The organism is Streptomyces sp. NPDC057002 (assembly GCF_042673825.1).
Taxonomy (GTDB): domain Bacteria; phylum Actinomycetota; class Actinomycetes; order Streptomycetales; family Streptomycetaceae; genus Streptomyces.
Genome location: NZ_JBHURZ010000002.1, coordinates 224,390 through 281,799 on the forward strand (window position 1 = coordinate 224,390; position 57,410 = coordinate 281,799).

Annotated in this window: 48 protein-coding genes and 2 pseudogenes (2 of these 50 running past the window's edge); 17 read left to right on the forward strand and 33 right to left on the reverse strand. The window is 72.1% G+C overall.

What is annotated here, in order from left to right; translation table 11 throughout:
* The 4 genes and pseudogenes from ACFT32_RS09170 to ACFT32_RS09185 all read right to left on the reverse strand — a co-directional run.
* A pseudogene (locus tag ACFT32_RS09170) lies at positions 1-255 on the reverse strand (NEW3 domain-containing protein); its annotated part reaches 72 nt to the left of the window's first position; the annotation flags it as partial.
* Between the two features lie 27 nt (positions 256-282).
* Positions 283-978: a phosphonatase-like hydrolase gene (locus ACFT32_RS09175; protein WP_382487498.1), complete on the reverse strand. Its 696-nt coding sequence runs from the start codon at positions 976-978 to the stop codon at positions 283-285.
* Positions 979-1,038: 60 nt separating this feature from the next.
* The gene (locus tag ACFT32_RS09180; RefSeq protein ID WP_382488831.1) at positions 1,039-1,566 is read right to left on the reverse strand and encodes a GntR family transcriptional regulator; all 528 of its coding nucleotides are present in this window, start codon (positions 1,564-1,566) and stop codon (positions 1,039-1,041) included.
* Positions 1,567-1,614: 48 nt separating this feature from the next.
* Positions 1,615-2,043: pseudogene (locus ACFT32_RS09185) on the reverse strand (winged helix-turn-helix domain-containing protein); the annotation flags it as partial.
* Between ACFT32_RS09185 and ACFT32_RS09190 the strand changes: the two are divergent.
* The 10 genes from ACFT32_RS09190 to ACFT32_RS09235 all read left to right on the forward strand — a co-directional run bounded on the left by ACFT32_RS09190 (position 1,934) and on the right by ACFT32_RS09235 (position 15,747).
* Positions 1,934-3,070, forward strand: coding sequence for a TIGR03364 family FAD-dependent oxidoreductase (locus ACFT32_RS09190; protein ID WP_382487499.1), 1,137 nt, complete (start codon positions 1,934-1,936; stop codon positions 3,068-3,070). The pseudogene ACFT32_RS09185 and the gene ACFT32_RS09190 sit on opposite strands and share 110 nt — an antisense overlap.
* Positions 3,071-3,215: 145 nt before the next feature.
* Complete coding sequence (locus ACFT32_RS09195; protein WP_382487501.1) at positions 3,216-4,133, forward strand: phosphate/phosphite/phosphonate ABC transporter substrate-binding protein; 918 nt, start codon at positions 3,216-3,218, stop codon at positions 4,131-4,133.
* A 5-nt stretch (positions 4,134-4,138) separates the two neighbouring features.
* A complete protein-coding gene (locus tag ACFT32_RS09200; RefSeq protein ID WP_382487502.1) occupies positions 4,139-5,023 on the forward strand; it encodes a phosphonate ABC transporter ATP-binding protein in 885 nt (294 codons plus the stop codon).
* Positions 5,020-5,841 (forward strand): phosphonate ABC transporter, permease protein PhnE, encoded by an 822-nt coding sequence (gene phnE, locus ACFT32_RS09205; RefSeq protein ID WP_382487504.1) that lies wholly within the window; start codon positions 5,020-5,022, stop codon positions 5,839-5,841. The genes ACFT32_RS09200 and phnE overlap by 4 nt, the downstream gene beginning before the upstream one ends.
* A gap of 238 nt (positions 5,842-6,079) precedes the next feature.
* Positions 6,080-9,013 carry a SpoIIE family protein phosphatase gene (locus tag ACFT32_RS09210; RefSeq protein ID WP_382487506.1) on the forward strand — a complete coding sequence of 978 codons (2,934 nt, stop codon included), beginning with the start codon at positions 6,080-6,082 and terminating at the stop codon, positions 9,011-9,013.
* A gap of 65 nt (positions 9,014-9,078) precedes the next feature.
* Positions 9,079-10,647 (forward strand): sugar ABC transporter ATP-binding protein, encoded by a 1,569-nt coding sequence (locus ACFT32_RS09215; protein WP_382487508.1) that lies wholly within the window; start codon positions 9,079-9,081, stop codon positions 10,645-10,647.
* Positions 10,644-11,717: an ABC transporter permease gene (locus tag ACFT32_RS09220; protein ID WP_382487510.1), complete on the forward strand. Its 1,074-nt coding sequence runs from the start codon at positions 10,644-10,646 to the stop codon at positions 11,715-11,717. The genes ACFT32_RS09215 and ACFT32_RS09220 overlap by 4 nt, the downstream gene beginning before the upstream one ends.
* A gap of 43 nt (positions 11,718-11,760) precedes the next feature.
* On the forward strand, positions 11,761-12,924 hold the full coding sequence (locus ACFT32_RS09225) for a substrate-binding domain-containing protein (RefSeq protein WP_382487511.1): 1,164 nt from the start codon (positions 11,761-11,763) through the stop codon (positions 12,922-12,924).
* A gap of 168 nt (positions 12,925-13,092) precedes the next feature.
* Entirely contained in the window at positions 13,093-14,199 is a 1,107-nt protein-coding gene (locus ACFT32_RS09230; protein WP_382487513.1) for an NAD(P)/FAD-dependent oxidoreductase, read from the forward strand.
* A gap of 147 nt (positions 14,200-14,346) precedes the next feature.
* Positions 14,347-15,747: a cytochrome P450 gene (locus tag ACFT32_RS09235; protein WP_382487515.1), complete on the forward strand. Its 1,401-nt coding sequence runs from the start codon at positions 14,347-14,349 to the stop codon at positions 15,745-15,747.
* A 51-nt stretch (positions 15,748-15,798) separates the two neighbouring features.
* Here the strand turns inward: ACFT32_RS09235 and ACFT32_RS09240 are convergent, their stop codons facing one another.
* The 6 genes from ACFT32_RS09240 to ACFT32_RS09265 are packed head-to-tail and all read right to left on the reverse strand — an operon-like array spanning position 15,799 to position 22,225.
* A complete protein-coding gene (locus tag ACFT32_RS09240; protein WP_382487517.1) occupies positions 15,799-16,617 on the reverse strand; it encodes an ABC transporter ATP-binding protein in 819 nt (272 codons plus the stop codon).
* A complete protein-coding gene (locus ACFT32_RS09245) occupies positions 16,614-17,579 on the reverse strand; it encodes an ABC transporter ATP-binding protein (protein WP_382487519.1) in 966 nt (321 codons plus the stop codon). The genes ACFT32_RS09240 and ACFT32_RS09245 overlap by 4 nt, the downstream gene beginning before the upstream one ends.
* Positions 17,579-18,421 carry an ABC transporter permease gene (locus ACFT32_RS09250; protein WP_382487521.1) on the reverse strand — a complete coding sequence of 281 codons (843 nt, stop codon included), beginning with the start codon at positions 18,419-18,421 and terminating at the stop codon, positions 17,579-17,581. The genes ACFT32_RS09245 and ACFT32_RS09250 overlap by 1 nt, the downstream gene beginning before the upstream one ends.
* A complete protein-coding gene (locus ACFT32_RS09255) occupies positions 18,418-19,371 on the reverse strand; it encodes an ABC transporter permease (protein ID WP_382487523.1) in 954 nt (317 codons plus the stop codon). Before ACFT32_RS09255 ends, ACFT32_RS09250 begins: the two co-directional genes overlap by 4 nt.
* A 6-nt stretch (positions 19,372-19,377) precedes the next feature.
* Positions 19,378-21,024: an ABC transporter substrate-binding protein gene (locus tag ACFT32_RS09260; protein WP_382487524.1), complete on the reverse strand. Its 1,647-nt coding sequence runs from the start codon at positions 21,022-21,024 to the stop codon at positions 19,378-19,380.
* 13 nt (positions 21,025-21,037) lie between these two features.
* Positions 21,038-22,225 (reverse strand): C45 family autoproteolytic acyltransferase/hydolase, encoded by a 1,188-nt coding sequence (locus tag ACFT32_RS09265; protein ID WP_382487526.1) that lies wholly within the window; start codon positions 22,223-22,225, stop codon positions 21,038-21,040.
* Between the two features lie 117 nt (positions 22,226-22,342).
* Between ACFT32_RS09265 and ACFT32_RS09270 the strand changes: the two genes are divergently transcribed.
* Both ACFT32_RS09270 and ACFT32_RS09275 read left to right on the forward strand, forming a co-directional pair.
* Positions 22,343-23,257 carry a MurR/RpiR family transcriptional regulator gene (locus ACFT32_RS09270; protein ID WP_382487528.1) on the forward strand — a complete coding sequence of 305 codons (915 nt, stop codon included), beginning with the start codon at positions 22,343-22,345 and terminating at the stop codon, positions 23,255-23,257.
* A 127-nt stretch (positions 23,258-23,384) separates the two neighbouring features.
* On the forward strand, positions 23,385-24,866 hold the full coding sequence (locus ACFT32_RS09275; protein WP_382488833.1) for an MFS transporter: 1,482 nt from the start codon (positions 23,385-23,387) through the stop codon (positions 24,864-24,866).
* Between the two features lie 18 nt (positions 24,867-24,884).
* Here ACFT32_RS09275 and ACFT32_RS09280 read toward each other — a convergent pair whose 3' ends face one another.
* From ACFT32_RS09280 to ACFT32_RS09310, 7 genes are all read right to left on the reverse strand, one after another.
* The gene (locus ACFT32_RS09280) at positions 24,885-27,794 is read right to left on the reverse strand and encodes an ATP-binding protein (RefSeq protein ID WP_382487530.1); all 2,910 of its coding nucleotides are present in this window, start codon (positions 27,792-27,794) and stop codon (positions 24,885-24,887) included.
* Between the two features lie 207 nt (positions 27,795-28,001).
* Entirely contained in the window at positions 28,002-28,919 is a 918-nt protein-coding gene (locus tag ACFT32_RS09285) for a (-)-alpha-amorphene synthase (protein ID WP_382488835.1), read from the reverse strand.
* 73 nt (positions 28,920-28,992) lie between these two features.
* Complete coding sequence (locus tag ACFT32_RS09290) at positions 28,993-30,444, reverse strand: cytochrome P450 (RefSeq protein WP_382487532.1); 1,452 nt, start codon at positions 30,442-30,444, stop codon at positions 28,993-28,995.
* Between the two features lie 299 nt (positions 30,445-30,743).
* Positions 30,744-31,103 carry a peptidase dimerization domain-containing protein gene (locus ACFT32_RS09295; protein WP_382487534.1) on the reverse strand — a complete coding sequence of 120 codons (360 nt, stop codon included), beginning with the start codon at positions 31,101-31,103 and terminating at the stop codon, positions 30,744-30,746.
* 11 nt (positions 31,104-31,114) lie between these two features.
* Positions 31,115-31,378: a M20/M25/M40 family metallo-hydrolase gene (locus ACFT32_RS09300; protein ID WP_382487535.1), complete on the reverse strand. Its 264-nt coding sequence runs from the start codon at positions 31,376-31,378 to the stop codon at positions 31,115-31,117.
* Between the two features lie 482 nt (positions 31,379-31,860).
* Positions 31,861-32,334 (reverse strand): SRPBCC domain-containing protein, encoded by a 474-nt coding sequence (locus ACFT32_RS09305; protein ID WP_382487537.1) that lies wholly within the window; start codon positions 32,332-32,334, stop codon positions 31,861-31,863.
* A 35-nt stretch (positions 32,335-32,369) separates the two neighbouring features.
* The gene (locus ACFT32_RS09310) at positions 32,370-32,789 is read right to left on the reverse strand and encodes a DUF779 domain-containing protein (protein ID WP_382487539.1); all 420 of its coding nucleotides are present in this window, start codon (positions 32,787-32,789) and stop codon (positions 32,370-32,372) included.
* Positions 32,790-32,872: 83 nt separating this feature from the next.
* Here ACFT32_RS09310 and ACFT32_RS09315 point away from each other — a divergent pair, with 83 nt between their 5' ends.
* On the forward strand, positions 32,873-33,628 hold the full coding sequence (locus ACFT32_RS09315; RefSeq protein WP_382487541.1) for a thioesterase II family protein: 756 nt from the start codon (positions 32,873-32,875) through the stop codon (positions 33,626-33,628).
* A gap of 1 nt (position 33,629) precedes the next feature.
* Here the strand turns inward: ACFT32_RS09315 and ACFT32_RS09320 are convergent, their stop codons facing one another.
* The 8 genes from ACFT32_RS09320 to ACFT32_RS09355 form a co-directional block, all read right to left on the reverse strand.
* Entirely contained in the window at positions 33,630-34,274 is a 645-nt protein-coding gene (locus ACFT32_RS09320) for a LuxR C-terminal-related transcriptional regulator (RefSeq protein WP_382487543.1), read from the reverse strand.
* Positions 34,262-35,449, reverse strand: a complete 1,188-nt coding sequence (locus tag ACFT32_RS09325) for a histidine kinase (protein ID WP_382487545.1) — start codon at positions 35,447-35,449, stop codon at positions 34,262-34,264. Before ACFT32_RS09325 ends, ACFT32_RS09320 begins: the two co-directional genes overlap by 13 nt.
* A gap of 2 nt (positions 35,450-35,451) precedes the next feature.
* A complete protein-coding gene (locus tag ACFT32_RS09330; protein WP_382487547.1) occupies positions 35,452-36,294 on the reverse strand; it encodes an SDR family oxidoreductase in 843 nt (280 codons plus the stop codon).
* Positions 36,295-36,364: 70 nt separating this feature from the next.
* A complete protein-coding gene (locus ACFT32_RS09335) occupies positions 36,365-37,552 on the reverse strand; it encodes an NAD(P)/FAD-dependent oxidoreductase (RefSeq protein WP_382487549.1) in 1,188 nt (395 codons plus the stop codon).
* Positions 37,549-37,746 (reverse strand): ferredoxin, encoded by a 198-nt coding sequence (locus tag ACFT32_RS09340; protein WP_184599145.1) that lies wholly within the window; start codon positions 37,744-37,746, stop codon positions 37,549-37,551. Before ACFT32_RS09340 ends, ACFT32_RS09335 begins: the two co-directional genes overlap by 4 nt.
* 52 nt (positions 37,747-37,798) lie before the next feature.
* Positions 37,799-39,040: a cytochrome P450 gene (locus ACFT32_RS09345; protein ID WP_382487551.1), complete on the reverse strand. Its 1,242-nt coding sequence runs from the start codon at positions 39,038-39,040 to the stop codon at positions 37,799-37,801.
* A gap of 146 nt (positions 39,041-39,186) precedes the next feature.
* Positions 39,187-39,564, reverse strand: coding sequence for a hypothetical protein (locus ACFT32_RS09350; RefSeq protein WP_382487552.1), 378 nt, complete (start codon positions 39,562-39,564; stop codon positions 39,187-39,189).
* A gap of 172 nt (positions 39,565-39,736) precedes the next feature.
* Entirely contained in the window at positions 39,737-41,221 is a 1,485-nt protein-coding gene (locus ACFT32_RS09355) for an MFS transporter (RefSeq protein WP_382487554.1), read from the reverse strand.
* 93 nt (positions 41,222-41,314) lie between these two features.
* On the opposite strand from ACFT32_RS09355, the gene ACFT32_RS09360 reads away from it, so the two are divergent.
* Positions 41,315-41,815, forward strand: a complete 501-nt coding sequence (locus tag ACFT32_RS09360; RefSeq protein ID WP_382487556.1) for a MarR family winged helix-turn-helix transcriptional regulator — start codon at positions 41,315-41,317, stop codon at positions 41,813-41,815.
* 10 nt (positions 41,816-41,825) lie between these two features.
* Here the strand turns inward: ACFT32_RS09360 and ACFT32_RS09365 are convergent, their stop codons facing one another.
* The 7 genes from ACFT32_RS09365 to ACFT32_RS09395 all read right to left on the reverse strand — a co-directional run bounded on the left by ACFT32_RS09365 (position 41,826) and on the right by ACFT32_RS09395 (position 53,117).
* Positions 41,826-43,859 (reverse strand): CocE/NonD family hydrolase, encoded by a 2,034-nt coding sequence (locus ACFT32_RS09365; protein WP_382487558.1) that lies wholly within the window; start codon positions 43,857-43,859, stop codon positions 41,826-41,828.
* 16 nt (positions 43,860-43,875) lie between these two features.
* On the reverse strand, positions 43,876-45,171 hold the full coding sequence (locus ACFT32_RS09370) for an acetyl-CoA carboxylase biotin carboxylase subunit family protein (RefSeq protein WP_382487560.1): 1,296 nt from the start codon (positions 45,169-45,171) through the stop codon (positions 43,876-43,878).
* A 124-nt stretch (positions 45,172-45,295) separates the two neighbouring features.
* The gene (locus tag ACFT32_RS09375; protein WP_382487562.1) at positions 45,296-47,704 is read right to left on the reverse strand and encodes a SpoIIE family protein phosphatase; all 2,409 of its coding nucleotides are present in this window, start codon (positions 47,702-47,704) and stop codon (positions 45,296-45,298) included.
* 115 nt (positions 47,705-47,819) lie between these two features.
* A complete protein-coding gene (locus tag ACFT32_RS09380; protein ID WP_382487564.1) occupies positions 47,820-49,331 on the reverse strand; it encodes an aminobutyraldehyde dehydrogenase in 1,512 nt (503 codons plus the stop codon).
* 2 nt (positions 49,332-49,333) lie between these two features.
* Positions 49,334-50,236 carry a dihydrodipicolinate synthase family protein gene (locus tag ACFT32_RS09385; RefSeq protein WP_382487565.1) on the reverse strand — a complete coding sequence of 301 codons (903 nt, stop codon included), beginning with the start codon at positions 50,234-50,236 and terminating at the stop codon, positions 49,334-49,336.
* Positions 50,237-50,280: 44 nt separating this feature from the next.
* The gene (locus ACFT32_RS09390; protein WP_382487567.1) at positions 50,281-51,663 is read right to left on the reverse strand and encodes an NAD(P)/FAD-dependent oxidoreductase; all 1,383 of its coding nucleotides are present in this window, start codon (positions 51,661-51,663) and stop codon (positions 50,281-50,283) included.
* An 83-nt stretch (positions 51,664-51,746) separates the two neighbouring features.
* Complete coding sequence (locus ACFT32_RS09395; RefSeq protein WP_382487569.1) at positions 51,747-53,117, reverse strand: MFS transporter; 1,371 nt, start codon at positions 53,115-53,117, stop codon at positions 51,747-51,749.
* A 274-nt stretch (positions 53,118-53,391) separates the two neighbouring features.
* Between ACFT32_RS09395 and ACFT32_RS09400 the strand changes: the two genes are divergently transcribed.
* Positions 53,392-55,188: a helix-turn-helix domain-containing protein gene (locus ACFT32_RS09400; RefSeq protein ID WP_382487571.1), complete on the forward strand. Its 1,797-nt coding sequence runs from the start codon at positions 53,392-53,394 to the stop codon at positions 55,186-55,188.
* 13 nt (positions 55,189-55,201) lie between these two features.
* Here ACFT32_RS09400 and ACFT32_RS09405 read toward each other — a convergent pair whose 3' ends face one another.
* Positions 55,202-55,882: a GntR family transcriptional regulator gene (locus ACFT32_RS09405; protein ID WP_382487573.1), complete on the reverse strand. Its 681-nt coding sequence runs from the start codon at positions 55,880-55,882 to the stop codon at positions 55,202-55,204.
* A gap of 95 nt (positions 55,883-55,977) precedes the next feature.
* Here ACFT32_RS09405 and glyA point away from each other — a divergent pair, with 95 nt between their 5' ends.
* Entirely contained in the window at positions 55,978-57,291 is a 1,314-nt protein-coding gene (glyA, locus tag ACFT32_RS09410; protein WP_382487574.1) for a serine hydroxymethyltransferase, read from the forward strand.
* Positions 57,288-57,410, forward strand: partial view of a sarcosine oxidase subunit beta family protein gene (locus ACFT32_RS09415; protein ID WP_382487576.1) — the 5' end (the start) only. 1,098 nt of this gene lie beyond the right edge of the window; 123 of the gene's 1,221 nt are visible here — the first part of the coding sequence; its start codon is at positions 57,288-57,290; its stop codon lies off the right edge, out of view. Before glyA ends, ACFT32_RS09415 begins: the two co-directional genes overlap by 4 nt.

Sequence of the window (57,410 nt, forward strand, 5' to 3'; positions counted from 1 at the left end):
GTCGACCAGCACCGAACGGGCCTGGCCGCGGCCGAGGTTGGTGAAGACACTGTTCAGCCTGGCCGGGGCGCCCGGCTCGGCAATCGTGGTGCCGTCGAGGACGAGGTCGGCCGCGGGCGGGTAGGACTTCCAGTTCCGGTCGGCGGAGAGGCGGTAGAGCACGGTGCCGTGCGCGGGGACGGTGGCCGAGACGGTTCCGCCGGACTGGTAGGTGCGGTGCTTCCACAGGTCGCTGCTGCTGAGGGCCGCGACCACGACGGCCCGGCCATCGGAGTTCCACCGTCAGCGGCCGGCCGGCTGGGGTGCGCCGATGGACAGCAGGGCGGGTATGTCCGCCACGCTGGAAAGCAGGTGGGTGTGGCGGACCTTGCCGAGCGCCGTGGCGTCCAGACCGCCCGTGAGTACCCCGACAACCATGCCGGCGCCGGCGTTCGTGCCCGCCTCGAGGTCGCGGACCGTGTCACCGGCGGTGAGTACCTTGCTGACGTCCCGGACACCGGTCCTCTCCATCGCGCGGAAGATCATGTACGGGTAGGGACGGCCGGCCGGGACGTCGTCCACGCAGACGACGGCGTCGAGCACCGTCTCGTCCCAGCCGATCGTGCCGAGCAGCGCGTCGGTCACACCGCGGTCGAATCCGGTGGTGAGTGCCACCTTGACTCCCGCCCCCCGCAGCGCGGCGATCGCCTCCGTGACGCCTGGCAGGGGAGTCGGCGGGTGTTCGGCGTACGCGGCCTCCAGCCGGCGACGGAAGTCGGCGAAGGCGGTGTCGACCACGGCGGTCTCCGGCGCCGTACCGAAGGCATCGGTCAGCATTTCGGTGATGGCCTCGCGTTTGTCCGCGCCCATCCAGAGCTGTATGTCAGCGAGACCGGGATTCGCTCCCGCGGCGCGCACGGCCTCCTCGAGGGCGATGTAGACGCGACCGTGCTCCTCGACGGTGGTGCCGGCTATATCCAGAACGACCAGTTCGAACACTAGAGTTGTCCTCAGGGGAGTGCGGCGGCCCCGGGTGCTCAGGGGCCCGGTGGTACAGGGTCAGTTGGGGCTGCGCAGCAGCGCCGGGGGAGACTGCTGGGAGTTCTCGATGGTGAAGGAGACGACGTCCGGGCGGTAACGGTCGTCGGAGTACTCGAGGGCCTCGCCCGTCAGGGAACGGGTGCGCCGGCGCTCCCGCAACAGGGGAGTTCCTTGAGGGGTCGTCAGTAGTGAGGCGTCGGTGCTGTCCGCAGCGACCGCGTCGATCACATGACGGGCCACACTGAGGTCCACGCCCTGGCCGCTCAGGTAGGCGTAGATCGACCCCGAGTCGCAGTCGTAGTCGAAAAGCAGGTGGCCGACCGGCCAGACGAACGTGGTTCTTTCGATCATCGCGGGCACGCCGTCAAGAAGCCGCAGCCGGAGGAGTTGGACGACGGGTTCGCCCTCCTCCAGTTCGAGGGCGTCGGCCGCCTCCGGCGACGCCGGGCGGCGGGCGACCTCGATGGTGCGCTGGCCCGGCGTGCGGCCCAGTTCCTCGGCCCATCGCGAGAACGACCAGAAGGTCTCGAAAGGCTGCGGCGTCACGTGGCTGCGCACCACCGGCGGCTTGCCCCGGCCGCCGCCGATGAGACCCTCCGCGCGCAGTGTGGCGAGCGCTTGCCGGACCGGACCGCGGGAGGCGTTCCATTGCTCGCACAACTGCGATTCGGAAGGTACCGGTGCGCCGAGTGGCAGTTCCTGAGAAGCGATCCGGCGTCGCAGGTCAGATGCGATACGCCCGTGCAGAGGTCCGTCCATGACACTTGACCATACAGGCTGTGTAGGGGTCCGGAAAGGCTTTCTGCCGTAAAGGAGAGTCTCTGAACTGCGAAAATGACCTCTCGATGAACTGTGGATGACTCCATGCCATTGAGCCTTGACGACTGATTCGATGTCCGCGACTTTACTTGTCATGACAAGTGCGCAGCAGTGGAACCAGCCTCTCGGCTCCGCCGACCTCGTGGTCGTCGGAGCGGGCATCGTGGGGCTCGCCCATGCCGTGGACGCGGTGCGCCGCGGCATGTCCGTGGCCGTCGTCGAGCGTGACGAGCGGGCCACTGGCGCATCGGTGCGCAACTTCGGGCACGGTTGTTTCACGGCGCAGGAAGGCGACGCACTGCGGTACGCGCTCGAGGCACGGAGCCGCTGGCTGCGACTGGCCGGCGAGGCCGGACTGAGGATGCGCGAGAGCGGCACCGTGGTGGTTGCCCGGGCCGAGGACGAGTACGCCGTGCTCGAGGAGTTCCAAGCCGCCCGGGGCGGCGACCAGGTGGTGCTGCTCGACGCGGCGGGGGTGGCCCGGCGGATGCCCGTCGGCCCCGGGGTTCTCGGGGGCGCCTGGCTGCCGCTGGACATCCGCGTCGACCCGCGCCAGGCGGCCCACGCGATCGCCGACCGGCTGGCCCTCCAGGGCGTCCGCTTCCACTGGGCGACCACGGCGCACACGATCGAACCGGACCTGGTGGGCACCAGCAGGGGCCGGATCCGGGCCGGACGCACCGTGATGGCCGTCGGCCACGACGTCGACCGTCACTTCCCGGAGCTCGCCGAGCAGGCCGGAGTACGGCGCTGCGCCCTGCACATGCTCCGCGTCGCCGACCCGCACGGCCAGGCCATCGACCCCGCGGTGCTCAGCGGTTTCTCGCTTCTGCGGTACGACGGCTTCGGGGTCTGCCCGACCCGGGCGAAGGTCCAGGACCGGCTGGGAGCGGACCACCCCGAGCTGATCGACATCGGGCTCAACCTGATGTTCACCCAGCGCCCCGGCGGCGATCTGACCATCGGCGACACACATACCTACGCGACTACGCTCGATCCCTTCAAAGCGGAGGCCCTCGACCAGCACGTCCTCAAGGAGACCGCGCGTCTCCTGGGGGCCGAGCGGCTCACCGTCCGGGAACGCTGGCGCGGCGTCTACGCGGCCGCCGACCGGCCGTTCCTGATCGCCTCGCCCATGCCCGGCGTCCGGGTGGTCTCCGTGACCGCCGGCATCGGCATGACCACCGCGCTCGGGCTGGCCCCGGAGGTCCTCGACGACCTGCTGCGCTGACCGGCGCCCGGCTGCCCGCCGCTCTTCCGGCAGCCTCCTCCGCCCCACTCCCACCGCAACCCGTGACACCCGTTCCGCCCCTGTTGAAGCCGGCGCCGGACTCCCACCCGGAAGCCGGCGCCTCCCCCCGGAAGAGAGAACGACCATGCGCACAACGCGCTTCATGACGGCCCTCGTGGCCGTCTCGGCCCTGGCCCTGCTCGGCGCCGGCTGCAGCTCCGACCCGTCCGGCAGCAAGGACTCCGGCAAGGTCGCCGCTTCCTGCCCGGGCGGCAAGATCCGCTTCGGCATCGAGCCCTACGAGGACCCGGCCAAGCTCACGCCCGCCTACCAGGTGCTGGCCAAGGCCCTGGAGAGCAAGCTGGACTGCCCGGTGGAACTAAAGGTCGTGGAGGACTACTCCGCCGAGGTGCTCGCCATGCGCAACGGACAGCTCGAGATCGCCCAGTTCGGCCCCCTCGGCTACGTCTTCGCCAGCCAGAAGGCCAATGCGCGGGCCCTCGTCTCCTTCGCGGACGCCAAGGGCGCGCTGAGCACTTACACCGGGGGGATCTGGGTCCCCGCCGACTCGCCCGTCAAGTCTCTCAAGGACCTCAAGGGCAAGTCGCTCGCACTCTCCAGCCCCGGCTCGACCTCGGGTGACGCCTTGCCCCGGTACGCGCTGAAGACCACGAACGTCGACAAGGTGAAGATCAACTACGCGGGCGGTCACCCCGAGGCGCTGCTCGCCCTCACCAAGGGCAAGGTCGACGCAGCGGAGATCAACAGCCAACAGCTGGAGACAGCGAAGGCCGAGGGCAGCTTCGACCCCTCCGAGTACCGCCGGATCTGGACCTCCTCCCCCATCCCGAACGACCCGATCACTGTCTCGGACAGACTCGACCCGAAGTTCCAGGACGCGGTGAAGAAGGCTCTGGTCGACCTCGAGCCCGACGATGTCGCCGAGGTCGGCGCCTTCCTCGACATCAACCCGCCCGGCCCGCTGGTAGCCGTCACCAAGGAGACCTACAAGCCGCTGTTCGAGCTCGCATCCGCCCTCGACCTGACCGAGAAGGACGTCTGATCGCCATGCCGACCGACGACGCGCCGTACTCGCCGGCAGCCGTCCGGGGAGTTCCGGGGGCGGGCGAGCCTGTCCCCGGCCCACCTGGGGGTTCCGCCACGGATCGGCCCACGGCATCGGGCACGCCGCTGGTGGTCCGCGGGCTGAGCAAGTCCTTCTCCGGAACGTCCGTTCTGGATTCGTTCGATCTGAACCTGCGGGCAGGGGAGTTCGTCAGCCTGCTCGGTGCCAACGGTTCGGGAAAGTCCACCGCGCTGCGCTGCATCATCGGGCTGGAGACCCCGGACGGCGGCTCCATCGCCATTCACGGCTGTGAGATCGGCGGACTGCATGGCGCCGAAGGGGCACGGCTGCGGTGGCGCACGGCCATGGTCTTCCAGGAGATCCATCTGGTCCGCCGCCGTTCCGCGCTGGACAACGTCTGTGCCGGGGCGCTGGGCCGTCTCCCGCTGCGATGCTCCCTGACCCCGCTGCTGTTTCCAGCCGCGCTCCGGGAGGAGGCCATGGAATGCCTGCACCGGGTCGGCCTGGCCGACCGCGCGGCCGAGCCGGTCCGGCGGCTGTCCGGCGGGCAGCAGCAGCGGGTCGCTATCGCGCGGGCGCTGTGCCAGCGCGCCGACATCGTCCTCGCGGACGAGCCCGTATCGGCCCTCGATCCGGCCGCGGCCGAACAGGTGGTCGCCCTGCTGGCGGACCTGGCCCGAGAGAAGGGCCTGGCCGTCGCCGCCGTACTCCATCAGCCCGGACTGGCCCGCCGCCACGCCGACCGCGTTGTCGGCCTGCTGGGCGGACGAGTGACGCTCGACGCGCCCGCCGGCCAGGTGAGCGAGACCGACCTGGACGCCCTCTACGCCCCTGATCGCCGTCTCCCCCGGAAGGAGTCCCGATGAGCACGGATGTCCTCACGCCGGCCGAGCGGCCGTCCCCGCCGCGACGGCGATGGCCGTCCCCGGTGACGCTCACGATCACTGCCGTCCTGGTCGTCGCCCATGTCCTGGCCTGGCGGGGCACTGACTTCTCGCCGACGGCACTGGCGCAGGGATGGCGCGGAATGGCCGACTTCATCGGCCAGGCCCTGCCACCGGATCTGTCGTGGTCCGAGGTGCTCAAGCCGAGCATCGACGCCGCCCTGGTCACGCTGTACATCGGGCTGCTCGGCACCACGCTGTCGGTGCCGTTCGCCCTGGCCCTGGCTCTCGCGGCGGCTCGGACGACTGCGCCGAACCGCTGGGTGTACCAGGCCGCGCTGTCGGTGCTGTCCTTCCTGCGCGCGGTGCCCGACGTCGTCTTCGCCCTGGTGTTCGTGACCGCGGTGGGCCTGGGGCCGTTCGCCGGTGTGCTGGCTCTCGTGTTCCACAACACCGGCGTGATGGGCAAACTGTGGGCCGAGGCGATGGAGGAGATCGACCAGGGCCCCCGTGACGCCCTGCGCGCCAATGGCGCCTCAAGTCTGCAGGTTGCCGCGCACGCCGTGCTGCCGGCGGTTGTGCCCCAGTTCGTGGGCCTGCTGCTCTACAGATTCGACGTCAACGTCCGCTCGTCCCTGGTCCTCGGCCTGGTCGGCGCCGGCGGCATCGGATTCCTCGTCAACAAGTCCATCAAGCTGTTCAGGTTCGACGAGATGGCCACCCATCTGCTGGTGGTGATGGTGCTTGTCGTGGCCGTCGATCAGCTCTCGGTCTTCGTACGCCGCCGCATCGGTGCGTAGCACCCGGACCCCGGGCCCGGGCAGCCTGGGTTCGGCGCGCGGTTCGGTCCGGTAGCCCTGGACTTTGAGACCCGCGCAGGGCCGCGGATTGACCGATGCCGGGAGCCGCGCGGGGCTGGGTGCCGCCTGCCCTGACGGGCCAAGCGAATCGTGACTCATACCCGCAATGCCCGTATCCTCATCAATGCACGATTCTTTCCGATGAGCGGATTCATCGCAGGCGCAAGTGAGGCGAAGCGTGGTTCGGTCCGGCGAGGAACCCAAGCCGGCGGGACGTGCGACTGACGGCACGGGGCCCGCCCGTCCTCGCGAGCGGTTTCTCCAGGGCGAGTCCGTGGAGACGGGCGTACGGACGTCCATCCTGAACTCATGGCAGCGCTGCCGGTCCCTGGGCCTGTCGGCGGACGAGTCCGACCTCCCCTATACGGAGGACTTCGACCCGGGGGGCCGTATCGTCCGCGCGGCCGCTCCCGTGCTCGACCGGCTGCAGTCCGCCTTCTCCGGCAGCAAGGTCAACATCTCGGTCGCGGACGCGAACGGGACGGTCCTGCTGCGCCGCTTCGGCGATCCGGCGATGGCCAGGGATCTGCCGGCGATCCAGCGGGTCCCCGGGTTCGTCTTCGCCGAGCAGGTCGCCGGCACGAACGGCATCGGTCTGGCCCTCGCCGAGCGGCAGCTCATCCGCGTCCACGGCGCCGAGCACTTTGCGGAACGCGCCCAGCAGAGCGCCTGCGTCGCGCTTCCCGTCCGTGATCCGCTCAGCGGGCGCATCGAGGGCGTCCTGTGCTTCGGCTATCCGCGCGGCTTCGACCGCCCGGCGCTGGCCGCGGCGATCCGCCGGGCGGCCGAGGTCATCGAGCAGCGGCTGCTGGGGCAGAGTTCCGCGCACGAGCGCGCGCTGCTGCGGGCGTATCTGGCCACCGGGGCCGAGGCGGCCGTGGGCCTGCGCGGCGGCCTCGCGACGGGGGTGCCGGCACTCGAATTCCACCCTCGGGATCAGGCGATCCTGAAGGAGAAGGCGGCCGAGCTGATCTCCCGTGCACAGCGGGCCGCCGTCGATGTGACGCTGCCCGACGGCCGGCGGGTGACGCTCGTGAGCCGCCCGATGACGAGTGCGTCCGGGGTGCGGGGCGTCGCCATCGAGGCGGTGCCGCACGATTCCCCGGCGAGCGGGTCCCTCCTCCTCCCGCATCAGGTCGACGAGCGGCCGGGCCTTGCCGCCGTCCCGGCCGCGCCCCTGGCCGCCCGGCCCTCGATCAGCCTGCCGTCCGGGCACCCCGTCGTCGCGCCCGGCCCGGTCCTCGCGGCCGACGGCGGCCGGGGGACCGGGGGTCCTGGCGAGGCCGTCACGGCCGACGGCGAAAGGGGTGTCACAGGGCTCGGCGAGACCGCCGCGGCCGGACCGGGCGGGCCCGTCGCGGCCGACGGCGGCCGCGGCGCCGTCGACGATCCCAGCGAGGCACCGTTCCCGGCCCGAGGGCTCGTGATGCTGGGGGAGCCGCACGTCGGGGCCTACGCCCTGGCCGCGCGCCGGCGCCTGGAGCTGCTGTCCGAGGCCAGCGCCCGCATCGGCACCACCCTGGACGTGCGCCGCACGGCCGAGGAACTGGCCGAGACGGCGGTCCCGCGACTGGCCGACTTCGTCACCATCGACCTGCCCGAGGCCGTCCTGCGCGGCGAGGAGTCCGCCGACCCCCTCGCCGACCTGCGCCGCACGGTGCTGCACGGAGTCCGGGAGGGCCTGCCCTTCACCCCGCCCGGCAAGCGCATCGACTTCGGTCCGACCTCGCCCCAGCTGCGCTGCCTGAACACCGGTGAGCCGGTGCTGGAACCGGATCTCAAGGCCGCCGCGGGCTGGCTCGCCCAGGACCCCGAGCACACCGCGCGCCTGCTGGCCCACGTCCACTCGCTCATCGCGGTGCCCCTGCTCGCCCGCGGTGTCCTCCTGGGCATCGCCAGCTTCTACCGTGCCGGGAGCTCCTTCGGCGACGACGACTGTTCGCTGGCCCAGGAACTCGCCACCCGCGCCGCCCTGTCCATCGACAACGCCCGGCGCTACACCCATGAACGCACCATGGTCCTGGCCCTCCAGCGCCGGCTCCTCCCGCACGGTCTGCCCGACCAGGACGCCGTCGAGGTCGCCCACCGCTACCTGCCCGCCGAGTCCGACGTGGGCGGCGACTGGTACGACGTCATCCCCCTCTCCGGTGCCCGCGTCGGGCTCCTCGTCGGGGACGTCGTCGGCCACGGCATGCTCTCCGCGGCCACCATGGGCCGGCTGCGCACCGCCGCGCGCAGCTTCGCCGAGCTCGACTTCCCCCCGGACGAGGTCCTCGTCCACCTCGACAACCTCGTGGGGCGCCTGGACCGGGAGGACCCCGACGGCAAGGGAGCCGGGGTCATCGGCGCGACCTGCCTCTACGCCGTCTACGACCCTGCCTCGCAGCGGTGCCTGATGGCCCGCGCCGGGCACCCGCCGCCCGCGCTCGTCCACCCCGACGGCACCGTGACCTATCCCGACCTCCCGGCCGGGCCCCCGCTCGGGCTCGGGGGCCTGCCCTTCGACGCCGTCGAGGTCGACCTCCCCGAGGGCAGTCAGCTGGTCCTCTACACCGACGGCCTCATCGAGGACCGGAACCGGGACGTCGACGTGGTCCTGGAGCAGTTGCGCACGGCCCTGGCCCACCCGGAGCGCGCACCCGAGGACACCTGCCAGGCGGTCCTGGACACCGTGGCGCCCGCGCACCCGCACGACGACATCGCCCTGCTCGTGGCCCGCGTCCACGCCATGGACCCCGACCGGATCGCGGCCTGGGAGCTGCCCGCCGACCCGGCACTCGTCGGCGAGGTCCGGGCGGACGCCGTGAGGCGGCTGACCGAGTGGGGGCTCGAGGAGACGGCCTTCGCCGCGGAGCTGATCCTGAGCGAGCTGCTCACCAATGCCATACGGCACGGGGCCGCGCCGATCCGGGTGCGCCTGCTGTACGGCCACGCCCTGATCTGCGAGGTCTCCGACGCCAGCAACACCGCTCCGCACCTGCGCCGGGCGGCGAGCACGGACGAGGGCGGACGCGGACTGTTCCTCGTCGCGCAGCTCTCGCGGAGCTGGGGCACGCGCTACCTCCCGGAGGGCAAGGTCATCTGGGCCGAATGCGGGCTCGAGGCCGCGTGACGCGTCCGCGGCCCGTTGGCGCCGCAGCGCCTAGTGAAATGCCCGAAATGCTGTAATTTGATCGAGTGCGCGACGCTCCCGACACTCCGGCGAAGGCGGCTTCGCCCTTCGGACCGGAGCCCTTGGTCCGTATCCGCGGGCTCAGCAAGCGGTTCGGCGGAACCGTCGCGCTGGCCGGGGTCGACCTCGATGTGCACGCGGGCAGCGTGCTCGCCCTCCTCGGCCCCAACGGGGCCGGAAAGTCCACGCTCATCAAGGTGCTCGCCGGAGTCCATCACGCCGACGCGGGGCAGATCACGGTGGCCGGGCAGCCGCTCGGCACTCCCGCCGCCTCCCGCGGGATGTCCTTCATCCACCAGGACCTCGGTCTCGTGGAATGGATGACGGTCGCCGAGAACATCGCCCTGACCACCGGGTACGGCCGCCGGACCGGGCTGATCTCCTGGCGCCGCACCCGCAAGCGCTGCGTCGACGCCCTGCGCGTCGTCGCCGTTCACCTCGACCCCGACGCGCCGGTCTCCGGGCTCGCGCCGGCCGACCGCTCGCTGGTCGCCATCGCCAGGGCCCTGGCGGCCCGCGCGAGGCTCATCGTCCTCGACGAGCCCACCGCCCGGCTGCCCGCCGCGGACAGCGCCCGGCTCTTCGACGTCCTGCACGACCTGCGCGACCGCGGCCACGCCGTCCTCTACGTCAGCCATCGCCTGGACGAGGTCTACCGGGTCGCCGACACCTTCGCCGTCCTGCGCGACGGCCACCTCGTCAGCCACGGCAGCCTGCGGGACCACAGCCCGGCGCGCCTGGTCCAGGACATCGTCGGCGAGGAGGAATCCCTTGCCCCCCGCCCGGCCCCTGCCTCCCCACCCACGCCCCCGGCAGCAGGGGCACCGCCCGTCCTGACTCTCGACTCCGTACGCACCCCCCTGGCCGGCCCCGTCAGTCTGGAGCTCGCGGGCGGGGAGGTCCTCGGGCTGGTCGGGCTCTCCGACGCCGGGCACACGGACCTGGGCCGGGCCCTCGCCGGCGACCGGCCGATCCTGGGCGGGCGGGCCGTACTGCACGGACGCTCGTATCACCCCCGTACCGTCGCCGAGGCCGTCGCCCTCGGTGTGGGGTTCGTGCCGGGGGACCGGCTCCGGGAGAGCTGCCTTGCCGAGTTGACCGTACGGGAGAACCTCCTGGCCAACCCGCGCGCGGGAGGCGTGGCGGCGCCCCGCTGGATCGGGCCCCGGCGCGAACGCGGCACGGCCCGCGCCCTGATCGAACGGTTCTCGGTCCGCCCCCGCGACAGCGAGACCCCCATCGCCACACTCTCCGGCGGCAACCAGCAGAAGGTCATGATCGGCCGCTGGCTGCGCACGGAGCTGCGGCTGCTGATCCTCGAGGAGCCGACCGCGAGCGTGGACATCGGCGCCAAGGCCGCGATCCACCGCCTGCTCGACGAGGCACTGGAGGCAGGCCTGGCGGTCCTGCTCCTGTCCACCGACTTCGAGGAGGTCGCGAGCGTGTGCCGGCGCACCCTGGTCTTCGTCCGCGGGTCGGTGACGGCCGAGCTCAGCGGCCGGTCGCTCACCGTCGCCGGGCTCACCCGGGCCGCCTCGGCCATCCCTCCGTCCAGCGCCGCGACGCACCCATGACGACCCCCCGGACCCGACCGCGCAGGCCGGGCGGACATCACATCGGCGCCTACGGCCTGCTCGGCCTCACCGCCGTTCTCTACCTGGTCTTCTCCCTCGCCCTGCCGAACACCTTCCCCACCCTGGACACCCTCGACTCGATCCTGTCCAACCAGTCGATCCCCGCCGTCCTCGCGCTCGCCGCCATGGTCCCCATCGTCACCGGCGCGTTCGACCTGTCGATCGGCTACGGCCTCGGCCTGGCCCATGTGATGGTGCTGCAGCTCATCGTCAACGAGTCCTGGCCCTGGCCGCTCGCCTGTCTCACGGTGATCGCCGGAGGCCTGGTCGTGGGCGTCCTCAACGGCGTCATCGTCGAGTTCGGCCGCATCGACTCCTTCATCGCCACCCTGGGAACCGGCAGCATGCTGTACGCCGTGACCGGCTGGATCACCGACGGCAGCCGGATCGTCCCCGGCCCGCAGGGCCTCCCGCCCGCGTTCACCGACCTCTACGACTCCACGTTCCTCGGCCTCCCGGTGCCGGCCTTCTACGTGCTCGCCCTCGCCGGGATCCTCTGGCTGGTGCTGGAACGGCTGCCGCTCGGCCGGTACCTGTACGTCGTCGGGTCGAACCCGCGCGCGGCCGACCTGGTCGGCATCCCGACCCGCAAGTACACCGTCTACGCCTTCGCCGCCTCGGGGCTGATCGTCGGCTTCGCCGGCGTCCTGCTCGCGTCCCAGCAGCAGATCGGCAACCCGAGCGTCGGCCTCGACTACCTGCTGCCCGCCTTCGTCGGCGCCCTCCTCGGCTCCACGGCGATCAAGCCCGGCCGGCCCAACGCCCTCGGCACCGTCGTCGCCGTGGCCGTCCTCGCCGTCGGACTCACCGGCATCGCCCAGCTGGGCGCCGACTTCTGGACGGTCCCGCTCTTCCACGGCGGCACCCTGCTCATCGCCGTGGGCCTGGCCGGATACGCCGCCCGGCGCAGGCTGCGCGGAGGGGCCGCGGCGCGTGACTCGCCCGCGGCACCGCCCCCGCCACCGTCCGCCCCGGCGCCCGGGGCCGGAACGGCGGGCACACCTCCCTGACCCCCGGCACGCCCCGCCGCGCCGATCCCTCACAGGAGCTTCCGTGCACCGCAACCACAAGCCCGCCCCCGCGGTCCGCACCGCGCGGCTCGCCTCCTGCGCCCTGCTGGCGACCGCGGCCGCCCTGGTCAGCTGCGAACGCGGTTCGTCGGACGGCGCGGACGAGACCGCCACGGGCCCGAGCGGCTGTCCAGCCGTCCACGCCAGGGCCCAGGCCGCCGTCACCCGGGCGGAACGGACCGACATCCCCTGGGGCGGGCCCACCGGCGGACCCGCTGCGGTCTCCGGCAGGGCGATCGTCTACGTCGCCCAGACCATGACCAATCCCGGAGTCGCCGGCGCCGCGAAGGGGGTGCGGGAAGCCGCGCGGGTCATCGGATGGGACGTCCGGGTGATCGACGGCGGAGGCACTCCGGCCGGTATCCAGGCGGCCATGAGCGAGGCCGTGGCCCTCCGGCCCGCGGGCATCGTCATCGGCGGGTTCGATCCCGACTCGACGGCGTCGCAGGCCGCGCGGGCCAACGCGCAGGGCATCCCGCTCATCGGCTGGCACGCGGTGCCCGAGCCCGGCCCCAGCCGGCGGCCCGACCTCTTCACCAACGTCACCACCCGGGTCCAGGACGTGGCCCGCATCAGCGCGCAGTGGATCATCTCCGACTCGGACGGCCGCGCCGGGGTCGTGGTCATCACCGACGCCTCGATCCCCTTCGCCAGGAACAAGTCCGACCTGATCAGGAAGGAACTCGCCGCCTGCTCGGGCGTGAAGCTGCTCTCGGTCGAGAACATCCCGATCCCCGACGCGAGCAGCCGCACCCCGCGGGAGATCTCCTCCCTGCTCTCCCGGTTCCAGGACCGCTGGACCCACTCCGTCGCCATCAACGACCTCTACTTCGCCGACGCCGCCCCCGCCTTCCGCGCGGCCGGGGAGAAGGGCTCAGGACCGCCCTTCAACATCGGCGCGGGCGACGGCGACCCGTCCGCCTTCCAGCGCATCAACAGCGAGCAGTACCAGGCCGCCACCGTGCCCGAGCCGCTCACCCTCCAGGGCTGGCAGATCGTCGACGAGTTCAACCGCGCCTTCGCGGGCCGCCCGGCCAGCGGGTACACGGCCCCCGTCCACATCGCCACGGAAGGCAACAGCGAGGGCGCCACGACCTGGGACCCCTCCGGCTACCAGGAGGCGTACCGGAAGATCTGGGGGAAGTGACGGCCGGTCAGGATGCCGATCCCTTCACGGAACATGCACGGAACCTCGAAATCCCTTTAAGTTTCAAGGGCTAATCTCACCCTCAGTCGAGTGGCCGCCGGGGGTCGATCCGAGCGGGGCCCGTCCGCGGCGGCACTCGCACCCCCCACCAGGCACAGGAGACTCGGTGTGTACGACGGCGACGTAGTGGTGATCGGCGGCGGATACGCCGGAGTCCGGCTGGCGAAGCGGCTGGACGGCCTCGCCCGGGTCACGCTGGTGGACCGCAAGGAGGTCTTCTTCCACCGCGTCGCCTCCCTGCGCGCCGGTGTCCGCCCCGAGTGGACCCACACCCCCTTCATCCCGTACGACCGGCTGCTCGGCAACGGCCGCGTGGTCGCGGGCAAGTGCGTCCGCGTCGACACCGCCGAGCGTCAGGTCGTCCTCGCCACCGGCGAGCGGCTGCCCTACGACGTGGTCGTGATCGCCACCGGCGCCGACTATCCCGAGCCGGCCCGCTTCACCGGTACCACCACCGAGGAGGCGGCCAAGTCGTTCGCCGAACACCAGCGCAGCGTCGCCACGGCCGAACACGTCCTCGTCGTCGGCGGCGGACCCGGGGGTGTCGAACTCAGCGCCGAGATCCGCCTCGCCCGCCCCGACGCCCGGGTCACGCTCGCCCACTCCGGTCCGGCGCTGCTCGACTCCACGGGCAGCACCCGGCCGGGACGCAAGGCCCGGGCCTGGCTCGAGTCCCACGACGTCGAGGTACGGCTCGACGCCTTCATGTCACCCGGCAACGACTTCGGCACCTACCGCGACGCCCGCGGCGCCGTCCTCGAGGCCGACCTGTCCTTCTGGGCGACCGGCACCACCCCCAACACGCTCTGGCTCCGCCTGGCCGGACACGGCGACTGGCTCAACAGGGACGGACACGTCAAGGTCGACCGGACACTGCGCGTCGAGGGGAAGCTCGACGTGTTCGCCGTCGGCGACGTGAACGACGTCAGCGAACTCAAGATCACCCCCGCCGCCCTCGCCCAGGCGGACATCGCGGCCCACAACATCCGCGCCTACCTGCAGAGTTCCGGCAAGCACCGCAAGGAGCCGCGCTTCTACCGGCCGATCCAGCGCACCCCGCTCATCGTGCCGTTCGGACCGGCCGACGGACTGACCGTGCTGCCCGTACCCGGCGGCGAGTCCGCCGTCCTCGGCAGCCGCACCACCACCCTGGCCAAGGCGAAAACGCTCATGACGCCCTACATGCGCCGCCAACTCGGCTACACGGCGGCCTGATCCGCGGCACGCCCCGTCGCCGGGCAGCCCTCGTCACCCCACCCCCGGTCGTTACCCACGAGTTCGTCCTGGGGTAGGGTCCCCACCGTTTCCGGCTACCGGCTGATGGGGTGCCGGTACGGGGCGTGTCGGAGGGGTGGCAAGACGATGGAATCCCAGTGGGGTGACGGCGGATCCGTGGACCTGGACGACACGCGGCTGGAGACCTTGAGTCCCGAACCGCTGCTGACCCGGGACTACGAGACACGTCCCTCGCTCGTGTACGAGCGGCTTCGGAACGAACACGGCCCGGTCGCTCCGGTCGATCTGCTGGGGGTGCCCGCCTGGCTGGTCCTGGGCTACCGCGAGTCGCTCCAGGTGCTCCAGGACAACGACGGTTTCCCCAAGGGGCTGGAGAACTGGCGGGCCCGCTCCGAGGGCAGGGTGCCGGCCGACTGGCCGCTCGGCCCGTCCCTGGAGGTCAACCACATCCTGATCCAGGGCGGCCCCGGCTACCGGCCGCTGCGTTCCGCGTGGGACGTGGCCCTCAAGCCGTTCCAGGACCCGCGCCACCCGCAGGCGAAGCGCCTGAAGTCCGCCGTCACCGCCTACGCCGACGAGCTGATCACCCTGGTGGGACAGGGCGGCAGGACCGGTGTGGCGGACCTGTCGGCGCAGTTCTCCCGGCCGCTGCCGCTGATGGTGGCGAGCCATCTGCTCGGCTTCCCCGGCTCGCAGGGCGACGACGCGCTGATGGACATGTGGCGCGTGCTCGACGCCGGCCCGGACGCCGAGGCAGCGCTGGAGCGCCTGCTCGCGACCCTGGCGGAACTGGCCGCGGGGAAGCTCGAGAAGCCGGGCGACGACTTCCCCTCGTACCTGCTGGCCGCGCACCCGGACCTCTCCCTCGACCATCTCGCCCGCGAACTCTTCATGCTGCTCGGCATGACCTCCGACCACGTCGGCATCCTCATCTCCAACACCGTCGTCGAGGTCATCTCGGGGGAGGGCAGTGTGCGCGCCAGCCTGTCCGCCGGGATGGTCAGGGAGACCATGAACCGGGTGGTGATGCGCAAACCGCCCCTGGTGAACTTCGTCCCGCGCTTCGCGGCCCGGGACACCCCGCTCGGCAACTACACGATCCGCGCAGGCGAGCCGGTCTGGGTCTCCCCGGGTGCCGCGCACGCCGACCCGCTCTTCGCCGACCACGTGGCCTCCGGCACCACCATCAGCACCCGGGCGCATCTGTCCTGGGGAGCCGGACCGCGGCAGTGCCCGGCCCGGGAGCTCGCCTCGACGGTCGCGGCGGCCGGGGTGGGGCGCCTGTTCGAGCGGTTCGACCACCTCGACCTCGCCCTGCCCGCCGACCAACTGCCCTGGCGTTCCTCCCCGTTCATGCGGGGCCTGCGCTCGCTGCCCGTGCGGTACGAACTCGCCTCGGCGCCCGTGCGGCCGGCGGCGGACGACCCCGCCCCGGGGGTGGCGGAGGAGGTCCTGCCGGACCCGTCCGCCCGGCAGCGCTCCTCGCTGTGGCGGTATCTGACGGGCCTGATCCGCGGCGGCCGCTGAGGCCGCACGCGGGACCGACGGTGGTGTCGCGCGCTGCCCCGTCCTGTCGCCTCAGGGACCCAGCGCGGCCGCCCGGGCCTCGACCGCAGTGGCCGGGTCCCAGCCCTCGCCGGGAACGGCCGCGAGCAGCAGCTTGGTGTACGGGTGGGCCGGATCGGAGAGCACCTGCCGGGTCGGGCCCTGCTCGACGATCCGGCCCCGGCGCATCACCAGCACGTCGTCGGTGATGTGCTGCACCACCGCCAGGTCGTGCCCGACGAAGACGAGCGCGACCCCGGTGTCCCGGCGGATCTCTTCGAGCAACCGCAGGATCTGGGCCTGGATCGACACGTCCAGGGCGGCCACGGCCTCGTCCAGGACCAGCACCCGCGGGCCCGGGGCGAGCGCCCGGGCGATCGCGAGACGCTGGCGCTGGCCCCCCGAGAGCTGCCGGGGCCGGGCCGCTGCCTCCCGTTCGCCGAGGCCGACCCGGTCCAGGAGGTCAGCGGCCAGGTCCTCGTCCCGGCCGTGCAGGCGCAGCGCGGTGCGCAGGCACCGGTCGGCCGTGAGCCGCGGGTCGAGTGAGACGTACGGGTCCTGGAAGACCATCTGGATCTCCCGGGCCCGGGCCAGCCGGGCCGCCTTTCGCCGGGGCGTGCGCGCCTCCCGCGGGCGTCCGTCGACGCTGACGGTGCCGGCGTCGGGCCGCACCAGACCGACCAGCATCCGGGCCACCGTCGTCTTGCCGGACCCGGACTCCCCGACGATCCCGAGCGAGCCGCCCCGGGGCACACCGAACGACACCTCCTCGGCGGCGGTGAGCCGGCCGCGGCCGGGCAGGGAGTAGGACTTGCGCAGGCCGTCGGCGACCAGCAGAGGGCCGTCGGTCATGGCGTGCTCCTTTCGGCCGGGGCCGCCGCGGTGGCCACCGCGGCCGGTATCCGGCGGCAGGCGGCCGTTCCGCCGTCCGGGAGTTCCGCCGACGTCGGCCGCCAGGTGTCGCACTCCGGCTCGGCGTCGGGACAGCGGGCGGCGAACGGGCAGCCGCTGAAGACGTCGGACAGGGACGGCGGGCGCCCCGGGATGGGCAGCAGGGTGTGGGAGGTGTCGCCCAGGGTGGGCGAGCAGGAGAGCAGTCCGCGGGTGTAGGGGTGCGCGGGGTCGGCGAACAGCGCCTCGGCGGTGCGCTCCTCGACGACCCGGCCGGCGTACATGACGTACACGCGGTCGCAGTACGCGGCGGCCAGGTGCAGGTCGTGCGTGATGAACAGCATCCCGGCCTGCTGCTCCGCGCGCAGGGTCCGCAGCAGGGCGAGGATCTCCGCCTGGGTGGTGACGTCGAGCGCGCTGGTGGCCTCGTCGGCGAGCAGCAGCCGGGGTCGCACGGCCAGGGCGCCCGCGATGACGACCCGCTGGAGCATGCCGCCGGACAGCTCGTGCGGGCGCTGCTTCAGCCGGCGTTCCGGGTCGGAGAGGCCGACGGCGGCGAGGAGTTCGACGGCCCGGGCCCGGTCGGCGCCGCGCTCACGGAGGAAGTCCCCGATGCGCCGCACGGGATTGAGGGCGGCGCGCGGGTCCTGGTGGACCATGGCGACCGTGCGGGCGCGGTGCCGGCGCAGGTCCTCGCCGCCGAGGGCGAGGACGTCCGCGTCGCCGGCCCGGACGGAGCCGGAGGCCGTGGCCCCGTCCGGCAGCAGGCCGAGGGCGGCCTTCGCCGTGGTCGACTTGCCCGAGCCGGACTCGCCGACCAGGCCGACGACCTCGCCCGGATCCACACGCAGGGACACCTCGTCCAGCAGCGGCCGGGCGGCACCCGGGAGCTGCACCGTGAGGTGGTCGAGGGTGAGCAGCATCAGTTCCGCCCTCCGAGCCGGTCGGCCGCCCAGACGCCGACGACGTTGAAGGAGACGACGACCGCGGCGATGGCGGTGCCGGGCACCAGCGCGGGCAGCAGCGCGCCCTGGACGACGGCGGCCTGCCCCTCCTGCACCATCAGACCCCAGTCGGAGCTGGGCGGCTGGGCGCCGAAGCCGAGGTAGGACAGGGTGGCGAGCGACATGAGCGCCTCGCCGAACAGCACCACCAGGTAACCGGCGACCGACCGGCCCAGGTTCGGCACCAGGTGGCGCGCGCAGATCCGGGCGCCGCCCATGCCCTGGACGCGGTAGGCGTCGACGTAGGGCTTGCGGCACTCGGAAAGGGCCAGTGAGCGCGTGTACTTGGCGACCGTCGGGGTGTAGGCGAGACCGAGGGCCAGGACGGACGTGGTCATGCCGGTGCCGAAGACCGCGATGATCAGGACGGTGAACAGCAGCCCGGGGAAGGCGTACATCACATCCGTCAGCCGGGAGACGAACGCGTCCGTCCAGCCGCCCCGCCAGGCGGCCAGCACACCGAGGGTGACGCCGAGCAGCGCGGCCACCGCGAGGAGCAGCAGCGGGGCGATGAGGCTGGTGCGGGCGCCGTACAGCACCCGGGAGAGGAGGTCCTGGCCCGAGGAGTCGGTGCCCAGGAGGTGGTCGGGGCTCGTGCCGGCGAGCGAGGCGGACAGATCGATGGCGTCGGGGGCGTAGGGCGCCAGCAGCGGGGCGAGCACGGCGGCCAGGACCACCAGGCCCAGGAATCCGCCGGCCACCAGCACACCCACGGGGCGTCGGGGGCGTACGCGGACGGGGGCGAGGGTGAGCGCGGTCATGCGGTACGGGCCTCCTCGCGGACGCGCGGGTCGAGCAGCGGATGGACCAGGTCGACGACGGTGGTGACGACGACATAGCCGGTGACCATGAGCAGCAGCACGGCCTGGGCCACCGGGAAGTCGTGGGTGTTGATCGCGCCGACCAGCAGCGAGCCGATGCCGCTGATGCCGAAGGCGGTCTCGACGACGACCGTCCCGGCGAGCATCCCGGCCATGACCAGGCCGCACATGGTGACGATCGGGCCGAGCGCGTTGCGCAGCACGTGCCGGCGGACGATGTCCCGCTCCGGGATGCCGGAGGCCCGGGCGGCCTCGACGTGGTCGGACGCGGCGGCGTCCGCCATGGCCTGCCGGGTGACCCGGCTGATGAGCGCGAGCGCGCCGAGGGCCAGCGACAGCGCGGGCAGCGTCAGATGGTGCAGGGTCCCGGCGAAGCCGCTGCCGGTGCCCGTCACCGGGAACCAGCCCAACTGCACGCCGAACAGCGACACCAGGGCGATCGCCGCGACGAACGAGGGCACGGACGCGGCGAGCGTCGTCCCGCCGACCACCGCGGAGTCGACCCAGGTGGACTGCCGGATCGCGGCGAGGATGCCGGAGCCCACGCCGAGGACGACGAACAGCACGGTGGCGTAGACGACCAGTTCGACGGTGGTGGGCAGCCGGGCCGCGATCAGGTCGGCCACCTGGTCGCCGTACTTGAAGGAGCGGCCGAGGTCGAGGTGGACGCAGTCGGCGAGCCAGCGCCCGTACTGCACCACCAGCGGCTCGTCCAGGTGGTACTGGGCGCGGACGGCCGCGAGCCGCTCGGGGGTGAGCTCGTCGCGACCGCCGGCCAGGAAGACGGCGGGGTCGCCGGGGGCCGCGTAGACGGCCGCGAAGATGACGAAGGATGCGGCGAGAAGCGTGGCCAGGAAACCGGCCAGGCGCCGTACGATCCGGGCGGCCATGCCGGCTCAGCCCTTCCTCGCGCCGAGGCCGGCCGCCCACGGGTAGTACAGATAGGCCTGGGAGGCGGGCGCCCCGGTCAGTTCGCTGTTCAGCACCAGCACCGAGGGCACCTGGGCGACGGGGATCCAGACCGCCGCGTCGGTGAACCGCTTCTGTACGTCGATGGCGAGGGCGGCACGCTTCGCGTCGTCCAGCGTGGACAGCGCCTGGTGCACCTTCTTGTCGTAGGTGGCGTCCTTGAAGCCGATCCAGTTGTTGGAGGAGTCGGACAGGCCGTTGTCGTAGAAGCCCATCGGGTCGGACTTGGAGATGTACCAGTCGCCCACCAGGACATCGATGCCCGCGCGGGCCTGCGGGTCGCTGTAGAACTCCTCGAACTGGGTCGTCGGCACCGTCTTGACGTCGCCCTTGAGCCCGATGCGCTGGAGGGCGGCGCGCAGGGCGTTGGCGACGACGGTGCGGCCCTGGCTGGCGTCGGTGCCGATGACGATCGGGGCCGCCGGTGCGCCGGCCTCCTTCACGAGCTTCTTGGCCTCGGCGATGTCGTCCGCGTCGGGTGAGGCGGGCGCGCCGGCCGCCAGCTCCTGCTGCGCTGCGGCGAACTCCGGCTTCGCGTAGCCCCAGGAGCCGGAGCCGACCGGGGCCGCCCACGGCTGGACCAGGCCGCCGTAGCCCGACTTGGCGATGCCGGCGCGGTCAAGGGCGAGGGACACGGCGCGTCGGACACCCGGGTCCTTCAGCCCGCCGCGTTCGGTGGGGATGAGGTCGAGGGTGGCGGTGGAGGGGCCGTAGTACTGGCTGAGGCCCTTGACGTCGCGCAGCGCGGAGGCGGTGTTGGGCGACTCGGCGAAGGTGCCGTCGGCCGCGCCGGTCTTCAGCGCGTTGACCAGGGCGCTGTCGGAGGCCCAGCGGAAGACGACCTCCTTGGTCAGCGGCTGCTCGCCCCAGTAGCCGTCGTGGGCGCGGATGGTGATCGAGTCACCGGACTTCCAGCCCGTCAGCTGGTACGGGCCCGAGCAGGCGTCGCCCTGGCCGGGGGTGCCGAAGTCCTTGCCCGCCTTCTCCACCTGCTCCTTGTTCCAGACGATGCCGGCGTCACCGGCGAGGGCCTTGGTGAACAGCGCGTCGGGCTGTTCGAAGCGGACGGTGATCTCGTCGGCGCCCGTCTTCGTCATGGCCGAGACGTTGGTGAACTCGTCGCTCTGTTCCATGTCCGGGTCGGCGTGCCGCTTCAGGCTCCACAGGACGTCGTCGGCGGTGAGCTTCGAGCCGTCGTGGAAGGTGACACCGGAGCGGACCTTCAGGACGAGGGTCTTGTCGTCGGGCGTCGTCGCCTTCTCGGCGAGGAACGGCTTGACGGTCATGTCGGGCTGGAGCTGGTAGAGCCGCTCGCAGACATTGGTCAGGACGACACGGCCGGCGCTGGAGCCCTGGCTGTCGAGGTCGAGGGAGTCCGGCTCGTCCTCCAGCAGCCAGTTCACCTTCTGGACCGAGCCCTGGGCGGCGGGTGTGGTGGGGGTGAGCTTCAGCCGCGCTGCGTCGACCGGGCTGCCGCCGGTCGTGGCGGTGTCGGCGCCGCTGCATCCGACGGCGGTGAGGAGACCGGTGACGACCAGCCCGCAGGTCACCGTCCCGCGTGAGTTTCTGTTCATCGGCGTTTCTCTTTCAGCTGGTGCGGCGGGCCGGGGAGCCGTCGGGGCCGTCGTAGAGGTTCCAGGGAAGGTGCTGGTAGTCGCGGTCACAAGGGGTGCCCGCCGTGACGTGGTAGTCGCCGGTGGTCAGGTCCACGCAGGAGGAGACCAGTGTGGCCCAGTGCTCCACGGCGGGCCTGCGGGTGTCGGGGTGCGTGCACAGCGACTCGGGCAGGCCGAGGTGGTCGGAGAGGGCCTGCTTGATCAGCTTGCGGGATTCGTCGGGGCCGGTGGAGCCGCGCAGCGCCCTCAGGCCCTCCTCGGCGCGGGGGACACGGACCAGGGAGTCCGGGGAGAGGGGACGGTAGTCCGCGGCGATGGCCGCGGGGACGCCCGCCTGGTAGTGGTTGCCGTGCACCAGCAGACCGTCGGTCGGATACATCCAGCCGTAGCCCGCGGGGGTCGTCTCGACATCGACGGCGAAGCCCTCGCGGCAGGTAAGCAGTGCGTTGGAGGCGATATGGGCCCGGGTGCGGCACAGCACGTCGAGGGCGTCGGTGATCGCGTGCTGGTCGAGGACGCTGCGGCGGACGACGGTCTGCGGCAGGCCGACCGTGTCGTCGAAGCGCCCGCCGAGCCCGTTGGCGTTGAGGGCGATCCCGGCGGAGTTCGCGCCCTGGCGGCCGATCTGGCCCGCCTCGACCTGCATGATCAGGGTCGGCGCGGGCGGCTGCACGATCCGCAGCATGACGACCGTGCCGGCGGCCGCGGCCCGCCAGTCCCAGTTCTGGCCCGCCCAGACGTGCCCGTCGCCGCTGGCGGGACCGTAGGCGGCGAAGGAGGTGCAGCCCTCGGCGGGCTCCTCCTCGACGACGGCGGCGTCCGCGTCCGCTTCCATGGCCGCGAACGACTGGTCGTAGAGCACCTCGCCGCGTGCGTTGAGGGCGAGCACGTCGAGCAGCGAGACCCCGGCGCCCTCGGCGGTGCCGCGCATCTCCTCCAGCAGGTGCGGGGCGTAGGAGGCGACCGGCTCCTGCCAGCGGGCGGCGCGGGCGGTGACCTGCTCCCAGGTCAGGCCCGCCGAGTGGCCGAAGGCCTCCTCGTAGTAGGCGAGCGCGGTGTGCAGCCGGTCGCGGACGGCCTCGCCGTACTGGCGGCCGCGCTCGACCGGGGTGCCGGAGATCTCGACGAGGGGGAGGGACGGGGACGCAGGGGGTGCCATTGTTCTCCTCGCAGTGGAGGGCTGTGTGCCGCACCGACGTGCTGTAACGTCGATTACGAAAACTGCTCCTCTTGGAATGCGTTGTCCAGGAGAGTAACGGCCGACACGAGGAAGTCAATGCCTGTAACGGAGATTTCAGAGCCCGGGGATCTGGGAGAGGGCGTGGCCCGCCTCCGCGCCGCCGTCCGCGACCACTGGGAGGCCCTGTCCGCCTCCGAGCGCACGGTCGCCCAGTACCTGGCGAGCGCTCCCGTGGAACAGCTGCTGTTCGCCAGCGCCCAGGAGCTGGGCACCGCCAGCGGCACCAGCAACGCCACGGTCGTCCGTGCCCTGCAGCGCCTCGGCTACGGGGGACTCCCCGCCCTCAAGCGCGAGCTGGCCACCGGCTTCACCGCGGCGGTGGCACCCGAGGTGCGGCTGAAGCAGCGCATCGCCCACGTCGGGCGCGACCTGGACGGCATCTGGGGCGATGTGCTCGACGAGGCCCAGGAGCGGATCGAGCAGACCCGGCGGCTCACCGACCAGGACTCGCTGCGGGCGGCGGTCGCGGCGCTGGCGGACGCCGGGGAGGTCCACTGCTTCGGCATCGCCGCCTCCGAAGCGGCCGCCCGGCACCTGGCGCTCGCGCTCGGCCGTATCGGCCGCCGCTCCCGGTTCCTCGACGCGACCGGCTTCGCCCTCGCCGACCATCTGCTCGGCCTGCGCCAGGGCGACGCCGTGGTGATCTTCCAGCCCGGACGCGCTCTCACCGAGCTGACCGTCCTCGTCGAGCGGGCCCGCGCGGTCGGGGCCCGCGTCGTGCTTGTCACGGACGAGTTGGGCGAGGAGTTCGGCGACCGCGTCGACGCCGTCCTCACCGCGCCGCACACCCCGACCGGAATCACCTCGGAGGCGCTCACCGCGCTGGTCGTGGCCGATGTCCTGCTGCTGGCCCTGACGACCCTGGACGAGGAACGGGCCGTGGACACATCGCACCAACTGACCGTCCTGCGCGAGCAACTGCTGTCACCGAAGGGCAACCGCAGGAGCTGACGGTGATCGAGTGGTGAGGTCCAGGAGGCGGGCGTACCGTCGAACGGTGGACACCGCAGGCAGCAGCCCGCAGCCGGCTTCACCACAGGCGGCCACCACCAGGGAATCCGGTGGTGGCGGAAACGCGATGGCGCTGTTCGTCATCGCCTCCTGCCAGCTGATGGTGGTCCTCGACATCACCATCGTGAACATCGCGCTGCCGCACATCCAGAGTTCGCTGGACTTCTCCACCACCAGCCTGTCCTGGGTGGTCAACGCCTACACCCTCACCTTCGGCGGCCTGCTGCTGCTCGGCGGCCGGGCCGGCGACATCCTGGGCCGGCGGCGCGTCTTCATCTTCGGCGTGCTGCTCTTCGTGCTGGCCTCCCTGCTCGGCGGGTTCGCCCAGAACTCCGGCCAACTCCTCGGCGCACGCGCCCTCCAGGGCGTCGGCGGCGCCATCGCCTCTCCGACGTCCCTCGCCCTGATCAGCACCACCTTCCGCGAAGGGCCCGAACGCAACCGCGCCTTCGGCGTTTTCGCCGCGGTCTCGGCCGGCGGCGGCGCGATCGGCCTCCTCGCCGGCGGCATGCTGGTGGAGTGGCTGAACTGGCGGTGGGTGCTCTTCGTCAACGTGCCCATCGGCCTGCTCATCGTGCTCGCCACGCCCCGCTACATCAGGGAGTCCGAACGTCACCCCGGACGCTTCGACATCGCCGGCGCACTCACCTCCACCGCGGGCATGGTGCTGCTCGTCTACGGGTTCATCAGAGCGGCGCAGGACGGCTGGCGGGACCCGCTCACGCTGGCCTCCTTCGCCGGGGCGGTCATCGTCCTGGCGACCTTCATCCTGATCGAGCGGCGCTCCAGACAGCCCATCACGCCCCTGCACATGTTCGCCGACCGCAACCGTGCGGGCACCTACGGCATCATGCTGTGCCTCGCCGCCGCGATCTTCGGCATGTTCTTCTTCCTGACGCTCTTCGTGCAGAACGTGCTGGGCTTCAGCCCGCTGGCGGCCGGACTGGCCTTTCTGCCGGTCAGCGCGGTCATCGCCGTCGGCGCCGGGCTGGCGTCGCGGTTCCTGCCCGTCTACGGGCCCAAGCCGTTCATGGTGGTGGGCGCGATCCTGGCGGCCGCGGGCCTCGCCTGGCTCACCCTGACCGATGTGCACTCCACCTACGCGGGCAGCGTCCTCGGCCCGATGCTCGTCTTCAGCCTGGGCATGGGCATGGAGTTCGTGTCGCTGACCCTCATGGCGCTGTCCAACGTCTCCACACCCGAGACCGGCGCGGCCTCCGGACTCCTCAACGCCACCCAGCAGGTCGGCGGCTCGCTCGGCCTGTCCATCCTGGTCACGATGTACGGCACGGCCAGCACCAACGAGGCGGAGAAGCAGGTCCCGGACTTCCTCCGGCAGGCGACCCCCGCCGAGCGCCTGCGGTTCGAGCAGACCGGGCAACTGCCGAAACCCTGGTCCGACGAGATCCTCACCGCCGGTGTCTCGGCCGCCTTCATCATGGCGGCGATCTTCACCGCCGTCGCCGCGCTGATCGCCCTCGTCGTCATCCAGGTCCGCCCCTCCGACCTGGAACGCCTCAAGGGCGGGGCGGGCCCCGGCCCGATGTGAGGCCCGCCCCCCGGCTCGCTACCGCCCGGGCCGGCGGCAGTTCTCCAGTGCGTCGGCGAGGCCCGCCGTGTCCGTGCCGAGCTTGCGGTACACGGAGGACAGCAGCTGCCGCACGCCCTGCTCGGTGATCCGCAGGTCCTTCGCGACCACGGGCGCCGGGTGGCCCTGGGCCGTCTTCTCGGCGGCCCGGCGTTCCGGGCCCGTCAGCATGTCCGTCTGCGGGTAGCGCAGGGGCAGCGGACGCAGTCCCGCGGCGGAGAGCTCCCGCCTGGCCCGGGCGGCCAGACCGTCGGCACCGCAGTGCACCGCTCCCTCCAGCCCCTGGTAGAGCCGGTCGGCGGCGTCGTGCAGCTCGCCGCTGCGGACCAGCGCGGCGCCATGGCCCACCAGGGCACGGGCCAGTTCGTACGCCGCGGGCGACCGCTCCAGATGATCGACGGCCTGGGTGTGCAGATCGAGCGCCGCCGGCCCGCCCGTCACCTCCGCCTGGACACGCAGCGCCTGGCCGATCGCGGACGCCGCACCGAAGTCCCGGGCTCGCTTGGTGGCGTCCTGGGCGTGCAGCACCGCCTGGTCGGGGGCGGTGCGGGCGAGCGCCGAGGCCAGTCCCAGCTGCCAGGGGCACCACGAGGGGTTGTGCCAGTCCCGTGACTCCAGCCACTCCCCGACCTGGGACAACAGGCGCGCCGCCTCGGTGAGTCGCCCCTCCGCCAGGAGCAGCTCGGCGTACACCGTGCGGGGATCGGGGAAGATGACGGCGTTGGGGACCACGTCGCCGTAGTGGTACGTGTCGGCGAGGCGGCGCGCGGCCGTGGTCCGCCCGCGGGCCAGCAGGATCTGGATGAGAATGCCGATGGCGAACCACTGGGCGGGCACCGCTCCTTCGACGCGCTCGGCGGTGTGCAGCCCGGCCCGGACGAGTTCTTCGGCCTCGGGCAGGCAGCCACGGCGGTAGCGGATATAGCCCAGAAGCGTCTGGCCCTGCGCCAGATGGGAGCCGCGCCACCCCCTGTGCTCGCACTCGGCCATGCCGTCGGCGAACAGTTCCTCGGCCCGCCGCGGCTGGTCGCAGTACATGAACAGCAGGGCGACCGCGGCGGGCACCTCGAAGCCGCGGTTCTCGTCGGTCCAGCTCATCCCTCCGCTCAGGGCCTCCTCGGCGAACCCGACGGCGCTCCGCCGCGGCTCGCCGCGCACGAGGGCGTCCCACGCCCGCAGCCCGAGGATGTAGCGCTCCTCCAGGCCCCGGCCGGTCAGCTTGGCTGCCAGCCGCGCCAGCCGGCGCGAGCGGGCGGAGGAGTCCGGCTCGTCGGCGCGAAAGGCGCTCCACACGAAGTGATCTGCCTGCATGCGCAGCCTGACGCGCGCGTTGGTGGCGCGCCGCGCCTCGTCGGCGGCGACGGTCGCGGCCTCGGTCAGCCGGTCGGTGTGGGCCAGTGCCTGGGTCAGCCGGTAGACGATCGAGGCGCGCAGGTCGGGGTCGATCCCGGGTTCCTTCAGCGCCTCCCGGAGATGGCTGACCGTGGCCGTGGGCTCGATCAGGAAGGTCGAGCCGGCCAGTTCGTGGAGCAGGGCGGCGCGGTCCTCGGCGGGCGGTGGTTCCCGCAACGCCCGGGTCAGCACGCGCCGGGCGGCCTCCGGGGCCCCGGCGCGGAGGTACTCACGCGCGGCGGCGCGCAGGCACGCGACCGTCTCGGGCCGGCCGTCGCAGGGCACCTCCAGCAGGTGACGGGCGGCGGCCATGGGGTCGGACTCGACCGTCTGGGCGGCGTTGGCGGCCGCGTCGTGCATGCCGACGCGCAGGCCCGAGGGGATGTCGTGGTAGACCGTCGTGGCGATCAGCGGATGGACGAACTCCAGGGCGCCCGCGGGCTCGTCGGCGAACGCGAGGATGCGGCAGGCGCGCAGCTTCTCGGTCGCTTCGACGGCCTCCGCGCTGCCGACCACCGCGAGGTCGGCGGCGGCCTCCGAGGAGAAGGGCCCGCCCAGGACGGCGCCGGCCCACGCGAAGCGGACCGTGCTCGGGCCGAGCCGCTTGAGGCGGGCGATCAGGCCGGGGCCCTTGACCGCCGCGGCGAGGTCCCGCATCACGGGCACCTCGTCCTGGGTTCCCCGCAACCGCCGCTCGCGGAGTCCGATGGCCAGTTCGACGGCCTCGAAGGGGATTCCGTTGGTGACCGTCCAGCACTCGCCGCAGAACTCGTCCTCGGCTTCCTCGCCCACTTCCTCCCTGATGATCCGCGCCACACCGGCCTCGCCGAGCGGCGACAGGACGTGCGGGCGCTGCTCGTGGCGTTCGACGAGCGTGCGGAAAGAGGTGGCGTCGGGCGGGAGTTCGTCCGGCCGGTAACCGATGACCACCAGAAGCGGGAGGTCCGCGACCCGCGGCGCGAAGGAGGCGAGCCAGTCGAGGGACTCGGTGTCGGCCCAGTGCAGGTCGTCAAGGAGCAGAACGACGGGCGCGTTCAGCATCGTCAGGCGCGTCATGACCCAGTCGAGGCCGTCGCGCACTCCGGTCGGGTCCGGCATCCGGGCGGTGTCCGTCGCCTCGAGACCGAGCGCGGCACCGACGATGTCGTACCAACTGCCCAGGAATTCCCGGCGCTCCGGCCCGCTCATGCCGGCCAGGACGGGCTGCATGACCTGGCGGACGACACGGAACGCCAGCCCCTGCTCGTTCTCGCCGCCCTTGCCCGAGAACACCGTGAACCCCTGCGCGGCGGCGCGGGCGCGCGCCGCCGCGATCAGTGTCGTCTTGCCGAGCCCGGCCACACCCGTGAAGGCGAGCAGCCCGCCCTGCGGTGTCCGGGGCACGCCCTCGGCGGTGTCCCGGAGACCCGCCAGTGCGCGATCGATGGCCTGGAGCTCCTTGTCGCGTTCGAGGAGAGGCCGGTGTTCGGTGATCGGTTGCCGCAGCCCATGGGCCATGTGGTCTACCGCTTCCTGTCGTTGCTCCCCGCTGGACGGGGCGAGCGTACGCCCAGAAACAGGCCGTTTGACCGGGAGGTAACAGGAGGTAGACAGGGCGAGTGAATTTCCCGCAGGAGCGCTTTGAGTCCCCGCCATTCGGGGTAGCGTGGTCCGTTTCCGCCCCTTTCGGGAGACCTGCGGGGGAGGTGACCGCCGGGCAGACGGTCAGAGCCCTCCGGGTGCGGCCATCGTGTCGGCGTACCGCGGCACGGTACGGGACCAGAAGTAGCATCCGCGGATCCAGCCGGCCATGCCCTCCACATAGCCGATGCCGGCCGGGCTCAACTCGGGCCTGAGCTCACCGTAGAGCTCCTCGAACTCGCGGATCGTGCGGTTGATGTGCCGTACGGCCAGGGTGACGGCCACCGGCAGGGAGCACCGGTGTGTGCGCTGGTAGGCGAGGGCCAGGTTGATCATGCCGCCCGCGCGCTGTTCCTTCACCGCGGAGAAGAGGTCGGGTATCCACACCGCCGCGTCGGCGGACAGCCGGCTCAGGCGTCGCATGGCGGGGTGATGGATCTCCTCCGGGGTCAGTTCGCACCGCTGGGCGGCCTCGCACAGCGGGTAGAACGGCTCGACGCCGGCGATGAGGGAGCGTATGGACCGGCACAGCCCGCTGCCCACCGGGTCGGAATGGACCTGGGCCGTCGCTTCGTACAGGAGGCCGTGCACGTACTCACGGCTGTTCCAGGCCCATCGCGCGGCCTGATCGGGTGTGCACCGGTCCCGGACCTGTCGGTACAGGTCGGCCAGGGCCGCCCCGAGCGGGGTGGTGGGCGGCCGGCCGTCCCGCAGGATCGCGACGCTCTCGCACAGCATGGGCAGCAGCAGGCCGGGCGAGCGCCGGCCGACGTCCTCCGCCCGGTCGTCGAAGACGAACTGGTAGGCGATCTGGTTGGCCACGATCTGGAGGAGCCCGGAATCCATGTCCGGACTGTTGCAGGCCGCGAGTTCGGCGGGACGCGTATAGGAGATCATGGCTGCCACTGCCGGGTCATCGGTCAAACCCCAGGTCCTGAGCCATGAGTCGACGCCGGCCGACGCTTCGGGTGCGTGGGGATTGCGCTGGAACGGGAATGGCATGTAGAGGTTCGCGTCGATCAGGTCCCGGAGATTGACCGCCTGAATTCCGCCCTGTGCGGCGAGCGTTATTTCCTCATGCGTCGTGGACATCGTTGCCACCTGCTGTTCGGGAGTTGTGGACGACGGGTGCGACAGCGGTGCCCACCGGCTTCCTGACCCGTGGTTCGCAGGTCATGACCAGTCCCCTCGGCCCCAGCGAGGCCGCCGGACGCAGCCGTTCCTCGTAGCCGGGCAGATGGCGCAGTCGCCAGTGGCGGGTGATGAACGAGACGGCCACCATGGCCTCCGTCATGGCGAGCGTCTCCCCGATGCACTTCCGGCGGCCCGCCCCGAACGGGATCATCGCTCCGGGCCGGACCGTGACGTCCCGTCCCGGCAGCCAGCGATCGGGGAGGAAGCGGTCGGGGTCGGGGAACAGGGCGGGGTCGTGGTGCAGGAGGTACGGGCTGAAGACGACCGTGGCGCCCCGCGGGAGCCGGTGCCCGGCGAGTTCCGTCTCCTTCGTGGCGACCCGGGTGAAGAGCCAGCCGGGCGGGCGGTGGCGAAGGGTCTCGGTGACGACGCTCCGCGTGCGGACGAGGCGCGGCAGTTCGTCGGGGCCGGGCGGCCGTCCTGAGGCGAGCACGGCGTCGACCTCGGAGTGCAGCCGGCGTTCCTCCCCGGGATGCCGCCCCATCAGCTCCAAGGCCGAGGAGAGGCACAGGGCAGTGCTCTCGGCGCCGGCGAACATCAGCGTGATCACCTGGCCGTGGACCTCCCTGTCGCTGATCGCCGTCCCCACGCCGACGCCCCGGGCCGCCGCCAGCAGGGTTCCGAGCAGATCGTCCCGGTCGTCCTGGGCGGCCCCTCGCCGGCGTTCGGCGACAGCCGCGTCGACGATCGCGCGCAGACGGTCGGAAGCGTGCCGGTAGCGCCGGTTCGCCGGAGTGGGTACACGGAACAGGGCGTCGACCGGCATCACCGTGCGGACGAACATGCCGCGGACCACGGTGGCCAGGCACCCCCGCATCTCGTGGGCCGTCGCGGCGTCGAGCGAGTCGGAGAAGAGGAGGCGGCTGATCACGCGTGTCGACAGGTCCATCATGGTCGCGCTGACGTCGACCGCCTGCCCGCCCCGCCACCCGCGGCACACCGACTCCACTTCCTCGCCCATCAGTTGCACCTGGTCGGCGACACGGGCCTTGCGGAAGCCGGGCTGGAGCAGCCTGCGCTGGCGCCGGTGATCCTGATGGCGGCAGGTGCCGACGCCGTCCCCCAGTAATGTCCGCAGCCGGTCGTAGAGCGGGCCGCCCTTGTCGAATGTCTCCGGGTCCCCGAGCACCTGGTGGACGAGGTCCGGGTGACAGGCCATCCAGGCGCGCTGCGGACCCAGGCGTATTTCGACCAGATCCCCGTGCGCGGACAGAGATTCCAGAAAGGCCAGCGGGCGACGGACCAAGTCGATACCGTGGCCCAGGAATGGGAATATGCCTGGAGCAGTGCCCACTGTCCAATTTCGGGCCGGTCCGGGAACGGAGCCGCTCATCGAAAACCACCTGCCTCGGTCGGCACACGGGATTGTGGTGCGGTCGCGTCGATTTGACGCTCGCCACAGTCCTGCCCAGTGAAATCTGCCGACGGCTCGCCGAATCCTTTCTCCATAGGGGCGCACGGAAGCACGGAGGGGCGTCGGGCGAATCACGATTGCCGCATGCATTCAGTTTTTTAATGCTTTTCTGTGCACGGAGAAATCCGTGTTCCGTCTGTGCTCCTGAAGAGCACGGCAGTCGCCTGACACGTCTGGCATGAACATGGAGACCACGAGGCAGTGGAGCCGTCCTGGCTTTACGGCTCCCGCCATGGCCATTCCCACCAACAGCGCGGTGCGCGGCGGGACGTGGTCCAGCAGGACGTGTTCGTGCCGGGCGTGGGAGCCGTCGCCCACCGCTCCCAGACCGTCGAGGACGGGACGGTCCAGCGCGGCGTCGATCCGGGCCGCTTCGGCGGGGTCGGCGATTCGTACGTCGATGCCGCAGCCGCCCGGCCGGCGATGACGTTGCGACCCGTGCCGCCGCTGATCAGCCCGACGTTGACCGCCGTCCCGCGCTCCCGCGAGCCCAGCCCGGCTACCCGGGTGACCAGTTCGGCGAGCGCGTGCACGGCGCTGGCGCCCTTGTACGGGGCGAGGCCCGAGTGCGCCGCCACGCCCTCCACCGTCACATCGAACAGGCCGACACCCTTGCGGGCCGGGAGACGGGACTGCCGATCTCCTCGTCGCCGTTGAACAGCAGCCGTACCGACGGGCGCGGCAGGTCCAGCTCGCGCAGCAGGCACAGCGCCCACACCGCCTGCGCCAGGCCGCACTTCATGTCGAGGACGCCCGGCCCCGTGGCCCGGCCGTCCTCGCTCACCCGGAAGGGCCACTCGGCGAGGGTGCCGGCCGGCCACACCGTGTCGTAGTGGCACAGGACCAGCACCACCCCGGGGGGACGTGCCCCGGCAGAGCAGCTCCAGCATGTCGCCCCGGGCGCCGCCGTCATGGCGCCGGGACTCGTCCGGCGGGCCGAGCCGGTGGTGCGTCCAGGCCTCGACGGCGGCGAGCCCGGCGGTCGGCAACGCCTTGTCGTCGCCGGGTGTCTCCAGCTCGACCAGCGTCCGCAGATCACCGGTGATCTCCGGCAGGGCGGCCCGGGCCAGCGACTCGACACGGGTCAGGGACAAGCGCGCTCCTTGTCGTACGCACCACGGGCAAGGAACCCGCCGTCCTGCCCAACCTCGGCGGCACCCTCCCCAACGACGCCTTCGCGGACATCCTCGGCCTGCCGGCCGTCTGGATCCCGCACTCCCACCCGTCCTGCTCCCAGCACGCCCCCGACGAACACCTGCTGGAAGCGGTGGCCCGAGAGGGGCTGGGCATCATGGCGGGCCTGTTCTGGGACCTGGGCGAGCGACGGACCGCGCCCTAGGTGACGTCCGGGCCGGATTCTACGAACCGGGCCAGATTCGCCAGGGCCATCCGGGTGCCCGTCTCGTTGTCCGCGGCGGGCACGGCGTCGGGGACGCCCTCGTGGACCACGAGGACGCCGGTGCCACCGCCCTCCGCGTCGGTGAGAGTTGTCGTCATGGTCATCGAGCCGGCCAGCGCGGGGTCGGCGGACTCGAAGGCGAGTACCTCGACCACCTGCTCGTCCGGTACGAGCCGCGCGAAGTGGCCGTGGTACGTGTCGGTGTGCGCGGCCGACTTCCCGGTGGCGTCCGGTGCGTCGTACATCAGCGAGATGCGGAACCTGCCGCCCTCGCGGGCGTCGAACTCGTGCACTTCGCTGCTCATGCCGGCCGGCACGCGCCAGCGCGCGATCGCCTCCGCGCTCACCAGCGCCCGGTAGACGGCCGGACGCGGCGCGTCGACATGGCCGGAGACCCGCGTCGTGTACATGCGCCCACCCTACGGCGACACGCGCACCGAGCCGTTCAGGCCCGGCCGGGCTCGTCCGCCCCGGTCGGCAGCGGTGGCTCCGCCTCGATGTGCCGCAACTCCTCGTCGGTGAGCAGCCGGGAGCGGATCAGGAAGCGGACACCCTCCGGGGCCTCCAGGGAGAAGCCGCTGCCCCGGCCGGGGACGACGTCCACGGTGAGATGGGTGTGCGCCCAGTACGTGTACTGGTCCGCGCTCATCCAGAACGGGGTGTCCCCGGCCACCTGCCCCAGCAGGACGTCCGAGCCACCGACCCGGAACTCGCCGCGCGGGTAGCACATCGGGGCGCTGCCGTCGCAGCAGCCGCCGGACTGGTGGAACATCACCGGCCCGTGCGCCCCGGTCAGCCGCCGCAGCAGTTCCCCGGCGGCCGGCGTCAGTTCGACACGTTCCGTACGGGTGGGGTGGTTCGTCATGCGATCCCTCCTGGCCGGTCGGTCCGTCTATCTTGGCAATCGGTACGAGCATGTCGTTCCGAGCATGAGAACAGGAAGGCCCCATGACCGCCACCGATCCGTGGATACGACGCTTCTTCCCGAGCCCCGACGCTCCCGTACAACTGGTCTGTCTGCCCCACGCGGGCGGTTCGGCGTCCTTCTTCCGGCCGGTGGCGCAGGCGTTGAACCCCCGTGTCGAGGTGCTCTCCGTCCAGTACCCGGGACGCCAGGACCGGCACAACGAGCCCATGATCGACACCATCGACGGTCTCGCGGACCAGGTCAGCCGGGCCGTGACGCGCACGGTGGACCGCCCCTTCGCCCTGTTCGGGCACAGCATGGGAGCGACACTGGCCTTCGAGGTCGCCGTACGGCTGGAGCTGGCCGGGCGGTTCGCCGAGCGGGTCTTCGTCTCGGGACGCCGCGCACCCTCGTGCTCCCGCGACGAACGGGTGCACCGGCGTGACGACGCCGGGATCATCGCCGAGCTGCGCGAACTCAGCGGCACCGACCAGCGGATCTTCGGAGACGAGGAGCTGATGCGCATGATCCTGCCGGCCCTCCGCAACGACTACCGCGCGGTGGAGACCTATGTGTGGGCGTCCGACCACCGGCTCCGCAGCCCCCTCACCGCACTGACCGGGGACGAGGACCCCAAGGCGAGCCACGACGAGGTACGCGCCTGGAGCGCCCACACCGAAGGCGACTTCGAGATGAAGCGTTACCCCGGCGGGCACTTCTTCCTCATCGACCACGCACCGGACGTGATCGGCGTCATCGGCGAGCGTCTGGCCAGGCCCGCCGCGACCCCGCGCTGACTCACCGGCCGTTCAGATGGGCCAGTACGGCCAGCACCCTGCGGTGACCGCTGTCGCTGGGCGGAAGGCCGAGTTTCAGGAAGACGTTGCCGATGTGCTTGCTGACGGCGCGTTCGGTGACGACGAGGGTCCGCGCGATGGTGGTGTTGTCGTGGCCCTCGGCCATCAGCTTCAGCACCTCGCGCTCACGCGGCGTCAGCGAGTCCAGGGGCGAGTCGCGGCGCCGGGTGAGCAACTCGGTGACCACCTCCGGGTCCAGGGCCGTACCACCGCCCGCGACCCGGTCCAGGGCCTCGAGGAACTCGTCCACCCGGCCCACCCGGTCCTTGAGCAGATAGCCGACCCCGCTCGCCCCGCCGCCCAGCAACTCGGCGGCGTACGACTCCTCCACGTACTGCGAGAGCACCAGCACGGGCAGCCCGGGAATTCTCTCGCGGGCCTCCAGCGCGGCGCGCAGGCCCTCGTCCCGGAAGCCCGGCGGCATCCGGACATCGAGCACGGCCGCGTCCGGACGGTGTTCCAGCAGCGCCGGGAGGACCTCGGGGCCGGTGCAGGCGACGGCCGCCACCTCGTGCCCGGCCGAGGTCAGCAACAGCACGAGCCCTTCTCTGAGCAGGGCGTTGTCCTCGGCGATCACCACACGCACGGCAGCTCCACTTCGATCACGGTCGGCCCCCCGAAGGGGCTGGTCACGGTCACGGTCCCGTCCAGGGCGGCGACACGGCGGCGGATGCCCAGCAGCCCGGAGCCGCCACCGGACTCGTCCGCGCCGCCCACGCCCTCGTCCCGGACGACGGCACGCAGCCCGGTGCGCAGGCGTTCCAGAACGACCGACGCCCGGCCGGCGCCGCTGTACTTGGCGGCGTTGGTGAGTGCCTCCGCCACGGCGAAGTAGGTGGCCGCCTCGACGGCGGCCGGGGCCCGGGCCCTCTCGCCCTCCAGACCGTCCACCCGCACGGTCACCTCGAGCCCGCTGGCCGCGGCCAGCGCCCGCACCGCACCGGCCAGGCCCCGGTCGGTGAGGATCGGCGGATGGATGCCCCGGACCACGTGCCGCAGCTCGGTCAGGGCTTCCTCGGCCTGGTCCTGCGCGCCGGCCAGCAGCCGGTGCGCGGCCCCCGGGTCACGGTCGTAGGCACGCACTGCCAGCCCGATCCGCATCGACAGGGCCACCAGCCGGGCCTGCGTCCCGTCGTGCAGGTCCCGCTCGATACGGCGCAGTTCGGCCCCGTGCGCCGCGATCGCGTCCGTCCGGGTGGCGGCCAGCTCCTCGACCCGGGCGGCCAGCCGCGCCCTGGGCGAGGGCTTGAGCAGGGTCTCCGACCAGCCGGCCTCCACATCGGCGAGACGGGTGATCAACGGCAGGACGAGCGCCTCACGGCGCGCCGGCCCGCACCGCACACCGTCGACGACAAGCCCCAGCGGCCACAGGGGCAGGGCCAGGAAGAACAGGGCCCCGTAGACATAGGAGGCGGCCATCCAGCGCAGGTCGGTCAGGGTGCCGGGGTCGCGGACCGCGATCCGCAGCCGCTCCTTCAGCGGACCGGTGACGGGCTCGTACGCCTCGGGGATCTCCCGGCCCGTCCAGGCGGCCACCAGGGCGCGCTTCGCCCCGGCGATCCGGCGGATCAGCAGCACCGTCTCGGGCAGCAGCCACGCCCCCACGACGGCGACCGTGGCGATCGCCGTGATCAGCAGCACGGTGATGAACAGGTACAGGCCGAAGGCCAGCAGCGCGGCGGTGAACAACTGGAGCGTGGCCCGCCCGGCCTGCCACACCGCTCTGCCCAGGACGGTGTCCGGACCGGCCCGCTCGGCCACCGTCATCCTTGGCGCCGCATGTGCCGGCGGATCCAGGCCGCCTGCCCGCCGTCGACGAGCAGATCGGTGCCGGTGACGTACCGCGCCTCGGGGCCGGTGAGGAAGGCCACCGCGTCGGCGATCTCGCCCGGCGTGCCCGGCCGGCCCGCGCCGCACGCGTCGAGCATCTTGAGCATGTGCCCGTCGGCGTCCGAGTCGGCCTCCGCCTTCGCCATGGCGGTGGCGATGACACCGGGGCTGAGGGTGTTGACGCGGGCGCCGAGGCGGTTCCATGCCAGGGCGGCGGCCTGCACGCGGACGTGGTTGGCGCGTTTGGCGAGGATGTAGGCGGCGGTCGCGTCCTCGCCGAGGCCCGTGACGGCGTCAAGACCGAGCAGCTCCTCGGCGGGAGCCGTCGCCAGGGCGGCCTCGTCCTCGGCGCTGATCGAGGCCATGTGCCCGGCCAGACTGGCGACACAGACGAGCGAGGTGCCTCTGCCGGCCACCTTCTGGAACGCCTCGATCACGTACACCGTGCCGAGCAGGTCCACATCGAGGATCCTGCGGACCGAGGCCGTCGCGGCGGCGACCCCGGCGGTGTGCACCACCGCGGTGATCCGCCCCTGCTCCGCCGCGGTCCGGGCGAGTTCCTCGACCGAGGCACGGTCGGAGACGTCGGTCGGAACGCCCCGCGCCGCGTATCCCTCGGCGCTCAGCTCCGCCACGACCTGATCGAGCCGCTCGTGCGAGTGGTCGGCGAGGATCAGTGTCCGTCCGCTGCCCAGGCGGCGCGCGACCGCCGTTCCCATCCCGCCCGCTCCGGTGATGACGACCACGTCGCGCGGGTCGTCCGTACGGTTCTGCATCTGCTCTTCCTTCGCTGAGAGGGCGGGGGCGACAACGGGCCGCCCCCGCCGGGAGTTGCGATACCTGGGGTCAGGCCGCCTCGGTGCCGGCGGCCGGTACGGCGTCACTCCAGGACGTCCCGCCCGCGATGGCCTGCCGCCAGCCGCGGACGGCCTTGGGCGGCATGCCGACCGCGAGGGCGCCGGTCAGCCGTTCGCCGGTGCGATAGGCGGCCACGAACCTGCGCTCGGCCAAGTCCCCCTCCACTACGGCGACTTCGTCGTGCCCGCGCAGATAGCCGTACGCCTGGATCTTCATGTCGTACTGGTCGGACCAGAAGTACGGCACCGGCGCGAACGGCCTGCGCGCATCCGGCGCGGCGAGCAGATTGCGGGCGGCGGCCATGCCCTGCTCCGCGGCGTTCGTACGGTGCTCGATCCGCATGGACGTCCCGAACAGCGGGTTGTCCCACCGGGCCACGTCACCGGCCGCGTAGACGCCCGGCGCGGCCTCGCAGTGCTCGTCGCAGAGCACACCGTCGCCGACCCGCAGCCCGCTGTCCGCCAGCCACTCGGTGTTGGGCAGTGAGCCGATGGCGACCAGCACCTCGTCGGCCTCGACGAGTTCGCCGTCCGCGAGCCGTACGCCCTCGTCGGTCACCCCGGTCACGGTGACACCGGTGCGCAGCTCCACGCCGTGGTCGAGGTGGGCCTGCGAGAGCAGCTGCCCGACCTCGGTGCCGACGGCGTGCGCCAGCGGCACGGGAGCCGGTTCCAGCAGGGTCACCCGGGCGCCGAGACCCCAGGCCACCGCAGCGGCCTCGGCACCGAGGAACCCGGCGCCCACCACGACCAGCCGGCAGCCCGGCCTCAGCCGCTCGCGCAGCGCGAGGGCGTCGTCCAGGGTGCGCAGCACATGGGCGCCGCCGTCCCCGGGCAGCCGCCGCGGCCGCACCCCGGTGGCCACGATCAGCCCGTCGTACGGCACTCGCTCCCCGTCGGCCAGACACACCGTACGGTCCGTCATGTCCAGCCCGGTCGCCGCAGCTCCCAGCCGCAGGTCGAGGCCGAGGGCGTCGAGGTCGGCCTGCGGGCGCAGCGGCAGTCGCTCGGTGTCCCACTCGCCGGAGAGGATCTGCTTGGACAGCGGGGGACGGTCGTACGGGGCGCGCGGCTCGTCACCGACAAGGGTGAGAGTGCCGTCGTAGCCCGCCCGGCGCAGCGTCTCCACGGCGGCGAGCCCGGCGGCCGAGGCCCCGACGACCACGACGCGCCTCACGACTCCACCAGCCGGATCGCGGCGGCTGGGCAGATCGCCACGGCCTCCTCCACCTCGCCGCGCAGTTCCTCGCCGGGCCGCTCCTCCAGCAGGATCGCGACACCGTCGTCGTCCCGCTGGTCGAAGACGTCAGGAGCGGCCATCACGCACTGCCCCGACGCCACGCACTTCGGTACGTCCAGTTCCACACGCATCGTTGTCACCTCGGTTCTTTCTGAGTGGGGGGATCTGAGTGGGGGAGAGGGGTCACCAGGCCACGGGCAGGCTGTGCACGCCGTAGGTCGTCCCGGTGTGGTCGAACTCCAGGTGCTCGATCGCCGCGTCCAGCCGCAGGGTCGGGATGCGGCGGTAGAGCGTGCCGTAGACGACCTGGAGCTCCAGGCGGGCCAGGTTCTGGCCCAGGCACTGGTGGGGGCCGTAGCCGAAGGCCTGGTGGATGCGGGCCGGGCGGGTGATGTCGAGCCGCTCGGCCTCGGGGAAGACCTCCGGGTCCCAGTTGGCGGCGTGCAGGTCGAAGATGATGCCGTCGCCCTTGCGGATGACGACGTCACCGATCTCGATGTCGTCCTTGGCGACCCTGCGTACGCCGGTCTGGACGATGGACAGATAGCGCAGCACCTCGTCCACCGCGTTCGCGACCAACTTCGGGTCGTCGCTCTCGCGCAGCAGGGCGAGCTGGCCGGGGTGCTGGAGCAGGGCGAGGGTGCCGAGGCTGATCATTGTCGCGGTGGTCTCGTGGCCGGCGATCAGCATCGCGACGCCCATGTGGACGGCCTCGGTGTGCGTCATCTCGCCGGCCCGCACCCGGCCGGCCATCTCCGACAGCACGTCGTCGTCCGGGTCGGCCGCCTTCTGAGTGATCAGGCTGTCCAGATAGGCGGCCAGCTCACCGCTGACCCTCCTGGCCTCCTCGGCCGACACCGAACTGTCCAGCACCAGGCTGCTGCTGCGCTGGAAGAAGTCGTGGTCCGAGTACGGCACTCCGAGCAGTTCGGCGATGACCAGGGACGGCACCGGCAGCGCGATCGCCTTGAGGAGATCGACCGGGTTGGGGCCGGCGAGCATCTGGTCGATCAGGTCGTCGACGATCTTCTGGACCGGCTCCCGCATCTTCTCGATCCGCTTGACCACGAACGGCCCGTTGACGGTCCGCCGCAGCCGCGTGTGCTCCGGGGCGTCCGTGTTGGTGATGAGCCGGGGTGAGATCGGAGCGATGGAGGCCCGGTGGGCGTTCACGTAGGGGAAGCCGGGGTCGAGATCGTCGTCGCTGACGCGGGAGTCGGGAAGCAGGGCCCGCTGGTCTGCGTGGCGGGTGACCAGCCAGGGCGTGCTGCCGTTCCAGATCCGCACCTTGGTGATGGGCTTCTCGTTCCGCAGTTCCTGGGCGACCGGGGCCGGAGCCAGCGGGCACTCCGCCGCGCGCGGCAGCGGGTACTCGGGCAGCGGGCCGGTGGCGCCGGTGACGGGGCAGGACAGGGCATCGGACATGACATCTCCTCAGTGATGGGGGGTGGGGTGGGGGAGGAGCGGAGTTGGGGCATCGGTATGGAAGCGGAGCGGGCTGACAGCCTCCGGTCAGCTCCCTGACCTCGAGCTGACGTGACTCACGTCACTCGCCGGCAGGTCGCGGTGTCTCAGGCGTGGGCCGCGGCGCGGTGGTTGGCGACGATCCCGCCGGCCGCGCCGAGCGAGACGAGCCCCATGGCGGCAGCGGCGGCGATTCCCTTCATTCCGTCCAGGGCGAAGTACATCGCCACGGCCGCACCGCCGTTGAACAGGAACAGGAACCAGAGCGTGCCCGGCCTGGACAGGAAGCCCTTGATCCTCGGCTTCTTCGCGAGCCGCGTCCCGGTGACGAGCGCGACGGCGGACCCGGCGATGGTCGCCACGTCCTTCCGGGAGCCGTCGAGGACGGCACCGGCGCCCAGGGCGGCGCCGAGACCGACGGTGAAGAAGCTCCAGAGCAGCAGGTTGGCGACGAACGACTTGACGGTGGCGAGGAGCGCGGACATGGAGGTACCTCTCGGCGTGGAATGCGGGGGAGAAAGGGGTGGGTTCGGCGTTTTTGACCTGCTCACCACGATCCCGTCCGCAGTGTGCCGCGACGAGGGAGCGCGCTCCCGGACCGGGGGTGCAGCGGGCTACACCACGGCCGTCCAGAGGCCGGCCCTCAGCGGATGGGCACTAGGAGCGCGCACCGGAGATCTCCGCCGGTTCCGCGGCGGCTCCGGCCTGCTGGTCCGCCGCGGCGGCGGCCTGCCGGCGCGGGAGGAACGAGGCGAGGAAGAAGGCCAGCAGGGCCGCGCCGGCACCGAGGGCCATGACCGTCTTGAAGCCGTTCTCGGAGGGCAGGGTGTGGCCCCCGAAGCCGGTCGTCAGCTGCGCCAGGATGACGCCCGCGAGGGCGCTGGCGAACGACGTTCCCATGGAGCGCATCAGGGTGTTGAGGCTGTTGGCCGCCGCCGTCTCGGAGGCCGGCACCGCGCCCATGATCAGGGCGGGCATGGCCCCGTAGGCGAAGCCGACACCGCCGCCGATGACACAGGCGACCAGGACGATGTGCCAGACCTCGGACATCAGCACGATGCTCAGTCCGTACCCGGCGGCCACGACGACCGCGCCGATCATCAGGGTGACCTTGGGGCCCTTCGCCTTGGTGAGGGCGGCGGACACGGCGGACATGGCCATCATCACCAGTCCCTGCGGGGCCAGGATCAGGCCGACGGCCAGCATGGACTTGCCCAGCCCGTAGCCGGTCTGCTCGGGCAGCTGGAGAACCTGCGGCAGGACGAGCGACATGGCGAACATCGAGAAGCCGAGCGCGACCGAGGCGAGGTTGGTGAACAGCACCTGGCGGCGGGCGGTGGTGCGCAGGTCCACCAGCGGCTGGGCGGTGCGCAGTTCGTACCGTCCCCACAGCAGGAAGACCACGATCGCGGCGGCGAACAGACCCAGGGTCGTGCCGCTGGTCCAGCCCCAGTCACCGCCCTTGGAGACGGCCAGCAGCAGGGACACCAGTGCGGCGGACAGGCCGAGGGAGCCGGGCAGGTCGAAGCTGCCGCCGGTGCGGACCTTCGACTCGGGAACGATCAGCACCAGAAGCGCCAGGGCGACGACACCGAGGGCGGCGGAGATCCAGAACAGCGTGTGCCAGTCGTAGCGGTCGGCGATGAAGGCGGCGGCGGGCAGACCGAGGGCGCCGCCGACGCCCAGGGAGGCGCTCATCAGGGCGGTGGAGCCGGCGAGCCGCTCGGCGGGCAGGACGTCCCGCATGATGCTGATGCCGAGCGGGACGACGGCCGCCGCCAGGCCCTGGAGCGTCCGGCCGACGATCATCGGGACGAGCGAGTCGCTCAGTGCGCAGACGACCGAGCCGGACACCAGCAGCACGATGCTGGCGAGCAGCATGCGGCGCTTGCCGAACATGTCGCCGAGGCGGCCGACGACCGGAGTGGCGACGGCGGCGGCCAGCAGGGTGGCGGTGATCGCCCAGGCGGCGTTCGAGGGGGAGGCGTCCAGATATCTCGGCAGTTCGGGAACGATCGGGATGACCAGGGTCTGCATCAGCGAGACCACGATGCCCGCGAAGGCCAGGACCCCGACCACGGCGTTCGATCTGGGCGGAGCGGGTGATCCGGTCTTCGCGTGGTGGGCGACGGGGTGGGACATGGAAGCCTCCGGGGTGACGGGGAAGCGCGATTGCTTAACTTAGGCAAGCAGATTCTCCTTGCCTAAGTCAAGCAACTTTTTTACGCTGGACCCATGCCCACACCGCATCCCGTGGCGGAGCCCGCCTCGACGCCCCTGGCCGAGATCGAGCAAGCCCTCACGCGCATCACGTATCTGGCCGGCCGGGCCCGGCAGCACGAGCGTCTGATGGCCGAGTCGGGACTCTCGCTGGACCGGGCCGCCGCGGCGATCCTGCGGCACGTCGCCGAGAGCGAGCCGCTGCGGCCCGGCGTGCTGGCGGCCCGGCTGTCGGTGGAGGCGTCCCACGTCACCCGGCAGCTGCGGCACCTGGAGCGGGCCGGCTATGTGACCCGCGTCCCGGACCCGGACGACCGGCGCGCCCAGCGCGTCCGGCTCACCGAGGCCGGCCTGGCCGCGGCCGAGCGCATGCAACGGGTGCGCCGCCAGGGCATGGAGCTGGCCCTGGCGGCATGGTCACCCGAGGAACTGCGGCAGTTGGCGACACTCTTCCACCGGCTCGTGGACGACTTCGTGACGCACACCGAGAGCGATCTGCCCCTCCGCCCCACGTAGCCGGCGCGTGCTACAGCAGGTCGCGCGGCACCTTCTCGTTCCAGGTGCGGGAGAAGACGCGGCGGTCGGCCTCGTACGCGTCGAGCGTCGCGTCCACGAAGAAGTCCGTCTCGTCGCACCGGAGCTGGGTGTGCGTCACCACTCGCACGTCCCAGTCGTCCCGCCGGAACCCCATGGTCCAGGTGGACTCGCCGGAGGCAGAGGTGAATTCGTCGGCGACCGCCGTGTAGCGCTCGTGGGCGCGGCGGTCGGCCTCGACACCGATGTCGTCGAAGCGGACCGTGCCCCGGTCCTTCATGATGTCCAGCTCGGCGTGGTAGCCGACCAGGTCACGCTTGACCTCCCAGCGCTCCTCCGGGGGCGTCAGCTGGCTCGTGGCGAGCGGGGGAGTGCCCTCGGGTTCGCCGAAGGGGGACGACGGCACCTCGTCGGGTTCGTCCACCGGCCGTACCGGCAGGGTGAGCGTGCTGGAGTGCTCGTGGACGCTGAGCAGGGCCGGCTTCGGCGGGGGCCAGGCCAGCGGCCAGTAGGACGTCGAGAGGGAGAGCCGGATGCGGTGGCCCGGCGGGAACGCCTGCGCCACACCGTTCAGCGGGATCGTGGCGCGGTAGCGCCGGCCCGGCTCCAGGGGCTCGGGGGCCTCCGTGCTGTCGCGGCGGGTGAGGTTCAGAATGCCGTACGAGACACGGGTCGCGGCGCCGTCGGGGCTCACGTCGGACAGCCGCGCGGCCACCATCGCGACCGGCTCGCTCACCGACAGGTCGAGTTCCACGCTCGGCGAGCCGAGGATCTCCACCTGCTCGGTCAGGGGCTCGGTGTCGAAGACCAGTGAGCCGCCGTCCTCCTCGCGCTGGTCGTACGGCAGGTCCGGGGGCGCGTTGTAGGAGGCCCACTTGCCTCCGAACTGGCCCACCGACAGCGGGGACTGCACGGTCAGCGCATCGCCGCCCGGCGCCCCTTCCGCGTCCTGCGGCGGCCCGATCGTGTGCCGGGAGAGCGGATGCGCGACCGGCCGGATGTGCGGGGACGGCCAGTCCGGCTCGCCGACCCAGCGGCCCGGCCGTTCCTCGTAGGAGGTGGAGGGCGGCACGCTCTCCTGCATCCATGTCCGCAGCATGGGACCGTCCATGACGCCGTTGTCGACGCCCTTGAGCCAGTGGTCCCACCACCGTACGAGCTCCTGGAGGTAGCCGATGGCGGGGCCGGGCTCCCCGAGGTGGGGGAACTTGTGCGACCAGGGGCCGATCAGCCCCTTGCGGGGCACGTCCAGATTGCCGAGCAGCCGGGTCACGGCGTTGGAGTAGCCGTCCGCCCAGCCGCTGGAGGCCAGGACCGGGCAGTCCACACTCGCGTAGTCCTCGCACACCGAGGCGTGCCGCCAGTAGTCGTCACGGCGCTGGTGGCGCAGCCACTGAAGGACCCAGGGCTCGGTGTGCTCCAGCCGTTCGTGCCACATCTCGCGCCAGCGATCGCCGACCACGGCCGGGTCGGGCGGGCAGGTGGCGTAGGCGAACATGGTGCCCGCCTCGGCCAGGTTGTCCGACAACAGGGCGCCGCCCATGTAGTGCATGTCGTCGGCGTGCCGGTCGTCGGTGAAGGAGGCGATGGCGATGGCCTTGAGGCTCGCCGGCCGGCGGGCCGCCACCTGGAGCGCGGCGAACGCGCCCCAGGAGATGCCCATCATCCCCGTGCCGCCGTCGCACCAGGGCTGTTCCGCCAGCCAGGCCAGGACCTCCTCCGCGTCCGCCTGCTCCCGCTCCAGGTACTCGTCCCGCAGCACGCCTTCCGAGTCGCCGGTGCCGCGCAGATCGACGCGGACGCAGGCGTAGCCGTGTCCGGCGAGGTACGGGTGGTGGATCGAGTCGCGTACGGCCGTCAGATCGCGCTTGCGGTACGGGATGTACTCCAGCACCGCCGGCACCGGCTCCTGGTCCGAGGAGGTCGGGCGCCAGATGTGCGCGGAGAGCCGGACCCCGTCGGACATCGGGATCGTGACGTGCTCGTCTTCCTTCGTCGCGTACGGCAGGTTGGTCACGTAACGCATGGAACCCACGTGCTCCTTACTCTCGCGGGGCGTCCTCGACGGCGAGGTCCAGGGCGGCCACGCAGTGGTCGTACTTCTCGCGCATCTCCTTCTCGTCCGCCCCGCCGGTGAAGATGTGCGCCAACTCGTAGCTGTAGCTGTCCTGTCCGGGGAGCTCCGAGAGCCTGCTGCCCTGGTCGGGGACCACCTCGATACGCACGCCCGGGTTCTCCCGCTCGATACGGGCGATCTCCTCGGGCCCGGGCACCCGGCGCACCGCTCCGTCGGTGAACCAGCGGTGGTACCACTTCGCCGCCATCGCGTACGGGCCCTCGCCGTGCGGCATCCGCGGATCGTCGCCGAGGGCGAGGCTGACCATGCAGTGGTGGTTGGGCACGCCGTCGACGTACTGGAACAGCTCCGCGTGCGACTGGGAGTGCCGGGGGTTGATCTCCAGCAGGCTGATTGCCTGAGTCCCCGGGTCGTAGAAGTACTCGATGCTGAAGGTGGCCGCGTCCATGCCGATCTGCCGCATCACACGCGCGGAGACGTCGTGGAGTTCGTCGATGACCGGCTGGGGCAGCGTCGAGGGGTACTGGTGGCGCAGGAAGCAGGGGGAGTCCGGGTACTGGATGGAGTCCAGGACCCCGTAGACCGTCACCTCGCCCTGGTGGACATAGCCCTCCACGGCGACCTGGACGCCGGACATCGACTCCTCCGCCAGACAGACCTGGCCGCCCACGCCGTCCATCTCCGGCGGCAGGTCGATGCGTTCGAGGATGTGCTCGAAGGGGCCCCCGATACGGGATATGCCCTCGCGGATCTCGGCGACCGCCTTGCGGAACTCCTCTTCGTCATCGACTCCGAAAGCGAGCTCGGAGGAGTACGACAGGGCGGGCTTGAGCCACATGGGGAAGTCCACCTTCGCCGGCGGGCTCGGCGGCTCGGCCGACAGGTCGACCCTGTCGAAGCGCGGGTGCCGGTCGGTGGCCTTCTGCTGCTCCAGCCGGCTCCAGTACTTGTGCTCGCACTTGACCACGGACTCCAGGCTCGTGCTGCGGGTTCCGTAGCGTTCGCTCAGGATCGGGACGAGGGTGCTGACCGGGAAGTCCCAGTAGCCGACGATCGCGTCGATGCTCCCGTCGAAGGCGTCCAGCACACCTTGGGCCTTGTCCAGCAGCGTGGGCAGGTGTACCTCCCCCACCTGGAGTTCCTCGACGGTCAGCAGCTGGTGAAAACGCAGCCGGTGAGCTCCCGGGACCTGCCGGAGGGTCGGCAGATTGCCCTCGTCGAGCCCTAGCACGAACACGTTCTTCACCGTCTCATTCGGCACGGCTCTCCTTCCGACGTCCGGCTCGATGGCCGGTCATGCAAGATCGTCGGAGTACCCCTCACACGTGCCGGCAATCCGTTTCGGGCACGCCCGCCTCCCGGCCCGGGCACGTTCGGCCGGCGGCTCAGAGGGACGGCGCGGCGGGCAGCGGCTGTTCCGCCCAGATCGTCTTGCCCGTGGCGGTCTGGCGGGTGCCCCAGCGGTCGGAGAGCTGGGCGACGAGGAGCAGGCCGCGTCCGCCCTCGTCGAAGACGCGGGCCCGGCGCAGGTGGGGTGCGGTGTTGCTGCCGTCGGACACCTCGCAGATGAGGGTCGAGTCGCGGATCAGCCGCAGTTCGATGGGGGCGCCGCCGTAGCGCAGGGCGTTGGTGACCAGTTCGCTGACGATCAGCTCCGTCGTGAACGCCGCCTCCGTCAGTCCCCAGGCGGCCAGTTGTCCGCCCGCCAGCTTGCGGGCCCGGGCCACGGCGGCGGGGTCCGGGGGCAGCTGCCAGGTGTGCACCTGCTCGGCGCCGAGCGCGGCGGTCCGGGCCAGCATCAGCACGATGTCGTCGGCGGAACGGCCCGCCAGTACTTTCCGCAGCACCCGGTCACAGGTCTCCTCCAGCGCGTCGGCGGGGCTGCTCAGCGCCTGGCGCAGCAGGCCGAGCCCGACCTCGATGTCGTGGTCGGCGGCCTCGATCAGCCCGTCGGTGTAGAGGGCGAGCAGGCTGTTCTCCTCCAGCCGCACCTCGATCGCCTCGAACGGCAGGCCGCCCAGGCCCAGCGGCGGCCCGGCCGGCAGGTCGAGGAACCGTACGCCGCCGTCCGGCGTGACCAGCGCCGGCTGCGGATGCCCGGCGCGGGCCATGGTGCAGCGGCGGGACACCGGGTCGTACACGGCGTACAGACAGGTCGCTCCGACCTGCCCCGACGCCTGTGCCGTGGGCCCGCGCACCTCGGGGCCCTCTTCCCGGTCGAGCCGGAGGACGAGATCGTCCAGCTGGGTGAGCAGCTCGTCGGGGGCGAGATCGACATCCGCGAGCGTCCGTACGGCGGTCCGCAGCCGGCCCATCGTGGCGGAAGCATGGATGCCGTGGCCGACCACGTCGCCCACGACCAGGGCGACCCGGGCGCCGGACAGCGGGATCACGTCGAACCAGTCGCCGCCGATGTCCGCTCCGGAACCGGTCGGCAGATAGCGGTAGGCGACCTCCATGGCCGCCAGCTCCGGAGGCCGGTCGGGCAGCAGACTGCGCTGGAGCGCCAGTGCCGTACGGCGTTCCCGGGTGTAGCGGCGGGCGTTGTCGACGCTCACCGCCGCCCTGGCGACGATCTCCTCCGCGAGCAGCAGATCGTCCTCGCTGAACGGCTCCGGCGTCCGGTGCCGCAGGAAGTGCACCAGCCCCAGGGTCACCCCCCGGGCGCGCAGCGGCACCATCATCACCGAGTGGATCATGTGCTTGGCCACGGACTCGGCGCGGGCGGGCGAGGACTTGATCCACTCCCGCATCCCCGGATCGCCCGGCCGGTGCCGGGTGCCCCGGCCGGCGACCAGCGTCCGCACCGGCAGCGTGTCCACGGGGTAGAGCGTCGTCTCGCCCGAGGGGATCACCGACTCGGGGCAGCCCGCCAGCACCGACCGCTGCGCGGTGCGCCGCACGGTGACCGGCGCGTCCAGCGGCAGTGGTTCCGGCTCGTCACCCAGGGCGACGGACTCCAGCAGGTCCACGGTGACGAAGTCCGCGAACCCGCTCACCGCCACCTCGGCCAGCTCGTCCGCCGTCCGGGCCACGTCCAGGGTGCTCCCGATGCGGAGGCTGGCGTCGTTGAGCACCGCCAGCCGGCGGCGGGCCCAGGACTGCTCCGTGGTGTCGAACACGGTCGCGGACAGCCCCTGGACCGTGCCGGTCTCGTCCTTCAACGGCGACATGTACATGGACCAGGCATGCGGCCGGGTCTCGCCCGGGGCCAGGCCGTGCTCCTCGTGGAAGATCGTCTCGCCGGTGCGCAGGACCTCCCGCTGGAGGCGGTCGTACTCGTCGAAGGGCCAGGTGGGGTGGATCTCCCACAGGGTCAGGCCCTTCATCTCCTCCTCGGTCCGGCCCATCACCTGTGTCATGACCGCGTTGGCGGCCACGAGCCGGGCCTCACGGTCGTAGACCGCCACCGGCACCGGGAGCTGGGAGAGCGTGAGGTCCCACAGGGCCAGGGCTCCCGGCTCGGCCCGCCTCGCCGTGTGCGCCGGTGCGGTGCCGGTCACCAGCCAGAGCCGCCCGCGGCCGGCGTCCGTCAGCGGTGTTCCCTGCAGCCGTACCACGACACGGTGGCCGTCCCGGTGCCGGAGGGCGACCTCACCGGCCCACCGCTGTCCGTCGGCGACATGGTGCCGTGTGGATTCCGGGAGGTCGGCGGCGAGCAGTCCGCCGACGGCCCGGCCCACGATCTCGGCGGCGTCGTATCCGAGCAGGCGGCTAGCGCCGTCGCTCCACGCCATGATCGCCCCGCGGGCGCCGACGACGACCGCGAGATCCTCCGGTACGCGTCCCTCCACGGTGCCTCCGCAGGTGATCCCAACCTGTCTTATGCCCTTTCTGCTCGTATCTGACCGTATTCGGAAGCGGGTACCCGCGCAGGACGCCCGCTACCGCGACTCCCGCCGGGGTGGGTCAGCGCTCGTGGTTGTGCATGACGTGCTTGGTGCGCGAGTAGTCGTCCAGGGCGTAGACCGACAGGTCGCGGCCGTAGCCCGATCCCTTGAACCCGCCCCAGGGGACCTCGCTCGCGAGCACCAGGTGGGAGTTGACCCAGACGGTTCCGAAGTCGAGGCGCGCGGCGACGGCGTGAGCGCGGCGGGCGTTCTCGGTCCAGACGGAGGCCGACAGGCCCAGGGGGACGTCGTTGGCGCGCCGGACCGCTTCCTCCTCGTCGGCGAAGGTCTCGACCGTGATGACCGGGCCGAAGATCTCCTCGCGGGCGACCTCGGCCCCCTCGGGGACGTCGACCAGCACGGTCGGGGCCACGAAGAAGCCCGGTCCGTCCAGTGCCCCGCCGCCGGTCGCCACGCGCACGCCCTCGGCCTTCGCACGCTCCAGGAAGCCCGTGACCCGGTCGAAGTGGGCCCTGGAGACCATGGGGCCGACCTCGATGTCCTCCCCGGCGCGCGGCTCGCCGACCGCCAGGGTCCGGACCTCGCCGACGAGCCTCTCGACGAACTCCTCGGCGATCGACTCGTGGACGAGGACACGGCACGCGGCCCCGCATTCCTGGCCCGCGTTCCAGAAGCCCGCGACGCGCAGTGCCGATGCGGCGGCGGCCGGATCGGCGTCCGGGAAGATCACGACCGGGGCCTTGCCGCCGAGCTCGAGGTGCACCCGCTTCAGGCTCCCGGCGGCGGCCCGGGCCACCGCACGACCGCTGGCGACCGAGCCGGTCAGGGCGATCATGTTCACGTCCGGGTGCTCGGCGAGCCGGGCTCCGGCGACCGGGCCGTGACCGTTGACGACGTTCAGCACGCCGGGCGGCAGGAGATCGGCGACCAGTTCGGCGAACTTCAGGGTGGTCAGCGGGGTCTGCTCGGACGGCTTGACGACCAAGGTGTTGCCGGCGGCGAGGACGGGCGCGAGCTTCCAGGCCGCCATGAGCAGCGGGTAGTTCCACGGTGTGATCACGCCGATGACACCGAGCGGTTCCCGCAGGATCACCGACAGGTGGTGCTCGGCGTACTCCCCGGCCGCCATGGAGGTGCCCGCGCGCACGGCACCGGCCATGAAGCGGAAGGTGTCGATCGTCATGGCGACGTCGTCCCTGGACACCGCGAGGGGCTTGCCCGTGTTCGCCGACTCCAGCCGGGCCAGGAGGCCGGTGTGCCCGGCCAGCCGGTCCGCGACGGCGTGCAGCACCTCGGAGCGCTCCTTGGGGACCAGCCGGGCCCAGCGGTCCTTGCCCGCCACCGCTGCGGCGACCGCGCGGTCGATGTCCTCGGCGGTTCCCTCGGGAACCCGGGCGATGACCTCCTCCGTACTGGGATCGACCACGTCGATGAGCCGCTCGGGCGAGCCGTCGACGAACGCGCCGTCGATGAAGTGCCGGGCCGGAGGGAGGTCGGCTGACGTGATCAGAGGCGGTGCGTCCGCAGCGCGCCGGACTCCGGCCGCTGTGCTGTGGGCTGTGGTGGTCATGGTCAGTTGCCCCCTTCGGGCAGCCCGGGAAGTGCCTGGACGAGCGCGGAGATCCGTGTGGCCGTGGCCGTGTCGAGTCCGAGCAGCGGCTCCCGGGGAGCTCCGGCCGGGACACCGGCGGCGTCCAGGGCGGCCTTGATCGCCGGGATGAACGGGGCGGACATGATCGCGTCCATCAGCGGGTAGATCCGCGCCCACTCCGCTCGCGCCCGGTCGAGGTCGCCGGCCCGCAACGCGCGGTGGACCGAGACGAGTTCGGCCGGTATGACGTTCGCGGTCCCGGCCATGACACCGGCGGCGCCCTCGGCGACGGCGGTCAGCAGGAGGCTGTCCCAGCCGACGAAGGTGGAGATGACGTCGCCGTGGCGGTGGATCAGTTGCCCGGCCTGAGCCATGTCGGCGCTGGTGTCCTTGATGTACCGGATGTTGCCGACCTCGCGGGCGAGCTGTCCGACGGTGTCCGGCGAGAGATTCACACCCGTGGCGCCCGGCAGGTTGTAGAGCATGACCGGAACGTCCACGGCGTCGGCGACCGTGCGCAGGTAGCGCAGCGTCTCGTCGAGCGTGAGCGGCTCGTAGTACGGGGCGACGACCATGAGGACCGAGGCGCCGGCGGACTGCGCGTGCCGGGACAGTCCGACCGCTTCCCCGGTGCTCAGCGCGCCGGTCTGCGCGACCACCGGCACACGCCCGGCCGTCTGGTCGATGACGGTCTCGACCACGCGGCGGCGTTCGGCCCCGCTCAGCGCCGCGAACTCACCGGTCGATCCGCAGGCGACGACACCGCCGACCCCGCCGTCGACGCTGCGGTCGACCAGGCGGCGCAGTGTCTTCTCCTCGATCTCCCCGTCCGGTGCGAACGGGGTGGCCAGGGCGGTGAGGACACCGCTCAGCTGTGACGACATGTCTTCGACTCTCCTCGGGTGATGCTGTGGACGGGGCGGTGGGGTCACGGGGCGAGCGCGGTCAGGTCCCGCGGGATCGCCTGCCGGTCGGTGGCCAGCAGGCTCTGTGCCTCCTGCGCGGCGGACAGGCCGGTCTGGATCGCGGTCTCGGTGTAGAGGGTGCCGAGGTAGTCACCGGCCAGCAGCACCCGGCCGGAGCGGCGGGTCAGCGTCTGCTGGAGCCTCCCGCGGCCGGGGAAGCAGTACGGCGCGCCGGTGGGCCAGCGCTGCACCTCGGCCTCGACCACCTTGTCGGCGCAGCCCGGCAGCACCTGGTCCAGGTCGTCGAGGTAGATCCGGCGGATCTTGTCGTCGTCGTGCTCCAGCAGATCCCGCGCCAGACTGCCCGGCGAGAACGTCATGAGGCTGCTGCCCGGCCGGCGTTCCGCCTCCTCACCGCGCGCGATGTTGGACAGGTTCAGCGCGACGTTGAAGGACCGCTTCGGGGTGGCGATGGCGTAGGCGTCGTCCCAGACCTGAGGTCCGGTCTCGTCGGTGAGGAACGCCGCGCTCACATACGGGCCGTAGACGATCTTCGACAGGGCTTCGCGGACGTCACGGTCCAGATCGACCGCGACCCGGTGGCTGACCGTGGCGGGCGTGGCCAGGACCACGCAGCGCGCCTCGACCTCCCGCTCGGCGCCGTCCTGCCGGTATCGGACCACGACGGAGCCGTTCTTCTGCACGATCTCGTCGACGGTCGCGTTCAGCCGCACCCGGCCGGCCAGGGACGCGGCGATGCGCTCGGTGAGGGTGGACGGGCCGCCGAGGATGCTCTGCGAGAGGCCGCCGCCGATGTTCCACACCAGGCTGAAGTAGCCGACGCCGGCGCCGGCCGAGAGCTGGTCGATGTCGGCGGCGGACCGGGTCACCGTCGGTTTGAACAGGGCCTCGGCGTCCTCGGGCAGGTCGCCGATGAAGTCCTTGAAGGACCGGTCGTTCATGAAGTCGTAGACGCGCTGCTGGCGTTGGGCCGCGCTCTCGCCCCGGCGCCGGCGCACCACCCGGGCGTAGCGGGCCACCGACAGGGCGACCTTGGCGCCCGCCCCGACCATGCCGACGCGTGCCGCCATCGGCATCGGAATGCGGAACGGATAGCTCTCCACCCGGCCCTTGAGCAGCAGTTTGCCGTTCATCGACAGCCCGGCCAGCGAGCCGGGCACCGGGACCGAGTCGACACCGGTGCTGTTCAGCAGCCAGGCCGTCGCCGAGTTGCCGCCGGCGTAGACGTGCCCGCCCCAGTTGAGCCAGTACGGTCCGCGGCGCTCCGAGCGGATGCGGCCGCCGACCCTGCCCTGCGACTCCAGCAGGAGCGTGTCCCAGTGCCGCAGGCGCCAGCCGGCGGCCAGTCCGGCGATGCCGCCGCCCACGATCACTACGTCCTTCATCGGTGTCCTCCAGCACGGTTGCGGGGATGAGGATGCGGGGCCCGCCGGGGCCCTCACCGGGTGGCGAGGGCCCCGGCGGACGGTCAGGCGTTGGCGGGACGGCCGACCGGCGTCTCGCGTGGCGGAGTCAGCGCGGCGGACTCGTGCAGGGCCATGCCGCGGGTCTCGGGCGCCCAGAAGACCGAGACGACGGCGCCGAGGAGGCTGATGGCGGCGGCCGCGAGCATGGTGCCGCCGACGCCCCAGGAGGTCAGGGCCAGGGGGACCAGGTACGTGCCGACGGCGGCGCCGATCCGGCTGGCCGAGGAGGCGAGCCCGACGGCGGAGCCGCGCACCTCCGTCGGGAACAGCTCGTTCGGGTAGATCCACTGGAGGATCTGGGTGCCGCCGATGATGACCGCGTACAGGGCGAACAGCGTCATGATCACGCCTGAGGGGGCGTCGGGGAAGATGCCGAGCAGCAGCAGGGCCAGGCCCGACCAGACGAAACTGTGGATGACCAGGGGCCGGCGGCCCATGCGGTTCACGCCGAGCAGGGCGATCACACAGCCGATGAGGAACATCACGGTGATCATGGCTTCGCCGATGTTGGCGAGCCCGCCCTCCAGCTGGAGCGCGTCCAGGATCTTCGGGCCGAAGGCGTAGATCGCGAAGAGCGGCACGATGGAACAGGTCCAGAAGACGGAGATGTAGAGCATCCGCCCGCCGTAGCCGGACCGCAGGATCGCCTTGATGTCGACGTTCTCGCGCTGTTCCGATTCGTCCGGCAGATCGGCGATCGTGACGTCCGGGCCGTAGACCTTCCTCAGGACCGCCTCGGCCTCCTCGGTGCGGCCCTTGTTCGCCAGCCAGCGCGGTGACTCGGGCGTGCCGTGGCGCAGCAGCACGATGACCGTGGCGGGCAGCGTGGCGCTGGCCAGCATCCAGCGCCAGCCGTCGTCGCCGACGGACAGCAGGATCTCGCCGACGATGTAGGCGGTTGCGGCGCCGACGAACCACATGACGACCAGACCGCCCAGCAGCGGGCCCCGGTAGCGGCGCGGGGTGAACTCGGCCAGCAGCGAGGTGGCGATGGGGTAGTCCGCTCCGACCGCCATGCCGATCAGCAGCCGCAGGATGAACAGCCACACCGGGTCGGAGGCCCAGAACTGGGCGACGGAGCAGACGATGATGGCGATCAGGTCGATGGTGTAGAGCAGTTGCCGGCCGAACCTGTCCGTCAGCCAGCCGCCCAGGAACGCGCCCAGGAAGATCCCGATGAGCGCGGACGCGCCGATCAGCCCCTGGGCGGAGTCGGACAGGTCCAGTTGGGGCGATATCTGCGTCATGGCGACGCCGATGATGCTCAGGACGTAGCCGTCGAGGAACGGGCCTCCGGAGGAGTACAGCGCGAGTTTCTTGTGGAAGCGCGACAGGGGCGCGTCATCCAGTCGGTTTCCTGCGGTCGGGGTCATCACAGCCTCCGGGAGCGGTTCCCGGACGTGCCTGTGCGAGGCTGCGTCCAGGAGGCCTGGTCGGGGTTGATGTGCGGTTGCCGATGGCACGAGCGCCGCCCGGCGAGCCTGCCGGCCCGGGTCGCGGCGAACTCGCGGTGTCGTGGGGACGCCGGCAGCGTGGCGGCCGGATGGCAACGAAGTATGTGAAGGCCACGGGCTGCCAACAACGCCTCCGCCGTTTCCCCGGTCGCGGGGGTGTGTCCGAGTCGGAAGTTCGGCTACGGTTCCCGCCATGCCCGGCCGCCCCCGCGACGCCGTGCTCCTCACCGAGGAGGAACGGGCCGCGCTGCTGACCTGGACGCGCAGCCGCACCTGCTCTCAGGCCCGTGCCCTGCGCGCCCGGATCGTGCTGGCCTGCGAGCACGAGTCCACCAACACCGCCGTGGCCGAACACCTCGGCATCTCCCGCGACATGGTCGGCAAGTGGCGCGCCCGGTTCCTCGCCGACCGGCTGGCCGGCCTGGACGAGCAGCCCCGACCCGGGCGGCCTCCCACGGCCGACGACGACACCGTGGCGCACGTCCTCGTCCGCACGCTCACCCCACCGCCGGCCGGCGCCCGGCCGTACTGGTCGACCCGTTCCATGGCGGCCGAGACCGGCCTGAGCCAGAGCACGGTGAGCCGGGTCTGGCGGACCTACGGCATCCGCCCCGGGGCACGCGCCGCGGCCGGGCCGCGCCGGGCTTGGTCCCTGCCGGAGCGGGCCGGGGAGTGGATCGGTCTGTTCGTCGCCCCGCCGGTGTGCGTGCTGGCCGTACGGGACGGACGCCGCTCCTCGACGACGGCCGGAAGCCGGTTGTCCGGCCAGGACCGGGAGGCGGCCCATGTCCTCTCCGTGGCCTGCGGCTTCGCCGCGCTGCGTGGCGACGGGGAGGTGCCCGGCGCGGGCCGCCCCGCCCTGCGCGCCTTCCTGGAGCAGGTGCGGTCAGCGGCCGGTGCCGGGGCAGCCGTCCACCTGCTGGCCCTTGGCGTACCGGCGGAGGCGTACGAAGACCTCCACCACCAGGACCCGTCCGGGCATCCTCGCCCGCGCTGGCACCGCCCGCCCACCCCGGCGGCCTGGGCCGACGAGGCCCTGCGCCTCCTCGCCGCCGACGGGCACGCTCCCCGGGAGGCCGCGCCCGATCCGCACCGGCTCCGCGACGCGCTCCTCACCTGGTCCACCACCTGGACCCCCGCGGCCGCCCCCTTCACCCGGGTCGCCGCACCATGCCCCTCGTACGACACTCCGTCGATCCGCGGCCGTGGCAACGACTCGAATGCCCCGGACGCGCGCGCAGTCGGCGGCCCCGGCTTCTACACGGCGACCCGGATCACACCCTCCGACGCCCCGCCCGGTGCGCCCGTCACCACCGATCCCGTCGTCGGCCTGCTGCGCGATGCCGTCCTCACCGATGGCCACCGGCCCGGCGAACGCGTCCGGGAGGCACCGCTCGCGGCACGCCTCGGCCTCTCCCGCCGAGTCGTCCGCGCCGGTCTGCGGACCTTGGCCGAGGAGGGCATGCTCGATCCGCTCCCGGGCGGCGCGACCGCCGTCCCGGGCCTCACGGCGAAGGACGTCCTCGACCTCTACGCGCTGCGCGCCAGCCTCGGCGCGCTGCTCATCCGCCGTGTCGCCATGCTCGGCCCCGAGCACCTCGCCCCGGCGTCGGCCGCTCTCGAGGAGGTCCGCGCCGCCGCCCGGGACAAGGACCACGCCCGGCTGCGGGAGGTCGACCTGTGGTTTCAGGACGCCCTGGCCCGTACCGCCGACCTTCCGCAGGCGGCCCGTACCTTCGAGCACCTCACGGCCCGGCTGCGGATGTTCGTCACGATGCTGGACATGGACTACAGCCAGGCGTTCGACACCATCACCGACGAGGACACCGCCGTCCATGACGCCCTGCGCGACGCCGACGGGAACGAGGCGGCCCGGCTGTGGCGGGTCAAGATCGAACGCTGTGTCCGCTACATGATCGCCCAGCTCCCCGAGGACGACATCGCCCCGCACCTGTGGGCAACGCTGGCGGGACGGCCCCGCCTGGGCTGAACCCGTCGCGTCGTCAGATGGCCGCGCGGATAGCCCGCTCGAACCCCTCGACATGGCCGCGGGCGAGCTGTGCCGCCTTCTCCGGCTCACCCGCCACGATCGCCTCGATCAACGGCCCGTGCTCCTCGACGTGGCCGGCCATGTCCGACAGGCGGTCGAGGAACAGGCACCAGATGCGGGTGGCGAGGTTGTCGTGGCGGACGAGGGTGTCCTCCAGGTAGGGGTTGTGCGCGGCGGCGTAGACGGCGCGGTGGACCTGGAGGTCCAGACGCATGAGCTCGCTGTCGTCGTGCCGGCCTGAATGCGCGCTCTCGAGCTCCTGTCGCAGGGCCGTCAGGACCGCCCGGTCCGTGGCCGTGGCGCGGCGCGCGGCCTGGGCGGCGGCCAGCGGCTCCAGCTCCTGGCGCACCTCGGAGATATGGGCCAGATCCGTGATGTTGACCTCGGTGGCGAAGGTGCCGCGCCGGGGGAAGGTCGTGATCAGCCGCTCGTACTGGAGCCGCTTGAGCGCCTCGCGCACCGGCGTCCGTCCGACGCCGAGGGACTGACCCAGCTGTTCCTCGTGGATCGGCGCGCCCGGGCGGATCTCGAGCATGACGAGCCGGTCGCGGATGGCGCGGTAGGCGCGCTCGGCGAGCGACAGCTCCTCGCCCCCGGGCGCCCCGTCTGCGGGCTCGGTCGCCAGCTGCTGCATGAATGCCCCCTTGACCTGTCCGGCGAGCTCCCATACCGTACCGCAGAGTCTGATATATCAGTTGCGCATTAGTCGGCCACCAGGATGGTGCACAGATGGCAACCAGCCCGTCGACCAGCACACTCGCCTCCCCCCTCGCCCTTCCGCTCGGCGAACTCGACCCGGACGTCGCCACCGCCGTGCACGCCGAGCTGCACCGCCAGCAGTCCACCCTCGAGATGATCGCCTCGGAGAACTTCGCCCCGGCCGCCGTCATGGAGGCCCAGGGCTCGGTCCTCACCAACAAGTACGCCGAGGGCTACCCGGGCCGCCGCTACTACGGCGGCTGCGCACACGTCGACGCCGTCGAGCGGTTGGCCATCGCCCGGGTGAAGGAGCTGTTCGGCGCCGAGCACGCCAACGTGCAGCCGCACTCCGGCGCCCAGGCCAACGCCGCCGCGATGTCCGCGCTGCTCAAGCCGGGCGACACGATCCTCGGGCTCGACCTGGCGCACGGCGGTCACCTGACCCACGGCATGCGCCTCAACTACTCCGGCAAGCTGTACGACGTCGTGCCGTACCACGTGCGCGCGTCCGATCTGCGCGTCGACATGGACGAGGTCGAGCAACTCGCCCTCGCGCACCGGCCCAGGATGATCGTCGCCGGCTGGTCGGCCTACTCCCGGCGGCTGGACTTCGCCGCGTTCCGAAGGATCGCCGACCGGGTGGGCGCGTATCTCCTCGTGGACATGGCCCACTTCGCGGGGCTGGTGGCAGCGGGCCTCCACCCCAACCCGGTGCCGTACGCCGACGTCGTCACGACCACCACGCACAAGACCCTCGGCGGCCCGCGCGGCGGCGTGATCCTCAGCCGGGCCGGCCTGGCCAAGAAGATCGACTCGGCGGTCTTCCCCGGCCAGCAGGGCGGCCCGCTGGAGCATGTCATCGCGGCGAAGGCGGTCGCCTTCAAGGTGGCGGCGGGGGAGGAGTTCAAGGAGCGCCAGCAGCGCACCCTGCACGGCGCCCGCATCCTCGCCGGACGGCTGCTCTCCGACGATGTGGCCGAGGCCGGGATCACGGTGCTCACCGGCGGCACCGAAGTCCACCTGGTCCTCGTCGACCTGCGGAACTCCGCGCTCGACGGCCGGCAGGCCGAGGACCGGCTGCACCGCGTCGGCATCACCGTCAACCGCAACGCGGTGCCGTTCGACCCACGCCCGCCGATGGTCTCGTCCGGGCTGCGGATCGGCACCCCGGCCCTGGCCACCCGCGGCTTCGGCGACACGGAGTTCAGGGAGGTCGCCGACATCATCGCCCAGGCCCTCAAGGGCGAACAGCCCGAAGACGCACTGCGCGGCCGGGTCGGCAGGCTCGCCGCCGCCTTCCCCCTCTATCCCCACCTGTCCCACGCGAACGGAGGCGCGACATGACCGCCCAGCCGCTGCCGGAGCACCCGGACTTCCTGTGGCGCACCCCCGAGCCGCGCTCCTCGTACGACGTCGTCATCGTCGGCGCGGGCGGCCACGGCCTGGCCACGGCCTACTACCTC

Bases quoted from the DNA above. Each gene is read 5' to 3' on its own strand.
- ACFT32_RS09390 (WP_382487567.1), bottom strand. From the start codon at position 51,663: ATGAAGGACGTAGTGATCGTGGGCGGCGGCATCGCCGGACTGGCCGCC.
- ACFT32_RS09280 (WP_382487530.1), bottom strand. From the start codon at position 27,794: ATGGCCCATGGGCTGCGGCAACCGATCACCGAACACCGGCCTCTCCTC.
- ACFT32_RS09200 (WP_382487502.1), top strand. From the start codon at position 4,139: ATGCCGACCGACGACGCGCCGTACTCGCCGGCAGCCGTCCGGGGAGTT.
- ACFT32_RS09260 (WP_382487524.1), bottom strand. From the start codon at position 21,024: ATGAACAGAAACTCACGCGGGACGGTGACCTGCGGGCTGGTCGTCACC.
- ACFT32_RS09315 (WP_382487541.1), top strand. From the start codon at position 32,873: ATGACCGCCACCGATCCGTGGATACGACGCTTCTTCCCGAGCCCCGAC.
- glyA (WP_382487574.1), top strand. From the start codon at position 55,978: ATGGCAACCAGCCCGTCGACCAGCACACTCGCCTCCCCCCTCGCCCTT.
- ACFT32_RS09195 (WP_382487501.1), top strand. From the start codon at position 3,216: ATGCGCACAACGCGCTTCATGACGGCCCTCGTGGCCGTCTCGGCCCTG.
- ACFT32_RS09340 (WP_184599145.1), bottom strand. From the start codon at position 37,746: ATGCGTGTGGAACTGGACGTACCGAAGTGCGTGGCGTCGGGGCAGTGC.
- ACFT32_RS09355 (WP_382487554.1), bottom strand. From the start codon at position 41,221: ATGTCCCACCCCGTCGCCCACCACGCGAAGACCGGATCACCCGCTCCG.
- ACFT32_RS09330 (WP_382487547.1), bottom strand. From the start codon at position 36,294: ATGCAGAACCGTACGGACGACCCGCGCGACGTGGTCGTCATCACCGGA.
- ACFT32_RS09310 (WP_382487539.1), bottom strand. From the start codon at position 32,789: ATGACGAACCACCCCACCCGTACGGAACGTGTCGAACTGACGCCGGCC.
- ACFT32_RS09400 (WP_382487571.1), top strand. From the start codon at position 53,392: ATGCCCGGCCGCCCCCGCGACGCCGTGCTCCTCACCGAGGAGGAACGG.
- ACFT32_RS09290 (WP_382487532.1), bottom strand. From the start codon at position 30,444: ATGAGCGGCTCCGTTCCCGGACCGGCCCGAAATTGGACAGTGGGCACT.
- ACFT32_RS09240 (WP_382487517.1), bottom strand. From the start codon at position 16,617: ATGACCGACGGCCCTCTGCTGGTCGCCGACGGCCTGCGCAAGTCCTAC.
- ACFT32_RS09265 (WP_382487526.1), bottom strand. From the start codon at position 22,225: ATGGCACCCCCTGCGTCCCCGTCCCTCCCCCTCGTCGAGATCTCCGGC.
- ACFT32_RS09245 (WP_382487519.1), bottom strand. From the start codon at position 17,579: ATGCTGCTCACCCTCGACCACCTCACGGTGCAGCTCCCGGGTGCCGCC.
- ACFT32_RS09220 (WP_382487510.1), top strand. From the start codon at position 10,644: ATGACGACCCCCCGGACCCGACCGCGCAGGCCGGGCGGACATCACATC.
- ACFT32_RS09365 (WP_382487558.1), bottom strand. From the start codon at position 43,859: ATGCGTTACGTGACCAACCTGCCGTACGCGACGAAGGAAGACGAGCAC.
- ACFT32_RS09305 (WP_382487537.1), bottom strand. From the start codon at position 32,334: ATGTACACGACGCGGGTCTCCGGCCATGTCGACGCGCCGCGTCCGGCC.
- ACFT32_RS09285 (WP_382488835.1), bottom strand. From the start codon at position 28,919: ATGCCATTCCCGTTCCAGCGCAATCCCCACGCACCCGAAGCGTCGGCC.
- ACFT32_RS09350 (WP_382487552.1), bottom strand. From the start codon at position 39,564: ATGTCCGCGCTCCTCGCCACCGTCAAGTCGTTCGTCGCCAACCTGCTG.
- ACFT32_RS09380 (WP_382487564.1), bottom strand. From the start codon at position 49,331: ATGACCACCACAGCCCACAGCACAGCGGCCGGAGTCCGGCGCGCTGCG.
- ACFT32_RS09275 (WP_382488833.1), top strand. From the start codon at position 23,385: ATGGCGCTGTTCGTCATCGCCTCCTGCCAGCTGATGGTGGTCCTCGAC.
- ACFT32_RS09270 (WP_382487528.1), top strand. From the start codon at position 22,343: ATGCCTGTAACGGAGATTTCAGAGCCCGGGGATCTGGGAGAGGGCGTG.
- ACFT32_RS09405 (WP_382487573.1), bottom strand. From the start codon at position 55,882: ATGCAGCAGCTGGCGACCGAGCCCGCAGACGGGGCGCCCGGGGGCGAG.
- phnE (WP_382487504.1), top strand. From the start codon at position 5,020: ATGAGCACGGATGTCCTCACGCCGGCCGAGCGGCCGTCCCCGCCGCGA.
- ACFT32_RS09345 (WP_382487551.1), bottom strand. From the start codon at position 39,040: ATGTCCGATGCCCTGTCCTGCCCCGTCACCGGCGCCACCGGCCCGCTG.
- ACFT32_RS09255 (WP_382487523.1), bottom strand. From the start codon at position 19,371: ATGGCCGCCCGGATCGTACGGCGCCTGGCCGGTTTCCTGGCCACGCTT.
- ACFT32_RS09250 (WP_382487521.1), bottom strand. From the start codon at position 18,421: ATGACCGCGCTCACCCTCGCCCCCGTCCGCGTACGCCCCCGACGCCCC.
- ACFT32_RS09190 (WP_382487499.1), top strand. From the start codon at position 1,934: ATGACAAGTGCGCAGCAGTGGAACCAGCCTCTCGGCTCCGCCGACCTC.
- ACFT32_RS09395 (WP_382487569.1), bottom strand. From the start codon at position 53,117: ATGACCCCGACCGCAGGAAACCGACTGGATGACGCGCCCCTGTCGCGC.
- ACFT32_RS09385 (WP_382487565.1), bottom strand. From the start codon at position 50,236: ATGTCGTCACAGCTGAGCGGTGTCCTCACCGCCCTGGCCACCCCGTTC.
- ACFT32_RS09360 (WP_382487556.1), top strand. From the start codon at position 41,315: ATGCCCACACCGCATCCCGTGGCGGAGCCCGCCTCGACGCCCCTGGCC.
- ACFT32_RS09235 (WP_382487515.1), top strand. From the start codon at position 14,347: ATGGAATCCCAGTGGGGTGACGGCGGATCCGTGGACCTGGACGACACG.